Source organism: Mesorhizobium sp. IMUNJ 23033 (assembly GCF_044778005.1).
Lineage (GTDB): Bacteria > Pseudomonadota > Alphaproteobacteria > Rhizobiales > Rhizobiaceae > Mesorhizobium > Mesorhizobium amorphae_A.
On record NZ_JBJACT010000008.1, the window covers coordinates 111,699 to 166,796 of the forward strand.

At 63.8% G+C, this 55,098-nt stretch carries 56 protein-coding genes and 1 pseudogene (2 of these 57 running past the window's edge); 37 read left to right on the forward strand and 20 right to left on the reverse strand.

Annotated features, from left to right (window positions below; genetic code table 11):
- The 6 genes from ACFX5Q_RS12525 to ACFX5Q_RS12550 form a co-directional block, all read left to right on the forward strand.
- Positions 1–776: the 3' portion of an aldo/keto reductase gene (locus ACFX5Q_RS12525; protein ID WP_404278175.1), read on the forward strand. It extends 223 nt beyond the left edge of the window; only the last 776 of its 999 coding nucleotides appear in the window; the start codon falls outside the window, past its left edge; the stop codon is at positions 774–776.
- Positions 777–1,112: 336 nt separating this feature from the next.
- Positions 1,113–2,108, forward strand: coding sequence for an ABC transporter substrate-binding protein (locus ACFX5Q_RS12530; RefSeq protein ID WP_404278177.1), 996 nt, complete (start codon positions 1,113–1,115; stop codon positions 2,106–2,108).
- Positions 2,109–2,233: 125 nt separating this feature from the next.
- Complete coding sequence (locus ACFX5Q_RS12535) at positions 2,234–3,787, forward strand: sugar ABC transporter ATP-binding protein (protein ID WP_404278179.1); 1,554 nt, start codon at positions 2,234–2,236, stop codon at positions 3,785–3,787.
- Positions 3,784–4,749, forward strand: coding sequence for an ABC transporter permease (locus tag ACFX5Q_RS12540; RefSeq protein WP_006200459.1), 966 nt, complete (start codon positions 3,784–3,786; stop codon positions 4,747–4,749). The genes ACFX5Q_RS12535 and ACFX5Q_RS12540 overlap by 4 nt, the downstream gene beginning before the upstream one ends.
- 65 nt (positions 4,750–4,814) lie before the next feature.
- Entirely contained in the window at positions 4,815–5,831 is a 1,017-nt protein-coding gene (locus tag ACFX5Q_RS12545; protein WP_404278181.1) for a zinc-binding alcohol dehydrogenase family protein, read from the forward strand.
- Positions 5,832–5,835: 4 nt separating this feature from the next.
- Positions 5,836–6,663 carry an amidohydrolase family protein gene (locus ACFX5Q_RS12550; protein ID WP_404278183.1) on the forward strand — a complete coding sequence of 276 codons (828 nt, stop codon included), beginning with the start codon at positions 5,836–5,838 and terminating at the stop codon, positions 6,661–6,663.
- On the opposite strand, the gene phnF is transcribed toward ACFX5Q_RS12550, so the two are convergent.
- Positions 6,648–7,409, reverse strand: a complete 762-nt coding sequence (gene phnF / locus ACFX5Q_RS12555; RefSeq protein ID WP_404278325.1) for a phosphonate metabolism transcriptional regulator PhnF — start codon at positions 7,407–7,409, stop codon at positions 6,648–6,650. The genes ACFX5Q_RS12550 and phnF overlap by 16 nt on opposite strands.
- Positions 7,410–7,547: 138 nt before the next feature.
- On the opposite strand from phnF, the gene phnG reads away from it, so the two are divergent.
- The 13 genes from phnG (at position 7,548) to phnE (ACFX5Q_RS12620) (ending at position 18,993) form a co-directional block, all read left to right on the forward strand.
- Entirely contained in the window at positions 7,548–8,009 is a 462-nt protein-coding gene (gene phnG, locus ACFX5Q_RS12560) for a phosphonate C-P lyase system protein PhnG (RefSeq protein WP_404278185.1), read from the forward strand.
- On the forward strand, positions 8,009–8,620 hold the full coding sequence (phnH, locus tag ACFX5Q_RS12565) for a phosphonate C-P lyase system protein PhnH (RefSeq protein ID WP_404278187.1): 612 nt from the start codon (positions 8,009–8,011) through the stop codon (positions 8,618–8,620). The genes phnG and phnH overlap by 1 nt, the downstream gene beginning before the upstream one ends.
- Before the next feature lies 1 nt (position 8,621).
- On the forward strand, positions 8,622–9,734 hold the full coding sequence (locus ACFX5Q_RS12570) for a carbon-phosphorus lyase complex subunit PhnI (RefSeq protein ID WP_404278189.1): 1,113 nt from the start codon (positions 8,622–8,624) through the stop codon (positions 9,732–9,734).
- Positions 9,731–10,150, forward strand: a complete 420-nt coding sequence (fosX, locus tag ACFX5Q_RS12575) for a FosX/FosE/FosI family fosfomycin resistance hydrolase (RefSeq protein ID WP_404278191.1) — start codon at positions 9,731–9,733, stop codon at positions 10,148–10,150. The genes ACFX5Q_RS12570 and fosX overlap by 4 nt, the downstream gene beginning before the upstream one ends.
- A 286-nt stretch (positions 10,151–10,436) precedes the next feature.
- On the forward strand, positions 10,437–11,336 hold the full coding sequence (locus ACFX5Q_RS12580) for an alpha-D-ribose 1-methylphosphonate 5-phosphate C-P-lyase PhnJ (RefSeq protein WP_404278193.1): 900 nt from the start codon (positions 10,437–10,439) through the stop codon (positions 11,334–11,336).
- Positions 11,333–12,109, forward strand: a complete 777-nt coding sequence (gene phnK, locus ACFX5Q_RS12585; protein ID WP_404278195.1) for a phosphonate C-P lyase system protein PhnK — start codon at positions 11,333–11,335, stop codon at positions 12,107–12,109. The genes ACFX5Q_RS12580 and phnK overlap by 4 nt, the downstream gene beginning before the upstream one ends.
- A gap of 2 nt (positions 12,110–12,111) precedes the next feature.
- On the forward strand, positions 12,112–12,819 hold the full coding sequence (phnL, locus tag ACFX5Q_RS12590) for a phosphonate C-P lyase system protein PhnL (RefSeq protein WP_404278197.1): 708 nt from the start codon (positions 12,112–12,114) through the stop codon (positions 12,817–12,819).
- On the forward strand, positions 12,816–13,433 hold the full coding sequence (locus ACFX5Q_RS12595; protein WP_404278199.1) for a DapH/DapD/GlmU-related protein: 618 nt from the start codon (positions 12,816–12,818) through the stop codon (positions 13,431–13,433). Before phnL ends, ACFX5Q_RS12595 begins: the two co-directional genes overlap by 4 nt.
- A 145-nt stretch (positions 13,434–13,578) precedes the next feature.
- The gene (locus ACFX5Q_RS12600; protein WP_404278201.1) at positions 13,579–14,289 is read left to right on the forward strand and encodes a DUF1868 domain-containing protein; all 711 of its coding nucleotides are present in this window, start codon (positions 13,579–13,581) and stop codon (positions 14,287–14,289) included.
- A 180-nt stretch (positions 14,290–14,469) separates the two neighbouring features.
- The gene (gene phnC / locus ACFX5Q_RS12605) at positions 14,470–15,327 is read left to right on the forward strand and encodes a phosphonate ABC transporter ATP-binding protein (protein ID WP_404278203.1); all 858 of its coding nucleotides are present in this window, start codon (positions 14,470–14,472) and stop codon (positions 15,325–15,327) included.
- Positions 15,328–15,473: 146 nt separating this feature from the next.
- Positions 15,474–16,382, forward strand: a complete 909-nt coding sequence (gene phnD, locus ACFX5Q_RS12610) for a phosphonate ABC transporter substrate-binding protein (RefSeq protein ID WP_404278205.1) — start codon at positions 15,474–15,476, stop codon at positions 16,380–16,382.
- Positions 16,383–16,454: 72 nt separating this feature from the next.
- Positions 16,455–17,429, forward strand: coding sequence for a phosphonate ABC transporter, permease protein PhnE (gene phnE, locus ACFX5Q_RS12615; RefSeq protein WP_404278207.1), 975 nt, complete (start codon positions 16,455–16,457; stop codon positions 17,427–17,429).
- 4 nt (positions 17,430–17,433) lie between these two features.
- Complete coding sequence (phnE, locus tag ACFX5Q_RS12620) at positions 17,434–18,993, forward strand: phosphonate ABC transporter, permease protein PhnE (RefSeq protein ID WP_404278209.1); 1,560 nt, start codon at positions 17,434–17,436, stop codon at positions 18,991–18,993.
- On the opposite strand, the gene ACFX5Q_RS12625 is transcribed toward phnE (ACFX5Q_RS12620), so the two are convergent.
- From ACFX5Q_RS12625 to ACFX5Q_RS12640, 4 genes are read right to left on the reverse strand one after another with little or no spacing between them, the layout of a single operon-like run.
- Positions 18,981–19,871 carry a sugar phosphate isomerase/epimerase family protein gene (locus ACFX5Q_RS12625; RefSeq protein WP_404278210.1) on the reverse strand — a complete coding sequence of 297 codons (891 nt, stop codon included), beginning with the start codon at positions 19,869–19,871 and terminating at the stop codon, positions 18,981–18,983. The genes phnE (ACFX5Q_RS12620) and ACFX5Q_RS12625 overlap by 13 nt on opposite strands.
- Positions 19,872–19,929: 58 nt before the next feature.
- Positions 19,930–20,403, reverse strand: a complete 474-nt coding sequence (locus ACFX5Q_RS12630; protein WP_404278211.1) for a DUF4279 domain-containing protein — start codon at positions 20,401–20,403, stop codon at positions 19,930–19,932.
- A 29-nt stretch (positions 20,404–20,432) separates the two neighbouring features.
- On the reverse strand, positions 20,433–21,620 hold the full coding sequence (locus ACFX5Q_RS12635; protein ID WP_404278213.1) for a Gfo/Idh/MocA family protein: 1,188 nt from the start codon (positions 21,618–21,620) through the stop codon (positions 20,433–20,435).
- 52 nt (positions 21,621–21,672) lie between these two features.
- Positions 21,673–22,728 carry a sugar phosphate isomerase/epimerase family protein gene (locus ACFX5Q_RS12640; protein WP_404278214.1) on the reverse strand — a complete coding sequence of 352 codons (1,056 nt, stop codon included), beginning with the start codon at positions 22,726–22,728 and terminating at the stop codon, positions 21,673–21,675.
- A 399-nt stretch (positions 22,729–23,127) separates the two neighbouring features.
- Between ACFX5Q_RS12640 and ACFX5Q_RS12645 the strand changes: the two genes are divergently transcribed.
- From ACFX5Q_RS12645 to ACFX5Q_RS12665, 5 genes are all read left to right on the forward strand, one after another.
- Positions 23,128–24,015, forward strand: coding sequence for a sugar phosphate isomerase/epimerase (locus ACFX5Q_RS12645; protein ID WP_006200479.1), 888 nt, complete (start codon positions 23,128–23,130; stop codon positions 24,013–24,015).
- 57 nt (positions 24,016–24,072) lie between these two features.
- Entirely contained in the window at positions 24,073–25,242 is a 1,170-nt protein-coding gene (locus ACFX5Q_RS12650) for a mandelate racemase/muconate lactonizing enzyme family protein (protein ID WP_404278217.1), read from the forward strand.
- Positions 25,243–25,244: 2 nt separating this feature from the next.
- Complete coding sequence (locus ACFX5Q_RS12655) at positions 25,245–25,961, forward strand: FadR/GntR family transcriptional regulator (protein ID WP_404278220.1); 717 nt, start codon at positions 25,245–25,247, stop codon at positions 25,959–25,961.
- A gap of 8 nt (positions 25,962–25,969) precedes the next feature.
- Complete coding sequence (locus ACFX5Q_RS12660; RefSeq protein WP_404278222.1) at positions 25,970–26,950, forward strand: hydroxyacid dehydrogenase; 981 nt, start codon at positions 25,970–25,972, stop codon at positions 26,948–26,950.
- Between the two features lie 80 nt (positions 26,951–27,030).
- Positions 27,031–27,420: a hypothetical protein gene (locus ACFX5Q_RS12665; protein WP_404278224.1), complete on the forward strand. Its 390-nt coding sequence runs from the start codon at positions 27,031–27,033 to the stop codon at positions 27,418–27,420.
- Between the two features lie 30 nt (positions 27,421–27,450).
- On the opposite strand, the gene ACFX5Q_RS12670 is transcribed toward ACFX5Q_RS12665, so the two are convergent.
- A complete protein-coding gene (locus tag ACFX5Q_RS12670) occupies positions 27,451–28,746 on the reverse strand; it encodes an amidase (RefSeq protein WP_404278226.1) in 1,296 nt (431 codons plus the stop codon).
- Between the two features lie 125 nt (positions 28,747–28,871).
- Here ACFX5Q_RS12670 and ACFX5Q_RS12675 point away from each other — a divergent pair, with 125 nt between their 5' ends.
- Complete coding sequence (locus ACFX5Q_RS12675; RefSeq protein WP_404278327.1) at positions 28,872–29,219, forward strand: GFA family protein; 348 nt, start codon at positions 28,872–28,874, stop codon at positions 29,217–29,219.
- Between the two features lie 59 nt (positions 29,220–29,278).
- Here ACFX5Q_RS12675 and ACFX5Q_RS12680 read toward each other — a convergent pair whose 3' ends face one another.
- A complete protein-coding gene (locus ACFX5Q_RS12680; protein ID WP_404278228.1) occupies positions 29,279–30,187 on the reverse strand; it encodes an SDR family oxidoreductase in 909 nt (302 codons plus the stop codon).
- Positions 30,188–30,285: 98 nt separating this feature from the next.
- On the opposite strand from ACFX5Q_RS12680, the gene ACFX5Q_RS12685 reads away from it, so the two are divergent.
- Positions 30,286–30,855, forward strand: a complete 570-nt coding sequence (locus ACFX5Q_RS12685; protein ID WP_404278230.1) for a TetR/AcrR family transcriptional regulator — start codon at positions 30,286–30,288, stop codon at positions 30,853–30,855.
- A gap of 44 nt (positions 30,856–30,899) precedes the next feature.
- Here the strand turns inward: ACFX5Q_RS12685 and ACFX5Q_RS12690 are convergent, their stop codons facing one another.
- The gene (locus tag ACFX5Q_RS12690; RefSeq protein WP_404278232.1) at positions 30,900–32,114 is read right to left on the reverse strand and encodes an MFS transporter; all 1,215 of its coding nucleotides are present in this window, start codon (positions 32,112–32,114) and stop codon (positions 30,900–30,902) included.
- A gap of 90 nt (positions 32,115–32,204) precedes the next feature.
- On the opposite strand from ACFX5Q_RS12690, the gene ACFX5Q_RS12695 reads away from it, so the two are divergent.
- Together ACFX5Q_RS12695 and ACFX5Q_RS12700 are read left to right on the forward strand one after the other, a co-directional pair.
- Positions 32,205–33,176 carry an AraC family transcriptional regulator gene (locus ACFX5Q_RS12695; RefSeq protein WP_404278234.1) on the forward strand — a complete coding sequence of 324 codons (972 nt, stop codon included), beginning with the start codon at positions 32,205–32,207 and terminating at the stop codon, positions 33,174–33,176.
- Between the two features lie 104 nt (positions 33,177–33,280).
- Positions 33,281–33,714: pseudogene (locus ACFX5Q_RS12700) on the forward strand (DUF4437 domain-containing protein).
- 42 nt (positions 33,715–33,756) lie between these two features.
- Here ACFX5Q_RS12700 and ACFX5Q_RS12705 read toward each other — a convergent pair.
- The 7 genes from ACFX5Q_RS12705 to ACFX5Q_RS12735 all read right to left on the reverse strand — a co-directional run bounded on the left by ACFX5Q_RS12705 (position 33,757) and on the right by ACFX5Q_RS12735 (position 40,499).
- Positions 33,757–34,860 carry an ABC transporter ATP-binding protein gene (locus ACFX5Q_RS12705; RefSeq protein WP_404278236.1) on the reverse strand — a complete coding sequence of 368 codons (1,104 nt, stop codon included), beginning with the start codon at positions 34,858–34,860 and terminating at the stop codon, positions 33,757–33,759.
- Positions 34,860–35,963 (reverse strand): ABC transporter ATP-binding protein, encoded by a 1,104-nt coding sequence (locus ACFX5Q_RS12710; RefSeq protein ID WP_404278238.1) that lies wholly within the window; start codon positions 35,961–35,963, stop codon positions 34,860–34,862. The genes ACFX5Q_RS12705 and ACFX5Q_RS12710 overlap by 1 nt, the downstream gene beginning before the upstream one ends.
- On the reverse strand, positions 35,960–36,196 hold the full coding sequence (locus ACFX5Q_RS12715; protein ID WP_404278240.1) for a hypothetical protein: 237 nt from the start codon (positions 36,194–36,196) through the stop codon (positions 35,960–35,962). The genes ACFX5Q_RS12710 and ACFX5Q_RS12715 overlap by 4 nt, the downstream gene beginning before the upstream one ends.
- Positions 36,193–37,152 (reverse strand): carbohydrate ABC transporter permease, encoded by a 960-nt coding sequence (locus tag ACFX5Q_RS12720; RefSeq protein ID WP_404278242.1) that lies wholly within the window; start codon positions 37,150–37,152, stop codon positions 36,193–36,195. The genes ACFX5Q_RS12715 and ACFX5Q_RS12720 overlap by 4 nt, the downstream gene beginning before the upstream one ends.
- 1 nt (position 37,153) lies before the next feature.
- Positions 37,154–38,059, reverse strand: a complete 906-nt coding sequence (locus tag ACFX5Q_RS12725; protein ID WP_006200308.1) for a carbohydrate ABC transporter permease — start codon at positions 38,057–38,059, stop codon at positions 37,154–37,156.
- A 67-nt stretch (positions 38,060–38,126) separates the two neighbouring features.
- Positions 38,127–39,443 (reverse strand): ABC transporter substrate-binding protein, encoded by a 1,317-nt coding sequence (locus ACFX5Q_RS12730; protein WP_404278245.1) that lies wholly within the window; start codon positions 39,441–39,443, stop codon positions 38,127–38,129.
- A 360-nt stretch (positions 39,444–39,803) separates the two neighbouring features.
- A complete protein-coding gene (locus tag ACFX5Q_RS12735; RefSeq protein ID WP_404278247.1) occupies positions 39,804–40,499 on the reverse strand; it encodes a TetR/AcrR family transcriptional regulator in 696 nt (231 codons plus the stop codon).
- 110 nt (positions 40,500–40,609) lie between these two features.
- Here ACFX5Q_RS12735 and ACFX5Q_RS12740 point away from each other — a divergent pair, with 110 nt between their 5' ends.
- Genes ACFX5Q_RS12740 through ACFX5Q_RS12750 form a run of 3 tightly spaced genes read left to right on the forward strand, consistent with a single transcriptional unit; the run spans position 40,610 to position 43,109 of the window.
- On the forward strand, positions 40,610–41,806 hold the full coding sequence (locus tag ACFX5Q_RS12740) for a Tm-1-like ATP-binding domain-containing protein (protein ID WP_404278249.1): 1,197 nt from the start codon (positions 40,610–40,612) through the stop codon (positions 41,804–41,806).
- Positions 41,807–41,818: 12 nt separating this feature from the next.
- Positions 41,819–42,685 (forward strand): phosphoenolpyruvate hydrolase family protein, encoded by an 867-nt coding sequence (locus ACFX5Q_RS12745; protein WP_404278250.1) that lies wholly within the window; start codon positions 41,819–41,821, stop codon positions 42,683–42,685.
- Between the two features lie 4 nt (positions 42,686–42,689).
- Positions 42,690–43,109, forward strand: coding sequence for a cupin domain-containing protein (locus ACFX5Q_RS12750; RefSeq protein ID WP_404278252.1), 420 nt, complete (start codon positions 42,690–42,692; stop codon positions 43,107–43,109).
- A 34-nt stretch (positions 43,110–43,143) separates the two neighbouring features.
- Here ACFX5Q_RS12750 and ACFX5Q_RS12755 read toward each other — a convergent pair whose 3' ends face one another.
- Positions 43,144–44,325, reverse strand: a complete 1,182-nt coding sequence (locus ACFX5Q_RS12755) for a M24 family metallopeptidase (protein ID WP_404278254.1) — start codon at positions 44,323–44,325, stop codon at positions 43,144–43,146.
- Between the two features lie 383 nt (positions 44,326–44,708).
- On the opposite strand from ACFX5Q_RS12755, the gene ACFX5Q_RS12760 reads away from it, so the two are divergent.
- The 6 genes from ACFX5Q_RS12760 (at position 44,709) to ACFX5Q_RS12785 (ending at position 50,515) form a co-directional block, all read left to right on the forward strand.
- Positions 44,709–46,319, forward strand: coding sequence for an ABC transporter substrate-binding protein (locus tag ACFX5Q_RS12760; RefSeq protein ID WP_404278256.1), 1,611 nt, complete (start codon positions 44,709–44,711; stop codon positions 46,317–46,319).
- A 270-nt stretch (positions 46,320–46,589) separates the two neighbouring features.
- Positions 46,590–47,576: an ABC transporter permease gene (locus ACFX5Q_RS12765; RefSeq protein WP_404278258.1), complete on the forward strand. Its 987-nt coding sequence runs from the start codon at positions 46,590–46,592 to the stop codon at positions 47,574–47,576.
- Positions 47,573–48,403, forward strand: a complete 831-nt coding sequence (locus ACFX5Q_RS12770; protein WP_404278260.1) for an ABC transporter permease — start codon at positions 47,573–47,575, stop codon at positions 48,401–48,403. The genes ACFX5Q_RS12765 and ACFX5Q_RS12770 overlap by 4 nt, the downstream gene beginning before the upstream one ends.
- Complete coding sequence (locus ACFX5Q_RS12775; protein ID WP_404278262.1) at positions 48,400–49,227, forward strand: ABC transporter ATP-binding protein; 828 nt, start codon at positions 48,400–48,402, stop codon at positions 49,225–49,227. The genes ACFX5Q_RS12770 and ACFX5Q_RS12775 overlap by 4 nt, the downstream gene beginning before the upstream one ends.
- A complete protein-coding gene (locus ACFX5Q_RS12780; protein WP_404278266.1) occupies positions 49,224–50,012 on the forward strand; it encodes an ATP-binding cassette domain-containing protein in 789 nt (262 codons plus the stop codon). Before ACFX5Q_RS12775 ends, ACFX5Q_RS12780 begins: the two co-directional genes overlap by 4 nt.
- The gene (locus tag ACFX5Q_RS12785; RefSeq protein WP_404278268.1) at positions 50,009–50,515 is read left to right on the forward strand and encodes an L-2-amino-thiazoline-4-carboxylic acid hydrolase; all 507 of its coding nucleotides are present in this window, start codon (positions 50,009–50,011) and stop codon (positions 50,513–50,515) included. Before ACFX5Q_RS12780 ends, ACFX5Q_RS12785 begins: the two co-directional genes overlap by 4 nt.
- 55 nt (positions 50,516–50,570) lie before the next feature.
- Here the strand turns inward: ACFX5Q_RS12785 and ACFX5Q_RS12790 are convergent, their stop codons facing one another.
- The 4 genes in view from ACFX5Q_RS12790 to ACFX5Q_RS12805 are tightly spaced (at most 11 nt apart) and all read right to left on the reverse strand, a layout consistent with a single transcriptional unit that may run on beyond the window.
- Positions 50,571–51,875, reverse strand: a complete 1,305-nt coding sequence (locus ACFX5Q_RS12790; RefSeq protein ID WP_404278270.1) for an NAD(P)/FAD-dependent oxidoreductase — start codon at positions 51,873–51,875, stop codon at positions 50,571–50,573.
- The gene (locus ACFX5Q_RS12795) at positions 51,875–53,260 is read right to left on the reverse strand and encodes a glutamine synthetase family protein (RefSeq protein ID WP_404278271.1); all 1,386 of its coding nucleotides are present in this window, start codon (positions 53,258–53,260) and stop codon (positions 51,875–51,877) included. Before ACFX5Q_RS12795 ends, ACFX5Q_RS12790 begins: the two co-directional genes overlap by 1 nt.
- Positions 53,261–53,265: 5 nt before the next feature.
- Entirely contained in the window at positions 53,266–54,549 is a 1,284-nt protein-coding gene (locus tag ACFX5Q_RS12800; RefSeq protein WP_404278273.1) for a nucleotide disphospho-sugar-binding domain-containing protein, read from the reverse strand.
- An 11-nt stretch (positions 54,550–54,560) separates the two neighbouring features.
- Positions 54,561–55,098, reverse strand: the 3' portion of a protein-coding gene (locus ACFX5Q_RS12805) for a GntR family transcriptional regulator (protein ID WP_404278275.1). It continues 401 nt past the right edge of the window; only the last 538 of its 939 coding nucleotides appear in the window; the start codon falls outside the window, past its right edge — the gene reads right to left on this strand; its stop codon occupies positions 54,561–54,563.

Below are 55,098 nucleotides of genomic sequence, written 5' to 3' on the forward strand. Positions count from 1 at the left end.
ACTCCTATGTGCTTTCGACCAAGGTCGGCCGGCTGTTCCGCCCCGTGCCGGAGGACCAGGTGCCCGATCACTCCTATGTCGATCCGCTGCCCTTCGCGCTCGACTACGATTATTCCTATGACGGCATTATGCGCTCGGTGGAATTCTCTTATGCCCGGCTCGGCCTAAACAGGATGGACATCCTGTTTGTCCACGACATCGGCGCCTACACGCACGGTGTCGAGAAGACGAAGCTGCATTTCCGCCAGCTGATGGATGGCGGGCTGAAGGCGCTCGACGAGCTTAAGACATCAGGCACGATTTCCGCCTATGGCCTCGGTGTCAATGAAGTGCAGATCTGCCTCGACGTGCTCAACCGTGCGCCGCTCGACTGCATCCTGCTCGCCAGCCGCTACTCGCTGCTCGACCGCAGCGCCGAAGCCGAATTGCTGCCGCTTTGCCGGCAGCGGCAGACCTCGCTGATCATCGGCGGCGTGTTCAACTCGGGCATTCTGGCAACCGGCCCGGTGCAGGGCGCGCATTTCGACTACCAGCCGGCCGGCAAGGACATTCTCGAACGCGTCGATGCGATGGAGAAGATCGCCGCCGAGGGCGGCTACCCGCTCGCGGCCGCGGCCTTCCAGTTCCCGCTGCACGAACCTGTCGTCGCTTCCGTGCTGACCGGAACGGCCAAGCCGGCCAATCTGACGCGCAATCTGGAACTGCTCGAAATTCCTGTGCCCCCAGCAGAGTTCGCCAGATACGATCCCTATACGGTGGTGCAGGCGCTAGGCTGAGGCAACGAACCTATTGTCCGGCCAGGTGGTCGGCATGAAAAAGGCTTCACAATCGCGAGAGAATGAATGTTCCATCTTGACGCATCAATGGAATTAATATTCCATCGCGGTCAGAGAGGATCGGAAGCATCCGAACGTGGCAAAGAGGATCGGCGGAGGGAGGCTTGCCTCCTGTCGAGGCCACGCGGAGACGATACGAAACACCGCTTGCGTCGGCCGGATCGATGCACTATCAAAAAGCGGCAAATGTTTTTTATTGATAAAGTTCTGTTTGGGCCGCGCCTATCCGAATGGAGCTTCCGTAACCTTCACCGGGCGATCTAGGGAGGAACCCTCATGAAATTCGTGACCAGCATTCTCAACCGCCGCGCCTTCGTGGCACTCGCGGCCGCCTCGATGCTTGCAGGTGCGTTGCACTCGGCACCAGCTTCGGCGGCGGACGTGACCATCCCGATCATCGTCAAGGACACCACCTCCTTCTACTGGCAGATCGTGCTGGCCGGTGCCCGCAAGGCCGGCAAGGACCTCGGCGTCAACGTACCGGAACTCGGCGCTCAGGCCGAAACCGACGTCAACGGCCAGATCTCAATCCTCGAGAACGCCGTCGCCGGCAACCCGGCCGCCGTCGTCATCGCGCCGACCGAAGCCAAGGCGCTCGGCAAGCCGATCGATGAGGCAGCAAGCAAGGTCAAGGTCATCGGCATCGACTCCGGCGCCGACTCCAAGGCCTTCACCTCGTTCCTGACCACCGACAACGTCCAGGGCGGCCGCGTCGCCGCTGACGGCCTCGCCGCGGCCATTGGCGAGGCCAATGGCGGCAAGGTCGAGGGCAAGGTTGCGCTCATCACCGCGCTTCCCGGCGCCGGCTCGCTCGAGCAGCGCGCTCAGGGCTTCAAGGAACAGCTCAAGGCGAAATATCCGGGCCTCGAACTGATCGCCGACAAATATGCCGACGGCCAGGCCACGACCGGCCTCAACATCGCGACCGACCTGATCACCGCCAACCCTGACCTGAAGGGCATCTTCGCCTCCAACCTGATCATGGCGCAGGGCGTCGGCCAGGCGATCGCCGAGAACAACCTTGCCGGCAAGGTCGGCCTGATCGGTTTCGACAGCGACGAGAAGCTGATCAAGTTCCTCAATGACGGCGTCATTTCCGGCCTCGTTGTCCAGGACCCGTACCGGATGGGCTATGACGGCATCAAGACCGCGCTCGCCGCCTCGAAGAACGAGAAGGTTGAAGCCAATGTCGACACCGGCGCCAACCTGGTCACCAAGGCCAATATGAAAGAGCCGAAGATCGACGCGCTGCTCAACCCGAAGCTCGACTAAGCATCGCCACAGGCGCATCGTCTCCGGGGCCCATGCCCCGGAGACACCCCGCATCCCGACACCACCGGGATTCGACAGCCTCTAGTCTACGTGCCCAATCGCAGGACCAATCTGGGAGGATTGTCATGACGTCCACGGCGCAGGAACTGCACCCGGCCCCGACTCTGGAGCCCGGCAGGACGATCCTCGAACTCAAGGGGCTGGAGAAGCGATATCCCGGCACTCACGCGCTGAAGCCGGTGGACCTCGCCTTCAAGTCCGGCGAGATCCACGCCATCGTCGGCGAGAACGGCGCCGGCAAGTCCACCTTGATCAAGCTTCTGACCGGCGTCATGCCGCGCACCTCCGGCGACGTCATCTGGGAGGGCAAGCCCGAAGCGCTGGCGACCCCGCACGAGGCGATGGCGCTCGGCATCAATGCGGTGCACCAGGAGGTCGTGCTCTGCCGCCACCTGACGGTTGCGGCCAACATGTTCCTCGGCGAGGAGAACTCGCGCTATGGCATCCTGCAGCAACGCGCCATGGTCAAGGATGCGCAGAAGATCATCGACGATCTCGGCTTCGACCTGCCGGCGCATGTCGTGCTCGGCGACCTCACCATCGGCCAGCAGCAGTTGATCGCCGCCGCCCGCGCCACCGTGCGCGGCACCAAATTCCTCATCTTCGACGAACCGACCGCCTATCTGACCCGCAAGGAGGCCGACCAGCTGTTCAAGCTGATCCGTCGGCTGAAGGGCGAAGGCGTCACCATCATCTACATCAGCCACCGCATGGAAGAGGTGTTCGAACTCGCCGACCGCGTCTCGGTGCTGCGCGACGGCACGCTTGTCGGCACCAGGAACATTGCCGAGACCAACGACGCCGAACTGGTCAAGATGATGATCAACCGCTCGATCGAGCAGGTTTACCACAAGGAGCATTTTACGCCGGGCGCGATGATAGTCGAAGCCAAGAACCTGTCCGGCAAGGGCTTCGAGAACGTTTCGCTCTCGGTGCGCGCCGGCGAGATCGTCGGCCTTTACGGCCTGATCGGCGCCGGGCGCAGCGAGTTCGTCACCACGCTTTACGGCCGCCACCGCAAATCGGCCGGCCAGATCCTTTGGGAAGGCAAGCCGGTCCAGGTCAATTCCGAGCACGACGCGATCAGGCTTGGCATGGCGCTGGCCCCGGAAAGCCGCCGCGACCAGGGCCTCTGCCTCAATTTGCCGGTCGGCCTCAATCTCAACCTGCCGATCTACAAGCGCATCTCCAGCAACATGCTGATCTCAGGCGCAAAGGAGAAAGCTGAAGCCGATCGCCAGATCGCCGGCCTCAGGATCAAGACGCCGACGCGGAGCGCGCTCGCCTCCAGCCTGTCCGGCGGCAACCAGCAGAAGATCGTCATCGGCAAATGGCTGGCGCACGGCGCCAAGCTGTTCATCTTCGACGAGCCGACGGTCGGCGTCGATGTCGGCACCAAGGCCGAGATCTACCGCCTCTTCAGCGCGCTTCTGTCCAAGGGCGCCGGTATCATCCTGATCTCGTCCTATCTGCCGGAGGTCTATGAGCTGGCCGACACGCTGCACGTGTTCCGGCGCGGCAAGCTGGTGGCCACGCACGGGTTCCGTACCGCCAATCACGAGGACATTCTCACGCAGGCGCTCGCCGAGAAACAAGAAAAACTGGGAGGACAGAAATGAGCACCGAGGCCATTGCCGCCGAAAAACCGAAGCGCAACTACAACGCCTTGTTCGGGCTGACGCTGCTGGCGCTGCTGGTTCTGTTGTGGGTCATCCTGTCGGTGGCGACGCAAAGCTTCGCCTCGGGCAACAACATTTCGAACCTGCTCCGCCAGGGCTCGATGATCGCCATCCTGGCGGTCGGCCAGACCTTCGTCATCATCACCGGCGGCATCGACCTTTCCGTCGGCGCGGTCGTCGGCTTCGCCACCGTCATCGCCGCCATGCTGATCAATGCCGGCGTGCCGGTCTTCCTCGCCATCCTGATCACTTTGCTCGTCGGCGTCGCCATTGGCCTGTTCCATGGCTTCGGCATCGTCAAGATGGGCCTGCCGCCCTTCATCATCACGCTGGCGACGCTGACCTCGCTGCGCGGCATCGGCCTGCTGATGACCAACGGCAACTCGATCTCGATCAACAACGATGCCTTCCAGGAGTTCTCGCGCAGCTCCTTTGTCGGCGTCCCAAATCTGTTCTGGATGGTGATCCTGGTCGGCATCCCCGCCTACATCTTTCTGCATCACAGCCGCTGGGGTCGCTATCTGTTCTCGGTCGGCTCCAATGCCGAAGCCTCGCGCCTGTCGGGCGTCAACGTCCAGCGCACCATCTACATGGCTTACACGCTGTCCGGCCTGTGCGCCGCCTTCGTCGGCGTGCTGCTGGCCTCGCGCATCGGCATCGGCAACCCGACCCAGGCCGAGGGCTGGGAACTGCAGGCGATCGCCTCCTCGGTGATCGGCGGCACCTCGCTGTTCGGCGCCGTCGGCTCCGTGCACGGACCGCTGCTCGGCGCCTTCATCCTCGCCACCATCAACAACGGCGCCAATCTCTTGAACGTCAACGCCTTCTGGCAGCGCATCATCACCGGTGTGCTGATCATCGTCATCGTCTATTTCGACGGCCTGCGCCGCCGCGGCAAGTAAATTCCTCCCAGGAGCCGCCGGCCCGCGAAAGCGAGGGCCGGCGGTATCGTGAATTGGATTGAAGCATGAAAGCAGTCGTCTGCCGCTCGCCTGGTGATCTTGTCCTGGAGGTCCGCCCGGTGCCCGGCGCGCCGCCGCCGGGATGGGCGCTGGTAGCGGTCAGCCATGTCGGCATCTGCGGCACCGACTACCACATCTTCGAAGGCAAGCACCCGTTCCTCGCCTACCCGCGCATCATGGGCCACGAGGTCTCCGGCACGGTCGTCGACAAGGGCGACGGCGTCACGCTCAACGTTGGCGAAGCCGTCATCATCAATCCCTATCTCGCCTGCGGCAAATGCATCGCCTGCCGGCACGACAAGCCGAATTGCTGCGTCAAGATCGAGGTGCTCGGTGTCCATCGCGACGGCGCCATGTGCGAGCAGATCCTGGTGCCGGTGCAAAATCTTTATCCGGCAAACGGCCTGTCGCTGGCCGATGCCGCCGCCGTCGAATTCCTGGCTATCGGCGCGCATGCCGTACGTCGCGCGCGCGCTGATCCAGGCGCCCGCACACTGGTCATAGGCGCCGGGCCGATCGGGCTCGGCACGGCGCTGTTTGCCCGCATCGCCGGGCTCGACGTCAGCCTGCTCGATATGAGCAGCGAGAGGCTCGGCTTCGCCGAGAGCGAGCTCGGCTTCGCGACGCTCGACGGCTCCCGCGCCACTGCGCCCGATCTGGTTCGCGGCGCGACCGGCGGCGAGGGGTTCGACGTTGTCTTCGACGCCACCGGCAACACGCAGTCGGTGCAGTCGGCCTTCGCCCATGTCGCGCATGGCGGAACCCTGGTCCTGGTCAGCGTCGTCAAGGACGACATCGTCTTTTCCGATCCGGAGTTCCACAAGCGCGAGATGACGCTGGTCGGCAGCCGCAACGCGCTTGGCGCCGACTTCGACCATGTCGCCGCCTCGATCCGCAACGGCGCGGTGCCACTGGCAAAGCTCGTCACCCACCGGACCACGCTTGGCCAGGCCCCCCTTGACCTCGCCCGCTGGGCGCATCAGAAATCCGGGCTGATCAAGGCCGTCATCGAGATCGGATGAGACGATGCGGATCGACGCACACCAGCACTACTGGCAGATCGCCCGCGGCGACTATTTTTGGATGGGGCCGCATGTCGCGCCGATCGTGCGCGATGTCTTTCCGGCCGATTTGAAGCCGCATCTCGGCGCCGCCGGCATCGAACGCACCGTCGTGGTGCAAGCAGCGGCAACGGTCGCCGAGACCGAATTCATGCTCGACCTTGCCGAGAACGAGCCGAGCATCGCGGCAGTAGTCGGCTGGGTCGACGTCGGCGCCGACGACGTCGAAGCGACGTTGCGCCGGCTGGCGACAAGGCCGAAATTCCGCGGCATCCGGCCGATGCTGCAGGACATCGAAGACACGTTCGACATTTTGAAGCCGAAGCACCTCGCGGCGCTCAGGCTGCTGCCCGAACTGAACCTGCGCTTCGACGCACTGGCGCAGCCGCGCCACCTGCCGGTGGTCGCGGCACTCGCCGACCATATCCCGGACCTGCCTATCGTCGTCGACCATGCCGCGAAGCCATTCATCGCCAAGGGCATTGTCGAGCCTTGGGCAAGCGACATGGCCGCGCTCGCCAAGAGACCGTCGGTGCTGTGCAAGTTTTCCGGTCTGGTCACCGAAGCCGGCCCTAACTGGTCGGTCGCCGGCCTAAAACCCTATGCCGACCACCTCATCGCCTGCTTCGGCCCGGAGCGGCTGATGTTCGGCAGCGACTGGCCGGTTTGCGAACTGGCCGCCACTTACGAGAACTGGCTGGCTGCCGCGAAGGAGCTTCTAGCTGGCCTGTCGCTGGCCGAGCAGAATGCCGTCTTCGGCGGCAATGCCGCGCGTTTCTACGACATTGCCTGATCGTTAGCCGACAATCTGAGCTCCACCCGCTCCGCCGGAAACCGCGACTCGGAAAACTGAATCGGCTGACCGTCGAGCGTCATATTGACCGCAATTGTCACCAGCACGATGGCGCCGGGCTGCAGGTCGAGATCGACCAGATCGGCGGCATCGGCGTGGCGCGCCGACAGCACCGTCGATTGCCTCAGATAATCGTTGATCCCAAAGCGCTTGAGCGAGGCGGTGACCGATCCGGTTTCCGCCATGGCAGCGTCGATACCGGCGAAGCGCTGGGCATCGAACCAGGCGGTAGCGCGCGACACCGGATGCCCGTCGGCTTCGCCGCGCGTTTCCAGGCGGATCACATCAGCGCCCCTGACAAGCCCCAGGGCTTCGGCGACGCGACGGCTGGCCGGCTCGACCGACGACGCGAGCAGGACGATATGCCGTTCGGACGTCTGCCCTTGCAGGCCGGTCGAAAAACGCGTGCGTGCGCCGATCGGGTAGGACAGCCGCTTGCGCGACAGCACGAAGGTGCCACGCCCTTGCTCGGCCCTCAGCACACCGTCCTGCACGAGGGCGGCGATGGCACTACGCACCGTATGGCGGTTGACGCCATAGCGCTCAGCCAGCGCCATTTCCGGCGGCAGCGCGGCATTCTCGGCGAAATCGCCGACGGCGATCGCATGCAGGATCTGGTCGGCGATCTGCCGCCATAGCGAGACGCCACTGCGCCGCTCGATGCTGGCCACTTGCTGCCCAATCATGTCCACCCCAATCTTCCATCGCCCCGATGCTTTCACGCGATGTCATGCACCCGTCATGGACTCGCGCTAGCTAACAGGTATAATTTGTATGGTTGTCTATATCAATAGACAAATTAGCCATTGCGCAAGGAGCAAACCATGCGAGGACAGGAAGCGCGCGATCAGGCCGAACGCAAGGCGATCATGGCGACGCTGGCGCAGTCGCCCGGCGAAGACATCGCCCGTCTTTGGAGCGAAGCCGGCCTGCCTTTGGAAGCCGAACTGCTGCGTGGTCCCGAAACCGGCCTGGTCACGGTGCGCGGCCGCATCGGCGGCGGCGGCGCGCCCTTCAATGTCGGCGAGGCGACGGTCACCCGCGCCACGGTCCGGCTGCCCTCCGGACAGGTCGGCCATTGCTACACGCTCGGCCGCGACAAGCGGAAAGCGAAGCTGGCGGCGATCGCCGACGCGCTGTGGCAGGAACCCGCCCATCGCGAAGCGGTCGAGACCAGACTGGTCGCACCGCTGCGGGCGGCCCTGGTCGAGGCGCGCGACCGGCGGCGTGCCGAGACCGCGGCAACGAAAGTGGATTTCTTCACCATGGTGCGCGGAGAGGACTGATGGAGATAGCGGCTCAATCGATCGAGGGCGGTTTCGCCGATCCGGTGTTCAACGCCCAGACGGTCTTTCGCGCCGTCATGGACGCGATGGCGCGGCCGGGCAGCGTGCAAGCCCTGCCGGCCTTTGCCCGCCCCCCAGTGCCGCTCTCGGCGACGGCCGGCGCCATTGCGCTTTCGCTCTGCGACAACGACACGCCGCTCTGGCTCGATCTCACCTTGCAGGCAGCGCCCGCCGTCAAATCCTGGCTGGGTTTTCACACCGGCGCGCCCTCGGCCAACACCCCGGCTGATGCGCATTTCGCGCTGATCGCCAACCCGGCGGAAATGATGGCGCTCGACGGCTTTTCGCAAGGCACCCAGGATTATCCCGATCGCTCTACGACGCTTATCCTGCAAGTCACCGATCTTGTCTCCGGCGCGCCGCTGTTGCTCGAAGGCCCCGGCATCGAAACCAGCGCGACCATCGCGCCGGCGCAGATGCCGCGTCATTTCATCGAACAGTGGAAGCAGAACAACCAGCGCTTTCCGCGTGGCGTCGACATCATCCTGGCCACCGCCGACAGCCTCGCCTGCCTGCCACGCACGACGCGCATCAAGACGATGGAGGCGTAAGATGTACGTTGCGGTAAAAGGCGGCGAAGCAGCCATTGCAAACGCCCACCGACTGCTCGCCGATCGCCGGCGCGGCGACCGTTCGGTGCCGGCACTTCGCCTCGACCAGATCGTCGAGCAGCTGGCGCTCGGCGTCGACCGGGTGATGAGCGAAGGCTCGCTCTACGACCGCGAACTGGCCGCGCTCGCCATCGTCCAGGCGCGCGGCGACATGATCGAGGCGATCTTCCTGGTCCGCGCCTACCGCACAACGCTGCCGCGCTTCGGTTACACCAAGGCGATCGACACCGGCGCGATGCTGGTCGAGCGCCGCGTGTCGGCGACCTACAAGGACCTGCCCGGCGGCCAGCTCCTCGGTCCGACCTTCGACTACACCCACCGGCTGCTCGATCCCGAGCTTGCCGCCGGCGGCGACGTCGCCGAGCCGCTGCAGCGCGAGAGCGAGGCGCAAGCCATGCCGCGCGTTTCGGCGATCCTCGCCCGCGAAGGCCTGATCGAGCCGGATGGCGACATGCCGCAGGACCATGTCCCCGGCGACATCACCCGCGAGCCGCTGGAATTCCCGATGGCGCGCGACATCCGCCTGCAGGCGCTGTCACGCGGCGACGAGGGCTTTTTGCTGGCGCTCGGCTATTCCACCCAGCGCGGCTATGCCCGCAACCACCCGTTCGTCGGCGAGGTCCGCATCGGCGAGGTCGAACTGGAACTGGACGTGCCGGAACTGCCCTTCGCCGTGCCGCTCGGCAGCGTCCGCGTCACCGAGTGCCAGATGGTCAACCAGTTCAAGGGTTCGGCCAAGGCGCCGCCGCAATTCACCCGCGGCTATGGCCTCGTCTTCGGCCAGAGCGAGCGCAAGGCGATGGCGATGGCGCTCTGCGACCGCGCTCTTCGTGCAAGCGAATTGGGCGAGGATGTCGTTGCCGCGGCGCAAGACGAGGAGTTCGTCATTTCGCATTCCGACAATGTCCAGGCGACCGGCTTCGTCGAGCATTTGAAGCTGCCGCACTATGTCGACTTCCAGGCCGAGCTCGATCTCGTGCGCCGCATGCGCGCCGAGTACGAGGCCCGCGAAAACCCTGCGAAGGTCGAGGAAAAGCGGGAGGCCGCGGAATGATCGAAGGCCTGTCCCATATGACCTTCATCGTCCGCGATCTTGACCGCATGAGCGCGATCCTGACCGGCATCTTCGACGCGCGCGAAGTCTATGCCAGCGATACCGAGCAGTTCTCGCTGTCACGCGAAAAATTCTTCCTGATCGGCGATCTCTGGATCGCCATCATGGGAGGCGAGCCGCTGCCCGAGCGAAGCTATAATCACATCGCCTTCAAGATCGACGACGCCGATCTCGACCGCTACGCCGAGCGCATCAAAACGCTTGGCCTCGACATGCGCCCGCCGCGCCCGCGCGTCGAGGGCGAAGGCCGCTCGATCTATTTCTACGACGACGACAACCACATGTTCGAGCTGCACACCGGCACGCTCACTGAGCGGCTGGCGCGCTACGCCAAGGGACTGGATAGGGCGTCATGAGATCAACCGTCTCCGCCGCCGTGTCCCCCGTGTCCGCCGCTATCGTGGGAGTGACCGCCATGCCCAGGATACCCGCTGCTGCCATCCTGCCCACCGGAGAAGAAGTCATTGCTCGAACCGTCTCTTGGTCCGGAAAGATTCTTGGGGCGAAGGAAAAAGGCAACCACGCCGACGAACGCCAGCAACAGAATTCCGATGTGCATCCATCCGGTAGGGGTCACCTGAGTCTGGCCCTCTTTCCGCGTTTTGGAAGTCAATTCGGTAGCACAAAGCGGAAGCGATCACCATGACCGACATCGCCACCTACAACTTCGCCTATCTCGACGAGCAGACCAAGCGGATGATCCGCCGTGCGATCCTCAAGGGCATCGCCATTCCCGGCTACCAGGTGCCGTTCGCCTCGCGCGAGATGCCGATGCCCTATGGCTGGGGCACCGGCGGCGTCCAGGTCACCGCCTCGATCATCGGCCCTGATGACGTGCTCAAGGTCATCGACCAGGGCGCAGACGACACCACCAATGCGGTCTCGATCCGCGCCTTCTTCAGGAAGGTCGCCAATGTCGCCGTCACCACTGAGACGGCCAAAGCCAGTATCATCCAGACCCGCCACCGCATCCCCGAGCACCCGCTGAAAGCGGGTCAGGTGCTGGTCTATCAGGTGCCGATACCCGAACCGCTTCGCTTCCTCGAGCCGCGCGAAACGGAAACGCGAAAAATGCACGCGCTGGAGGAATATGGCCTGATGCATGTGAAGCTTTACGAGGACATCGCCAGGCACGGCCGCATCGCCACCACCTACGCCTATCCGGTCAAGATCGAGGGCCGCTATGTGATGGACCCATCGCCGACGCCGAAATTCGACAATCCGAAGATGCACCGTTCGCCGGCTTTGCAATTGTTCGGCGCCGGCCGCGAGAAGCGCATCTACGCGGTGCCGCCCTTCACCGACGTGGTCAGTCTCGACTTCGAGGACCATCCCTTCGAGGTGCAGACCTTCGACCAGCCCTGCGCGCTGTGCGCGGCCGAGAACGTCTATCTCGACGAGGTCATCCTCGACGACCATGGCGGCCACATGTTCGTCTGCTCCGACACCGACCATTGCGAAAAGCGGCGGGCAGACGGCCATCGCGGCCATCTTGCCCCGGAAACCCATCTTGCCGCGGAAACCGTGGAGCCGGCGCAATGACCGACGAACCGCTGCTGCGCGTCTCGGCGCTGTCCAAATTCTATGGTTCGCGCGTCGGCTGCGAGAATGTCAGCTTCGACCTCTGGCCGGGCGAGGTTCTGGCCGTGGTCGGCGAGTCCGGCTCCGGCAAGACGACGTTGCTCAACTGCCTGTCGACTAGGCTGCTGCCAAGCTCCGGCACCGCCAGCTACCGCATGCGCGACGGCCAGTTCCGCGAGCTCTACCGCATGAGCGAGGCCGAGCGCCGCTTCCTGATGCGCACCGACTGGGGTTTTGTCCATCAGAACCCGGCGGATGGATTGCGCATGACGGTATCGGCCGGCGCCAATGTCGGTGAGCGGCTGATGGCGATCGGCGACCGCCACTACGGCAAGATCCGCGCCACGGCAGTCGACTGGCTCTCGCGCGTCGAGATCGACGAGGACCGCATCGACGACGAACCCCGCGCCTTCTCCGGCGGCATGCGCCAGCGCCTGCAGATCGCGCGCAACCTGGTGACAGGCCCACGGCTTGTGTTCATGGACGAGCCGACCGGCGGCCTCGACGTCTCGGTGCAGGCGCGCCTGCTCGACCTGTTGCGCGGCCTCGTCACCGACCTCGGCCTGGCGGCGATCGTCGTCACCCACGACCTCGCCGTGGCGCGTCTGCTGTCACAGCGCATGATCGTGATGAAGGACGGCCGCGTCGTCGAAAGCGGCCTCACCGACCGCGTGCTTGACGATCCGCGCGCGCCTTACACGCAATTGCTTGTTTCTTCCATTTTGCAGGTGTGACGATGCCCACCCCCCTCGTTGTCTCCGATGTTGCAAAAAGCTTCACCATGCATCTGCGCGACGGCATCAAATTGCCTGTCGTCGCTGGCGTCTCCTTCTCGATCCGGGCCGGCGAATGCGCCGTGCTCGGCGGTCCCTCCGGCGCCGGCAAGAGCTCCATTTTGAAGATGCTCTACGGCAACTACGCCGTCGACGAAGGCCAGATCATCGTCCAGCACGCGGACTGCCTGATCGATCTAGCCACCGCCAGCCCTCGTACCGTGCTTGCCGTGCGCCGGCAAACGATCGGCTATGTCAGTCAGTTCCTGCGCACCGTGCCGCGCGTCTCGGCGCTCGATGTCGTCGCCGAACCGCTGGTCGAGCGCGGCGAGGACCGGGAGGCCGCGCGCGGTAAGGCGCGCGCCCTGCTCGCGCGGCTCAACCTGCCGGAAAAACTCTGGGCACTGCCGCCAGCGACGTTTTCCGGCGGCGAGCAGCAGCGCGTCAACATCGCGCGCGGCTTCATCACCCATCACCCGGTCCTGTTGCTCGACGAGCCGACCGCTTCGCTCGACGCCAGGAACCGCGACGTGGTCATCGCGCTGATCGCGGAAAAGAAAGCGGCCGGCGTCGCTTTGCTCGGCATATTCCACGACCACGACGTGCGCAAGGCGGTCGCCGATCGCATCATCGACGTCACCACCTTCGCTGCCGGGAAGCGTGCCGCATGAGCAGGAAACTGTCGGAAGCGCCGCTCGTCCACGTGACGGCGCAGATCGAGAATTCGACGCTCGGCCGCTGGACAGAGATCGCCGACCGCAGCCGGGTTTCGGAGAGCATCCTCGGTGACTATTCCTACATGATGCAGGATTGCGCCGTCTGGTGTGCGACGATCGGCAAGTTCTCCAACATCGCGGCAAGCGTGCGCATCAATGCCACCAACCACCCGACATGGCGGCCGACGCTGCACCACTTCACCTATCGCGCTTCGGACTATTGGGACGACGCCGAGCACGAGAGCGAGTTTTTCGCCCAGCGCCGCGCCAAACGCGTCACAATCGGCCACGACACCTGGCTCGGCCATGGCTCGACCATCCTGCCCGGCGTCACCGTCGGTGATGGCGCTGCGGTCGGCGCCGGCGCGGTGGTGTCGAAGGACGTCGCGCCCTATACCATCGTCGCCGGCGTGCCGGCGAAGCCGATCCGCGAGCGTTTCGACCGCCGCACCGCCGAGCGCTACCAAGCGCTTGCCTGGTGGGATTGGGACCATGCCGACCTGCGCGCTGCGCTCGACGATTTCCGCGAGCTGGAGGCGGAAGCGTTTCTGGAGAAGTATGGCGGCTAGTGAATGGTGAATGGTGAATGGTGAATGGCGAATAGGGGCGACCAATTGGGCTCGAGCCCAGTGAAGCCTCTCCATTCACCATTCACCATTCACATCCCTGACACAGGACTCGGACAGGACACGGTCTTTCCCCGGAGACCCCCAAATGCTCGACAAGCCAAGATCCTCGCTCGCCGGTTTTTTCGAAGGCACCAACCCGACCCCTCCCGTGCATCTCGGCACGCGCTATGACAGATCAGGCAATTTTCTGTTCGAGCCCGGCAACACCGTCGTCAGCCATCTCGTCAGCGGCTCGCCTTCCGAAGCGGTGGTCATCGAGGTGCGTAACCGCATGCGCGCCCTGCTCGACGCCGACCGTCTGGCCTTCACGCCGATCTCCAGCCTGCACATGACGCTGTTCCAGGGCATCATCGAGTATCGCCGCCGGCTGCCCTACTGGCCGCAGGATGTGCCTTTAGACACCAGCATCGACGACATGACCCGTCTTTACCTGGAGCGGCTGCAGGGCTTCGAAAACCAGGGCGCATTCAAGGTCAAGGTCATCGATGTCGTGCCGACAGGGCTGACTGTTGCCGGCGCCTCGGACGACGACAGGGCCATCATGAGTGCATGGCGTGATGCCCTGTCGGTGCCGTTCGGCTACCGGCATCCCGACCACGAAACTTACGTCTTCCACATCACCTTCGCTTACCAGATCCGCCGGCTTGCCGACGACCGCGCAGCCGCATGGCAGGATCTGTTCGCAGACTGCCTGTCGCTGTTCGAACGCGAGGCGCCGGTGATCGTGCTCAGGCAGCCGGCCTTTTGCAGCTTCAAGGACATGAACCATTTCGAGGAGCTTCTGGTTCTGGGTTGATCCCGTGCATGTCGCCCAAAGGCCACCGCGGTTTTGGGGCAACGACATGCACAAGCAAAGGATCGCCAAAGGCCTGTGGGCGGTAACAAAACTGACATCAATCCGACACCGCAGGTTCATGCGGCTGCGCTAGCCAAGGTTAACAGACCTTCAATCGCGACTGGACTGGAGCCCTGCCCCATGTCAGCAACCCCTGCCACGCTCGAAATCCGCGGCGTTTCCCGACGATTCGGCAAGAACACCGCTGTCAGCGCCGTCGACCTGTCGATCCCACAGGGCCAGATGGTCGGTATCATCGGTCGCTCCGGTGCCGGAAAATCCACTCTTCTGCGCATGATCAACCGTCTCATCGATCCCAGCCAGGGGTCGATTTTTTTTGACGGCGCCGAAGTCTCGCGCCTGCAGGGCTCGCCGCTGCGCCGCTGGCAGCGCGACTGCGCCATGATCTTCCAGCAGTTCAACCTGGTGCCGCGCCTCGACGTGCTGACCAATGTGCTGCTCGGCCGGTTGAATCATCGTGCTACCATTGCCAATCTGCTCGGTATCTTCTCGCGTGAGGAACGAGCCGAGGCGATAGCAGCACTCGAGCGTCTCGACATCGCCCGCACCGCGCTGCAGCCGGCCGGCACCTTGTCCGGCGGACAGCAGCAGCGCGTCGCCATCGCCCGCGCCATGATGCAACAGCCGAAAATCATTCTTGCCGATGAGCCGATTGCCTCGCTCGACCCACTCAACGCCAAGGTGGTGATGGATTCGCTGCAGGATATCAATTTGCGCGAGGGCATCACCGTCATCACCAATTTGCACACGCTGGACACGGCCCGCACTTATTGCAACCGCATCATCGGTATGGCCGCCGGCAAGGTTGTGTTCGACGGCCCACCCGAGGATCTCAACCGCGAGGCCGTGCGCATGGTCTATGGCGCCGACAGCAACGGTAGCGAAATCTCCGAGGCCATCACCTCGACCAGCGTCACCATCAAGCAAAGAATCGCCGCATCCACTGGACCGCTCGAGCCCGCATTCCCGGGATACTGATCCATGATCCCGCAAAGTGGACGCCGGTTTGCGGGAAAGATCATGGACAAGCAAAAGAGCGATCTGGATCGCCAGCCCGCGTCACAGGCACCGTCAAAATTCGAACGCAGCCGGCGCGATGCCGGACTCAACAGGAGAGACTCGAGATGTTTAGGAAGATACTCTTCGGTGCCGTTTCCATCATTGCCATGGCGATGGGCGCTGTCCAGGCACAGGACCTGAAGGAATTCCGCGTCGGCATTCTCGGCGGCGAGAACGAAGCCGACCGTCTGCGCAACTACCAGTGCTTCGCCGATCACATCAAGGAAGTCCTCGGTGTCGAGAAGGTTTCGCTGTTCCCGGCCGCCGACTACGACGGCGTCATCCAGGGCCTCCTCGGCGGCACACTTGACTATGCCGAGCTCGGAGCTTCCGCCTACGCCAAGGTCTATCTCGAAAACAAGGACGCGGTTCAGCCGATCCTGACGACGGTCCAGACCGACGGTTCGACCGGCTACCATTCGGTTATGGTCGCCCGTGCGGATTCAGGCATCAAGACACTCGCTGACATGAAGGGCAAGAAGCTCGGTTTCGCCGATCCCGATTCGACTTCTGGCTATCTGATCCCGGTCACGTCGCTGCCCAAGGACATTGGTATGGATGTGAAGAGCTATTTCGCGTCGACCGGTTTCGGCGGCGGCCATGAACAGCTTGTCCTTGAAGTTCTGAAGGGCACCTTTGATGCCGGCACCACCTGGGCCTCCGGCGTCGGCGACTTCAAGGACGGCTACAGCTCGGGCAATCTGCGCAAGATGGTCGACAAGGGCGTCCTCAAGATGGACGACCTCGTTGAATTGTGGCAGTCGCCGCTGATCCCGAACGGCCCGCTGGTCATACGCACCTCGCTCGACGACGCTACCAAGCAGAAGATCACCGATTTCCTGACCAAGCTTCCGCAAACCGATCCGGCCTGTTTCTCGGCGGTTCAAGGCGGCGACTTCAAGGGCTATTCGCCGGTCACTCCGGAATTTTATCAGGCGATCATCGACGCTCGTAAGGCGAAGATCGGCTCGTAAGCCCAAGGCACGACGCCGCCGGGGCTAAAATGCCGCCGGCGGCGTTGCCGCGTCACGGGCTGGGACCTATCGATGAGTGCTATCGACGTTTACCGCGCGCCTGCGCTCTCCACGGAAGGAGCCTTGGTCGAGCAGCACTGGCGCGACCTCGCCGCTCGCCGGCGCCTCTACACGATCGGAGGCCTGGTTTTCCTGCTGCTTGCGCTCTCGGGCTCGCTCTGGTTCGCCAACGAAACCAACGCCGGAAAGTTCTTCGACCGCCTTCCCCACATCGCCGATTTTTTCGTTGAACTGAAGCCGCGCGACTGGTTTGACCCGGTGCGCGCACTGTTCGACCTGCCGTCGCCCTATGACGATGGCAGCCTCAAATTCGACTATCCCGAAGGCCGGGTCTACCTGACCCAGGGCATCTACATTCCGGAGTATTTCTACCGGATGATCGAGACACTGAACATTGCCCTGTTTTCGACGCTGGTCGGCTCCACCTTCGGTTTCCTGCTCTGCTTCTTGGCTGCCAGCAATATCACGGCCAGCCGCTGGCTCCGTTTCACCACGCGCCGCTTCCTCGAAATTGTCCGCGCCTTTCCGGAAATCGTCATTGCCGGTTTTTTTCTGGCGATCTTCTCGCTTGGGCCCATTCCGGCGATCCTCGCGGTCAGCATCCACACCGTCGGCGCGCTCGGAAAAATGTTCTTCGAAGTGGTCGAGAATGCCGACATGAAGCCTGACGAAGGCCTGCGGGCCGTTGGCGCCAATTGGGTCGAACGGGTGTGGTTCGGCATCGTGCCTCAGGTTCTGCCCAACTTCATGAGCTATTTCCTGCTCCGCTTCGAGATCAATGTGCGCGCTTCGACCATTCTCGGCGCCGTCGGCGCCGGCGGCATCGGCGAATCCCTGCGTCTTTCGATCAGCCGGGGCCATGAGGCCAAGACCATTGCCATCGTCTTTCTGCTGTTCTGCACGATTGTCGCCGTCGACCAGTTTTCGGCATGGCTGAGACAACGTCTTGTCGGCAGGCAGGCGTTCGCATACGGGCGCGGAGAGTAACGCAATGAACGCCGACGCCATCAACGACATCGCCGCTCGCCATCCGGAAGCGTTCCGACGCCCCTTATGGAAGCGCTATGCCGCCCCGTTCGGCGTCCTTTTGTGCATTCTCTATACTTTTTACTGCTGGTGGTTCTTTTCGATAGGCATCGTTCTCGAAAAGGCGAACTGGAACCTGGCCGGCGCCTATCTCGCCGACTGGGTGTCTTACGAAATCCGCCCGGACATCGAGTTCAAGGACGATTATCTGACCATCGACTACTCCCGTTTCTCCAAACTGGGATCCAATCCAAATCCCGACTGGGTGATCAAACAGATTGCTGCGATCGAGCGCCGGGGTGACGCTGCACCAGCACCGGCGATGGCCACTGACAAGTCATCGCAGGGCTCTTTCATGGCGCCTGGCGCGCCAACCGCCGAGAACCCTGCCCCCTCGCCAGACAAATCGGTTCCGGCTGCGCCCAAAACGGTTCGCGAAAAGGCCGTCGTGGCGGCGACCGTCGTCCTTGGAAGCGGCCAGATTGCCATTACGCCAAATCTTGTCACTGTGACGCGCGGTGCCGAAAGCGTCATCTTTGACATTGCCAAGGACAGATCAGTCACGCCGCGCACACCGCTGCCCTACTGGATAGAGCAACGCAAACCAGGGTCGACAGCCTATGTTTCGTTCGGGTTTTTGGGCCGCGCCGAAGTGCAGAACGACGAGGTGATCGCCTGGAGGCGGTTTTTCGGTTGGGCCAATTTTGTGTTTGACACGAATTCCCCATTCTGGGGAAAATCATTCGGCGAGGTCGCTTCACTGATCGTTTCCGGGGAACGCATCGACGCGTCGCGATCAAACGCGGCGCTTGCCTGGGATAACATCCTCTACAATGCCGAGTGGCAGCACGGCGACGTGTGGCTGAAGCTTCTGCAAACCATCGTCATGGCTTTTGTCGGCACGGTGTTGGCCTCGATCGTCGCCTTTCCGCTCGCTTTCCTGGCTGCGCGCAACATCACCCCGAGTTGGATGGCCAACCAGGCGACAAAACGCTTCTTCGATTTCCTGCGGTCTGTCGACATGCTGATCTGGGCGCTGTTCTTCACCCGCGGCTTCGGCCCGGGACCACTGGCCGGCATGTCGGCGATCTTCTTCACCGACACCGGAACCCTGGGCAAACTCTATTCCGAGGCGCTGGAAAACATCGACGACAAGCAGCGCGAGGGCATCCGCTCGGTGGGCGCAACGCCGGCGATGGTGCAACGCTATGGCGTGCTGCATCAGGTTCTGCCGGTGTTCCTTAGCCAATCCCTCTATTTCTGGGAATCGAACACGCGCTCGGCGACAATCATCGGCGCTGTCGGCGCCGGCGGCATTGGTCTGAAACTGTGGGAGGCCATGCGCACCAACACCAACTGGGCCAATGTTTTCTACATGGTTCTGTTGATCCTGCTTGTCGTTTTTATCTTCGACAACATCTCCAACTATCTCCGCCGCAAACTTATGGGGACCGTCGGAAACGGCAACGACGAGCGGCCCCAGCGCACGCCCACCCGCCCGCTGCCCGCGGCTCAGATCGCCTGAGAGGGAAAAGGCTTCGCTGCGTCCCCGGCACCAGCCTTCTTCCACCCATTCTTGATATGCCTGTAGCCATCGCGGTAGACGGCCTCCGGGCTCTCGGAAAAATCGCGCCACACCTTGGTCGCCGCCGCCAAATCCTTGAGCGAACGCCCAAACGCCTCGATGGTCAGCCAGTCGTCATAGCCACTGTTGCGGATGGCGGAAAACGTCTCGGCCCACGGAATGTTGCCGCGCCCCGGCACGCCGCGGTCGTTCTCTGAGACATGGATGTGGACGATATTTTTCCGGTTGCGCGTATAGGCGCCGATCGGGTCGGCCTCCTCGATATTGGCGTGGAATGTGTCGTACATCGCCTTGATGTGTGGCCGGTCAATCGAGTCGATATGCTCGCACAAATCGTCCATCGTGTTCAGCAGATAGCATTCGAAACGGTTGAGCGCCTCGAGCCCGATGGTGACGCCCCTCTTGCCGGCATGGTCGCCGATGGCGCGCTGCGAGGCGACCGAACGCTTCTTCTCGGCCGCCGTCGGCCCGCTGCCTGAGAACGCGCCCAGCGTCGAATGCAGCGGACCGCTCAGCCTGTCGGCGCCAAGCGCCTCACTGCAGTCGATCGCCCATTTCATGTAGTCGATCCCGGCCTTGCGCGTCGCGGCATCAGGCGAGATCAGGTTCGTCGAGGGATCGCCCATCGCCGAGACGGCGGTGCGCTCCAGCCCGATGCGGTCGAGCAGGTCGCCGAGCCTTTTGTGGTCGTCAGGCGTGCCGGAAAACACCGGGATCTCGACGCCATCAAAGCCGGTCGCCTTGATGTCGCGCAGCAGCTTCTCGTGTTTCTTCGAGACGCTGGTCGTCCACAAAAACATGCACATGCCGATTTTCATCGACACCCCTCCCCATTCGTCTCCCATGGCAGGACGGGCCGCGAGGAAGTGACTCGCGTTACCTAGCCGGACCCTTTGCACGCGCCTTCAACTGCTCTCTCAACGCAACCATTTCTTCGTGGTGATCGCCGAAACTATAAGCATCAATCCAAAAACCAATCCCGAGCGCTGTGGCACTCCGTTGAACATCGAAGTCGAGCTCCCAACTGAAGCTTTGATAGGAATAGCTCACGCAAACAATTTGCGTTTTGAACTTCACCCGCACCCTTAGAAGTTCGTCTTTGCGCGGGGTCAGCTTTGTCAGCAGAGCTTCGACGTGACGATCAAGAGCTTCAGTGTCTTCCAATCCGCTGTCGAGTCTCCACGAGGATGATTTGCGGCGAAACGTGTGTCCGCGCCGTTCGAAAACGTCACCAGTCCGCCAGCATTCGTTAGGCTCTACCCCAAGCAGGCTTGTGACTTCCGCAGGATTATCCTCGCCGATTGCGCGAAAGTATGCGTACTGTCGGTCGGTTTCAGGTGGCGAAGACATTTAGCAGTCCGTTCTCACAGCTCCGCCTTTCACAGTTTGGTCCATGCTCCGTTCTTCTTCGACGACTTCACGCAGGCCTCGATGAAGGCCATGCCTTCGACGCCGTCCTCGATGGTCGGGAAGACGACATCCTTAGCCGGCTTGCCGCCTTTCTTGCGCGCCGCACGGATGGCGCGGGCGGCCTCCTGGTAGATGTTGGCGAAGCCTTCGAGATAGCCCTCGGGGTGGCCCGACGGCACGCGGCTGACGCGACCCGCGACCGGCAGCGCGCCGGCGCCATTGCGGGTGAGCAGCTGCTTCGGCTGGCCGAACGGAGTGTACCAAAGATAGTTCGGGTCGACCTGCACCCATTCCAGCCCGCCCTTCGAGCCGTAGATGCGCAGCTTCAGCCCGTTCTCGTGGCCGGGCGCCACCTGGCTCGCCCAGATCATCCCCTTGGCCGGATGCGCCTTGCCGACCGGCCTGAAGCGCAGCATGACGTTGACATTGTCGTCGAGCTGGCGGCCCGGCACGAAGGCGTCGAGATCGGCCGACAGCGCATCCAGTTCCAGCCCGGAGACGAAGCGTGCCAGATTGTAGGCATGGGTGCCGATGTCGCCGAGTGCGCCACCCGCGCCCGCCTGCTTGGGGTCGGAGCGCCACGCCGCCTGTTTCTGTCCGATGGCGGCAAGGTCTTCGGTCAGCCAGTCCTGCGGATATTCCGACTGCACGATGCGGATGTCGCCGAGCTGCCCCTTGGCCACCATCTCGCGCGCCTGACGGATCATCGGATAGGCGGTGTAATTGTGCGTCAGCACAAAGACCTTGCCGGTCTTTTCGACCACGGCAGCCAGCTTCTTTGCCTCTGCCAATGTCGTTGCCAGCGGCTTGTCGCAGATGACGTGGATACCGGCCTCAAGAAAGGCCTTGGCCGCCGGCACGTGCACGTTGTTGGGCGTGACGATGGCCACCGCTTCGATGCCATCCGGCCGCTTGGCCTCGGCCTTGGCCATCTCGGCGTAGGAGCCATAGCTGCGCGCCGGATCGAGCCCGAGCTCGGCGGCGGAAGCCTTGGCGCGCTCGGGATTCGCCGACAGCGCGCCGGCGACCAGCACGAAGTCATTGTCCAAGCGCGCCGCGATCCGGTGCACCGCGCCGATGAAAGCGCCTTGCCCGCCGCCGACCATGCCGTAGCGGATCGGACCGCCTCCTGTTTCCGACTTCGATGCGCCGACCATTTTTGTCTCCCTCGTTGTTGCTTACCTCCCCTCGAGGGGAAGGGAAACCGCGCTAGATTCCCATCATGGCGCGCAGCGCCTTCTTGTCGGTGGCGCCGCCGGCGAAATCGTCGAACGCCTTTTCCGTCACCCTTATGATGTGATGCTGGATGAACGGCGCACCTTCGGCAGCGCCATCCTCCGGATGCTTGAGGCAGCATTCCCATTCCAGCACCGCCCAGGAATCGTAGCCGTACTGGGTGAGCTTGGAGAAGATGCCGCCGAAATCCACCTGACCGTCGCCGAGCGAACGGAACCGCCCGGCCCGGTTGGTCCAGCTTTGGTAACCGGAATAGACGCCCTGCCGTCCCGTCGGATTGAACTCGGCATCCTTGGCGTGGAACGCCTTGATCCGCTCGTGATAGATGTCGATGAATTCGAGATAGTCGAGCTGCTGCAGCAGGAAATGCGACGGGTCGTAATTGATGTTGCAGCGCTTGTGGCCGCCCACCGCATCGAGGAACATTTCGAAAGTGGCGCCGTCGAACACGTCCTCGCCCGGATGGATCTCGTAGCCGATGTCGACGCCGTTCTCGTCATAGACGTCGAGGATCGGCTTCCAGCGCCTGCCAAGTTCGGCGAACGCTTCCTCGATCAGGCCTGCAGGCCGCTGCGGCCATGGATAGAGGTAAGGGAAAGCCAACGCCCCGGAGAAGGAGACCGAGGCCTTCAGGCCCAGATTCTTTGACGCCTTGGCGCCGAACTTCATCTGCTCGACGGCCCATTTCTGCCTGGCTTTCGGATTGTTGTGCACCGCGGCTGGCGCGAAGCCGTCGAACTGCGCGTCATAGGCCGGATGCACCGCCACCAGTTGCCCCTGCAGATGCGTCGACAGTTCGGTGATCTCGACGCCGGCATCCGCGCAGATGCCTTTCACCTCGTCGCAATAGGTCTTGGAGGAGGCTGCTTTCTCGAGGTCGAACAGCCTCGAATCCCAAGTCGGAATCTGCACACCCTTGTAGCCGAGGCCGGCAGCCCATTTGGTGATCGAGGGAAGTGAATTGAACGGCGCGACATCGCCCGCGAACTGCGCCAGAAACAGACCGGGACCCTTCATCGTCGATGGCATCGGCATCCTCCCTCTCTCATGTCACGACCAAGCATAGCGCCGATTGGAAGCAGGGCTAGCCCGTTTGATGTTTTCCCGCAGACACTTGTTTGTGTCGCCATTCTGGTATTACCAAATACGGCCGATCGGTCAAGCGGTGGAACGCGCTCCAGCAGGATCAATTGCAATCACAAACTGTGAAAATACATTAATTTAATCAATAGAGTAGCCAGCGCGATGAGTTGCCCCTCGCGACTTCTTGCCGTTCATGGGAATTTGCTGTAGACCTGCCTTCAGGCCCAATTGGTCGAACCAGTTCGTCGAAAAACACTGGAACGCCCCTGGGGAGGAATCATGCGGCGGGCCTCGCTGGAGGGCGCCGCGGGAAACGTGGCAGGCGAATTCTGGGAAGGATAGACCATGCATCTTTCGACGCACAACTGGATGCGGGCGGAGCCGTTGGAAACGACGCTGAAGCGCATCAAGAAATTCGGCTACGAGTCGATCGAGATTTCCGGCGAACCGGAGCAATACAAGACCAAGGAAACGCGCGCGCTCTTGAAGGAACACGGCATTCGCTGCTGGGGCGCGGTGACGCTGATGCTGGGGGAGCGCAACCTTGCCGCCAAGGACCAGGGCCAGCGCGAGCGCTCGGTTCAGTATGTCAAGGACGTGCTGACCATGATCAGCGAACTCGATGGCGAGATCATCACGCTGGTTCCCGCCACCGTCGGCAAGGTGGTGCCTGACGGCACCGAGGAGGAGGAGTGGGGATGGGTGGTCGACGCCACCAGGGAATGCTTCACCCATGCCAAGAAGGTCGGCGTCAAGATCGCGGTCGAGCCGCTCAACCGCTTCGAAACCTATCTGTTCAACCGCGGCGCCCAGGCCCTCGCCTTGGCCGACGCGGTCAGCCCTGAATGCGGCGTCTGCCTCGACGCCTACCACATCCACATGGAAGAATTTAACGTCTATGACGCCATCCGCCAGGTCGGCAAACGCCTGTTCGACTTCCACGTCGCCGACAACAACCGCTTCGCTGCTGGCCTCGGCCAGATCGACTGGCCGAAGATCGTGCGCACGCTGAAGGAAGTCGGCTATGACGGCGCGCTGACCAACGAGTTCGTCGCGCCCGTCGACCGCACGCCGGCGGCGCCCTATCCCGAAATGGTCGAGCGCCACCCGGTCGACATTTCCCCCGAACAGCTGAAGTTCATCCAAGACCACGGCTCCAGCGTGCTGACGGAGAAATTCTACACCGACCAGATGCGCATCACCGCCGAAACCCTGCTGCCGCTGATCAAGTAGCCGCTCCGACTGGGAATGAGCCCTTCCGCCCGGCCGGCGGCGGGGCCGGGGAAGAACATGCGCATCAAGACGATCCAGGCATGGTGGGTTCGCATACCGATCGAAGTCGCGCGGCAGCATCGCAGCGACTTCGGTCAGGTGACGACGTTCGATGCCGCCATCCTGCGCATCGAGACCGATGACGGCCTGGTCGGCTGGGGCGAAGGCAAGAACGCCGCCGGCAGCGCCGGCAGCTACGGCGCCCTCGTCCACATGCTGAACCACGAGGTCGCCCCGCAGCTGATCGGCCGCGACCCGGCCGACATCGGCGTCATCTGGGAGATGCTCTATAACGGCGTGCGCCACGAGACCGCGGCCCACGGCGGCCATGCCATGCCGCAACTGGCGCGGCGCGGCTTGAGTGTCGCCGCGATCAGCGCCGTCGACATCGCGCTCTGGGACATTCTCGGCAAGTCGCTGGGCCAGCCGGTCTGGCGGCTGCTCGGCGGCCGCAAGGTCGAGCGCATGCAGGCCTATGCGTCCGGCGGCTGGGCTGCCGCCGACGCCATCGGCGACCAGCTCAAATCCTACATCGCCAAGGGCGGCTTCAAGGCGCTGAAGATGCGCATCGGCGCCATGGACGGCGCCCCGCATATTTCCGCCGCCCGCGTCCGCGCCGCCAGGCAGGCGCTCGGCCCCGATGTCGAGCTAATGGTCGACGCGCATGGCACCTATACGGTCGCCGAGGCCAAGCGCTTCATGCATCTCGCCGCCGATCTCGACCTCGCCTGGTTCGAAGAGCCGGTCATTGCCGACGACAAGCCCGGCATGGCGGAGGTGCGCGCCAGCGGCTCCATCCCGATCGCCACCGGCGAAAGCGAGGCGACGCGCTATGCCTTTCGCGATCTCGCGGTGTTGAAATCCGCCGACATCTTCCAGCCGGATCCGGCCTTTTGCGGCGGCATCAGCGAGGCGATGAAGATCGGCACCATCGCCAGCGCCTTCAACCTGCGTTTTGCGCCGCATCTGTGGGCGGGCGCGCCCTGCTTCTTTGCCGGGCTGCATGTCTGCGCTGCTTCGCCGGCGAGCTTCACCGTCGAATATTCGCTCGGCGCCAACCCGATGATCCATGATCTTATCGAAGAGACTGTCGAAGCAAAGGACGGTATGATAGCGATCCCTGAAAAGCCTGGTTTGGGATTCACCCTTTCGGAACGATTCCTGGAGGCGCACGCGCAACGCTGCTGACGATGAAAGAAAAGAACCTTCTCGCCGAACTCGCCGCCTATCTATTCTCCAACTCGGACAAGGAGACAGGCCGCACCCCGTCGGAGCGTGAACTGGCGGAGCATTTCGGCGTCAGCCGCGGCCAAATCCGCGAGGCGCTGGCTATCCTCGAAGCCATGCGCATCGTCGAGCGCCGCGCCAAATCCGGTATCTACATCGACACCAAGCAAGCGAGCGTCGAGGCCATGGCGCTGTTTGCGCGCGCCGGCCTGCCGCTCGATCCGGTGCAGATCTACGAAACGGTCGAATTGCGCAAGATCCACGAGATCAAGGCGGCCGAGCTCGCCTGTTCGCGCGCCACGGAGGAGAATTTCGAACGGCTGCGCGAGATCCTGAAGGCTTCGGAGGAACGCATCGCGGCCGGCGAGGGCCTCGCCAAGGAAGACCGCGAATTCCACCTCGAGATCGTGCGCGCCACCAAGAACAGCGTCTTCCACAACATCTGCAGCGTCTACTATCTGATGGGGGAGCTGCGCCTGCCGATCTATTTCAACGATCCCGAACGCAGCGTGCGCTCGCATGCCGAGCACATCCAGATCTACGAGGCGCTGCTGCGCCGCGACGGCAATCTCGCTCAGGCGCTGATGAGCGCCCACCTGCAGGGCGCGGAGAGCTATTGGAAAGGCCTGATCGGCGGCAAGGCGGCCGAGCCTCCGAGCCCGGTGCTCGAAAAGGCCTGACGCAGAATATGCCCAAGATCCTGTCGACGCATCCGCTGCACCCGCGCGCCACGGCCATGCTGGTCGGGGCCGGCAGGCTCGTCGTCGCCTCCGCCCTCGATGCCAGGACGCTCGCCGCAGAAGCCAAGGACGCCGACATCGTCATTGTCCGCGCGCCTCTGCCGCCGGCTCTTTTCGAAGATGCTGCGAAGCTGCGGGCCGCGATCCGCCATGGCGCCGGCCTCGACATGATCCCGATGGAGGCGGCCACCGCCGCCGGCGTGCTGGTGGCGAACGTGCCTGCGGTCAATGCGCGCTCGGTCGCCGAACATGTGATGTTCGTGACGCTGGCCCTGCTTCGACGCTTTCGCATGGTTGACTGCGATCTGCGCGCAAAGGGCTGGCTCGCCGGCCGCGAGCACGCCAACGCCAACAGCGAACTCGCCGGCAAGACGATCGGCATTGTCGGCCTCGGCGCGGTCGGGCAGGCGGTCGGCCACATCGCCGCGCACGGCTTCGACCTCAACGTCGTGGCGACGACGCGCAGCATGCGGCCGGCGCCCGACAGGGTCGGTTTCCTGTCGATCGACGCGCTGGTCGAGCAGAGTGACATCATCGTTCTGTGCTGCCCGCTGACGGAGGAGACGCGCGGCCTGATCAGCCGCGAGCGCATCGCCCGCATGAAGCCACACGCACTGCTGATCAACGTCTCGCGCGGGCCGGTGGTCGACGATGACGCGCTGATCGAGGCCTTGCAGAAGGGACGCATCGGCGGCGCGGCCCTCGACGTCTTCTCGACCCAGCCGCTGCCGCCGAACCATCCCTATTTCGGCTTCGACAATGTCATCATCACCCCGCACATGGCCGGCATCACCGAGGAATCGATGATGCGTATGGGGGTGGGCGCCGCCGGCGAGGCGCTGCTGGTGCTGGCCAACAAATTGCCGGTCAATTTGCGCAACCCGGAAGTGGTTCAGCAATACCGGCGGCGGTTTCCGGTCGACGCGTAAGCGATGAGCCATTGGGGCGCGGAAATGGTCGCACCAAGGGTGCCTCAATTTTCTCGAATTCGGCGGCGACGGTGCCCGTCATGTCCAGGGCAGCCATCCGACTCCTTGCCGTGATCACCAGCGTCGGCGCGTTGACGACGCAAGCCCTGGCCGACGGGCAGCACAGCTACGTGTTCTGCGACAACGGCCTGCGCTGCGTGGTGGCGCCCTGCCCCTCGAACAGCGCGCTCGACCTTGCCACCGGCAAAGTCATCAAGGGCGTGTCGATCGACATCAACGGGTTGCCGCAGGAAGACAAGGCGCTCGATGTCTCGGACAGGCTTTATGCCGGCAAACTCGTCGTTACCGGCTCCATCGAGAACCGGACCGAGACCCATCGCGGCCAGCAATACACTTTGCCCTGGCTGGTCGCGACCGGCATCGAGCGTGCCTCCAAAGCAAGCGAACGCGGCCACTGTTCGACCCGCTGACCCTCGCTACTTCCGTCACCGGCCAACCCGTCAATGGCCAAGCAGCGCATCTATGGCCGCTGCGATCCGGAAAAGATGATGGTCATAGCCGTTGCGCGCCACCAGCATCAGCCCGGCCGGTCGCATCGCGCCCGGCATCGGCAGTGAGATCGCACAGAGGTCGAATTGATTGGCGACCTGCGTGTTGCGCAGCAGCAGCCCTTCCGTCCTGTCGCGCAGCGCTTCGTCGCCGGCCATGGCGGCGATCGACGGTGCAACGATAGGCGTCGTCGGCAAGGCGAGCACATCGATAGTCACCAGCCGCTCCTCCATGGCCGCAGCGAGCGCGGTGCGGCGGCGGACAGTCCTGATATAGGCGGACGCGGGAACGGCGAGTGCGCGCGACAAGGGCCCGCTGACATGTGGGTCGACTGGGACCGATGCGCCCGTCGCCAGCCAGTCGGCATGGACTTCCGCCCCTTCCATGGCAGCGATCGTGCCACGTCTGGTCGCCGCGCGCATGTCTGCCAGCAAATCGTCGATCGACAGGTCCGCTACCCGTGCGCCGGCCAGCTCGACCTTGCGAAGGCACTCATCGAACGCTGTCGCCACCTCACCTTCCGTCTCGTCGAACAGCACGCCGCGCGGAATGCCGACGCGCAGGCCGGCAAGCGAGGCCGGAACCAGCAAGGCAGGTTCCTCACCGGCCATCACCGCGTCGGCAGCGGCGCATTGGGCGACGCTGCGGGCGAGCGGTCCGATCGAATCCAGCGTCGCCGACAACGGAAACGCGCCGTCGCGCGGCACGCGCCGCGCCGTCGGTTTGAACCCGACGACGCCATTGAGCGAGGCCGGAATGCGCACCGAGCCGCCGGTATCGGAGCCGATCGAGACCTCGCTCGTGCCTTCCCCCACCGCAACGCCGGCGCCGGACGACGAGCCGCCCGGGATCAGGCTGGGGTCGGCGGCGTTGCCCGGCATGCCGTAGTGCAGATTGTCGCCGATCACGGTAAAGGCGAATTCGGTCATGTTGGTCTTGCCGAGGATGACGGCGCCTGCTTGCCGCAGCCGCCGCACGATCACCGCGTCCCGCCCCGCAGGCGCTGCATTGGCCAGCATGAGCGAGCCTGCCGTGGTCGGCTCGCCGGCAACGTCGAACAGATCCTTGATCGAAACGATCGTGCCGTCGAGCGGCCCGAGGCTCACGCCCGCCTTCCCGCGGGCATCCGCCGCATCCGCAGCCGCGCGCGCCGCTTCCTGGTAGAGTCTTGTGAATACGCGCTCGTCGCCGGCGCGGGCGGCGAGACGCGACAGGATAACTTCAAGGCGATCGCGCGCTGATGGCATTGTCGGTGTCGGACTCCGGAAGGCTGCAACGTCTTTAAGGCAGCGGCCAGCTTGTGGCCTACGCGAAGGGATAACCCGGCAAGCCTGCGTTTGCACCTGCCGAAGCGACGAGAGAGGAAGACATGATGCTCCACAAAGGCAGCTGCCATTGCGGCAAGGTGGCGTTCGAGGTGGAGGGCGAGCTTGGCGGTGCCGTGCGCTGCAACTGCTCGATCTGCTCGCGCAAGGGCGCGCTGTTGTGGGCCGTGCCACACCAGAAATTGCGGATGCTCGCCTGGGGCGACGATCTCGGCCGCTACACATTCGGCAGCAAGGCAATCGCCCATCGCTTTTGCCGGACCTGCGGCATCCACCCTTTTGCCGAGGACGTCAGCGAAGGGAGCGAACGCAGCGCCTACATCAACATCAACTGCCTCGACGATCAGGATCAGGCCGCGGTGGAGATCTTCGATTTCGACGGCCGGTCGGCGTAGCTGGACGTCGTGAAAAGTACAGAGCGGTCCCGTCCGGAATGGCATAAAACTGAACCGCTCTACCGGTATCCCGTCGCGTCGGCCGGCTTGCCGGCGTCCTGAACTTCCGGAACATAGCGCCAGGCATCCGGGCGTGAGCCGTCGAGATCGGTGAAGCCATAGACCTGCGCCAACCCGCCGCTGGACAGCGACAGTCCGTTCCAGCGTGAGCGCTCCGGGTCCGCCGCCAGTGCCGCTATCGCGCGGCCAATGAAGCGCGGCGTCTCCGAGATGATGAAGTGCGGCACCTTCGCGGTCGCGTCGCGCCAGTTCTCTTCGGTGACGCCGAACGCCTCCAGCATCATTTCGGACCGCAGCCAGCCCGGCGTCAGGCAAACCGAAGTAGCACCATGCGGCGCGAGATCCTTGGCGTGCGCCCATGCCATGCGCGTCGCCGCGACCTTGGCGAGATCATAGAACGGCGAGAGCCGGTAGTGGTCGGCATTGTATTCGGCGGTGCCGTCGGTGACTTCGACATGCAGTCCGCCCGGCCGCTCGATCAGCAGCGGCAGCGCATGGTGCGCCGTGATCAGATGCGTGTCGATCGCCAGGCGCAGCAGGCGCAAGCCGTTGTCGAGATTGTGCTCCCAGACCGGCTTGTTCCATTCGAACAGTTTTTCGCCGCCCCACAGGTCATTGACCAGGATGTCGAGGCGGCCCTGTTCGGCGCGGATGCGCTCGACCAGCTTGCGCACATCGTCGGCGATCAGGTGATCGATCTGGCCGGCAATGCCCTTACCGCCTTGCGCCGTTACCAGTTCCGCAGTCTCCTCGATGGTTTCAGGACGGGCATATTCGGATGGATTGCCGCACGTCGACCTGCCGGTCACATAGACGGTGGCGCCAGCCGCACCCAGTTCGACCGCTATGCCACGGCCCGCGCCGCGCGTTGCGCCGGCGACAAGCGCGACTTTTCCTTCAAGCGTCATGAAACCCTCCCAAAAAACGACTCATCGAAACAAACCGGACTGGCTTTCGCTTGGCCAATCATTTATAAATGATCATTCGTTTATGTATGGATGTCAAGATGACCCGGCCAAAAACCCAACCCGACGAGCAGGTGCTGGAGGCCGCGTACCGGCTGATCCATGCCGATGGCCCGGAAGCGCTGACCTTCGAGCGGCTGGCACGGGCATGCGGTCTTTCGGGGGCGACGCTGGTGCAGCGCTTCAAGAGCAAGGCACAGCTGAAGCAACGCACTTTGCTTTACGCCTGGGATGGGCTCGACCGGAAAACCAACGACCTCGCCAGCTCGGCTCCCAAAACTCCGGCCGGGGCCATTCAGTTGCTGGTCGCCTTGTCCAAGGGCTACGGCGATATCGAATCCTATGCCGAAGGTCTGCTCGTCCTGCGCGAGGATCTGCGCGATCCCGTGCTGCGGGCGCGCGGCGCCGCCTGGAAGGCGGTGCTCAGCAAGGCGCTCGCCGGCTGCTTCGCCGATGTGCCCGACACACCCGGGGATATCGGCCTGCTGATGGCGTCGCACTGGCAGGGCTCGCTGCTGTGGTGGAGTTTTGATCCCGACATGGAGCTGACCGCCTATGTCGAACACAGCCTGAAGCGTTTCGTAGCGGCGATTTCAGCCCGAAACCCGTAGCCGGGTATCGGGCCGATCGATGGTGGAAGGCGTCGACAGTTGACCTAGCTTGCGCTCTTCGGGCCGAGCAGGAAGGCCACCAGGGCCGCCAGCAGCGTCGCCGTTCCGCAATAGGCAAAGGCGCTGGCGACGCCGGCGTGATCGACCAGCAATCCGCCAAACACCGCGCCCAGCGCGATCGCCACCTGGAACGTCGCCACCATCAGCCCGCCGGCGCTCTCGGCCTGGTCGGGCGCTGCGCGCACCAGCCAGGTCTGCAAGCCGACCGGTACCGCGCCGAAGGCAAAGCCCCAGGCGGCGACCGCGATCGCCGCCGTCACCGGCGAGGCGCCGAGCGTGAGCAACACCAGGGCCGACAAGGCGATGAGCAGGGGTGCCAGACCGACCGCTGTCTTGAGGCTGCGCTCGGCCATGAAGCCGCCGGCGAAATTGCCGAAGAAGCCGCCGATGCCGTAGGCCAGAAGCACGAGCGAGATCGTTTCGATCGGCAGGACGGGAACTTGCTCCAGATACGGGCGCACATAGGTGAAGCCGGCAAAGTGTCCCGAAGCGACCAGCAGCACGACCAGAAGCGCCACCCTGATCATCGGCCGCTTCAGCACCTCCAGCAAAGTGCCGAAACTTGCCACGCCGGCCGGCGGCAGTTTTGGAAGCGTTGCGATCTGCACCAAGAGCGCCAGCGCGCCGACGATCGCCGCGATCATGAAGGCGGTCCGCCAGCCCCAGACATCGCCGACATAGGCGCCGACCGGGGCCGCGGTGACGGTGGCGACCGAAACGCCGGTGAGGATGATCGACATGGCGCGCGGCATCAGCCGCATCGGCACAAGCCGCATCGCCATCGCCGCCGACATCGACCAGAAACCGCCGAGGGCGACGCCGAGAACGACACGGGCCGCAAGCAGCACGGGAAGCGACGACGCGAAGGCGGCGAGCAGGTTCGAGACGATCAGCAGCACCGTCAGCCCCCACATGACCAGCCTGCGGTCGAGCCGCTTGGTGACGATGGCCATAGTCGGCGCCGCGATCGCCCCGACGACGGCCGTCGCCGTCACCGCCTGCCCGGCCGCGCCCTCGGTGATGCCGAGATCCTGCGCCAGCCGCGTCAGCAGGCTGGCGGGCAGGAATTCGGCGGTCACCAGGCCGAACACGCCGAGCGCCAGCGACACCACCGCGCCCCACGCCGGTTCGGATCGTTCCTCGGTTTCGGAAGAGTCGAGAACAGTAGCGTCGATGACGCCTGCGGCGGGCTCGGTCATGATGGATCTCCGGTCTGGTTGCAGCGCACCATTTGGCTGCACTGCAAAATGGGAGTGACTGTCTGGAGTTTCCATGCTAGAAACACCGGAATGAATTACAATTCGTCCAAATCGACGTTACCAAGTTCCGGCGATCCGCTGAGCGACATGCTGCGCGGCTTGCGGCTCGATGGCGTCGACTATGGCCGCTGCGTCCTCGGTGAGCCGTGGGCGGTGTCCTTTCCGGCGCAGAAGGCTGCGCGCTTCCACTTCATCGGCCAGCAGGGCTGCTGGCTGTTCTCTTCGGCGAAGGAATGGATCGAGCTGTCGGTGGGCGATGCGCTGCTGATCCCGCGCGGCGACGAGCACATTCTGGCCAGCGCGCCGGGCGTGCCTGCCGTGCCGATCGGCCGCTACAGCATCGAACCGGTTTGCGAGAACATCTACGACGTCTCCAACGAGTGTCGCGGCCCCAAGACCTTGCTGTTCTGCGGCAGCATGCATTTCAACCTCGATGGATCGCATCCGCTTCTGGACATGATGCCCGACCTGATGCGCGCGCATGAGCTGATGGCGAATGCGCCGGGCATCCAGCATCTGCTCGACGCCATGGCGGGCGAGGTGACGATGGACCGGGTTGGCTCCGGCGGCATCCTGGCGCGCCTTGCCGATGTGCTTGCCGCTACGATCATCCGCTCCTGGGTCGAGAACGGCTGCGGCGACGCCACCGGATGGATCGCCGCGGTCAGGAATCCGGATGTCGGCAAGGTGCTGGCCGCTATTCACCTGCAGCCGAACCAAGATTGGACGGTCGAGGCGCTCGCACGGATGATGGGAGCATCGCGCTCCGCCTTCGCCCAACGCTTCGCCACCGTGGTCGGCGAGACGCCGGCCAAATATGTCCTGCGGGTGCGCATGCACCAGGCGCGGCAATGGCTGGCCCGGGATGGGATGAGGGTATCCGTCGCTGCGGCGAAACTGGGCTACGATTCGGAAGCCTCCTTCAGCCGCGCCTTCAAGCGCGTCATGGGCGTGGCGCCGAGCCATCTGCGCAACACCGGCGGCAGCGGCGACGAGTCCTGAGCGTCCGCGGCCTCCCGTGCCTGGAGGAATTGCCAAGCTTTTTGGACGGAGCGTCATTGCCCAGGGACGTCCCGCAAATAATCTGACCGGTGGAGGAAATCGCTATGGCCAGACGTTCTGCATTGCTTGCCCTCGCCGCTCTATCCGTCATTCCGGGACGGGCATTTGGCCTTGAAGACAGCTACCTGCCGGCCGGCAAGATCCCCTATGTCGCCGAAGTACCCGACCAGCCGCATCGTCTTGGACCCCTATGGGGCGAGCGGGCCAAGGGCCCGGCGGGCACGTTGCTCAAGGTTCCCGGCAACTGGCGGGCACCGGTTCATGCGCACACCGCGGACTATCGCACGCGGTGGTCATAAAGGGGCTCTGGGCGCATTGGCAGATGGACGGCGGCGAAGCGACCAAGGTCGAGCTGCCTCCGGGATCCTATTGGACGCAGAAGGCCAATGAGATGCACGACGATGCGTGCCTGTCGGACACCGAGTGCGTGATCCTTTTGATCAACGACACGCCTTACGAGACCTACTTCCCGAAATAGCGCCAGCGGTTCTTTGCGAAGCCGTCGCGCAAAAGCTCGCTGCTAACTGGCGTGGCGCAGGCTCACGCCACTCCCCTTGTCGAACAGCACCACCTTGTCCGGGTTCCAGGCAAAGCGCACCGGCTGCTCGATCTCGACATCGGTCCTCGCCGGTACCGTGGCGCGCAGCATGGTGTCGCCGACCCTGAGCGTCAGGATTTTTTCGACGCCATGGTTCTCGACATCATGGACACGCGCCTCGACCGGCGCACCGCTCTCCAGATAGACGTCCTCGGGACGGATGCCGAAGACGAGCGGGCGACCGTCGGTCGCACCGCCCGTGTCTAACCCCCAAGAAGTCCTGGCTCCCCTTGAGAACGGCAGTTCGAAATTCATTGGCGCCATCACCGCGCGGTTGTCGACCAGCCTGCCGTCGATGAGGTTCATGGGCGGCGAACCGACAAAGCTCGCCACATAGGTGTCGCGCGGGTTGTTGTAGATCTCCTGCGGCGTACCGGTCTGGACGATGCGCCCATGGTTGAGCACGCCGACCTTGTCGCCCATCGACATCGCCTCGATCTGGTCGTGGGTGACGAACAGGAAGGTGGCGCCGAGTTGCATCTGCAAATTCTTCAACTCGGTGCGCAGCGCCTCGCGCAATTTGGCGTCGAGCGCCGACAGCGGCTCGTCCATCAGGAATACGCGCGGCTTGCGCACGATGGCGCGGCCGATGGAGACGCGCTGCATCTCGCCACCCGAGAGCCGGTCGGTCTTGCGGTCGAGCAAATGCTCGATGCGCAGCGTCCTGGCCGCGCGGTCGACGCGATCCTTGATCTCGGCGTCGGGCAGCCGACGGATCTTCGGCTTCAGCGGGAATTCGAGGTTCTCGCGCACCGTGTAGCGCGGATAGAGCGAATATTGCTGCAGCACCAGCGCCACGTCGCGCTCGGCGGCGCCCCAGTCGGCGACGTCGACACCGTCGATGAAGACCTGGCCCTCGCTCGGCTTTTCCAGGCCGGCGATCATCCTCAGCGTCGTCGTCTTGCCCGCACCCGTCTCGCCGAGCAGCACGAAGAACTCGCCGTCGGCGATCTCGAGATTGAGCCCTGTGAGCGCGGTGTGATTGCCGAAGCTCTTCGAGATGTTCTTGAGCTGGATATGGGCCATCAGAGTCTCACCCCGAGCGACTTGCCGCTCGCCACGTCGAAGAAATGCGCCTGCGCCGGATCGATCCTGGCAAAGACCTTTTCGCCTGGCCCGCTGACGAAGCCGCTCTTGGTGCGCGCGCGCAGCATCCTGGAGCCGACCTTGATGTCGACGATATCGAAGGATCCGAGCGGCTCGACGATTTGCGTCTCGACCGGCAGGAAGCCGTCCGCCGCCTCATGGCGCACGATCACCCCTTCAGGCCGGATGCCGAGCGCCAGCTTGCCGCCGGCATGACCGTTGAGTTTCGATAAAAGCGCGCGCGGGAACTCGAAGCCGGTGGTCGCGTCACCGACCGTGACCGAGGCGGCCGAGGCCTTCTCGGTGACCGACGCCTCGGCGACATTCATCACCGGGCTGCCGACGAACTGCGCCACGAACAGATTGGCCGGATGCGAATAGACGTCGTCCGGCGATCCGACTTGCTGCAGCACGCCCTCATGCATGATGACGATGCGGTCGGCGAGACTCATCGCCTCGATCTGGTCGTGCGTGACATAGATGCTGGTCGAGCCCTGCTTGATGTGCAGCCGCTTGATCTCGGCCCGCATCTCTTCACGCAGCTTGGCGTCGAGCGCGCCGATCGGCTCGTCCATCAGCATCGCCTTGGGACGCCGCACCAGCGCCCGGCCAATGGCGACACGCTGCATGTCACCGCCCGACAGCGCCGACGGCTTCTTCGCCAGCAAGTCCGTGATCTGCAGCGTCTTGGCGACCGAGCGCACTTCCTGGTCGATCTCGGCCTTGCTCTTGCGCGTCGCGCGCAGTGGAAAGGCGATGTTCTCGTAGACGCTCATATGCGGATAGAGCGAGAACGACTGGAACACCATGGCGATGTCGCGGTCGGCAGCCTTGAGATGCTGCACCGGCTTGCCGTCGATCAGGATATCGCCGCCGTCGATCGTCTCCAGCCCGGCAATGGCGCGCAGCGTCGTCGTCTTGCCGCAGCCGGACTGGCCGAGCAACACGATGAACTCGTTGTCGTCGATCTTGAGGTTGAGGTCCTTGATGACCTGGACGGCGCCGAAATATTTCTGCACGCCGCGAAGCTCGATCTGGGTCAATGCTGTGCTCCCGGATTTCGCGCCTGCGCATCTGCGCTATGACCGGTGCCGGCCTCTTCCTCCGGCGCGATCTTCGAAGTGATGTTGAAGCCGATCAGCCCGAGCAGGATGATGGTCACGCCATAGCTGTGCAGCAGCATGTTCCAGGGCTGGCAGAGGGCGATGATGCCGAGCACCATCAATATCTGCGAGCCGGGTTCCAGGTATTTCTGGTTGATGGCGCGAAAGCTCATTTGCGGATCGCTCCGAAGGACATGCCGCGCAACAGATGATTGCGAAGCAGGAAGGTGAAGATCGCGACCGGCAGCAGGAACAGGAAGGTTCCAGCAGCGATCACCGTCCAGTCCGGCAGGCCGGAACCGACCTGGCTGGGAATGAACGGCGGTGCTGTCTGGGCACGGCGGCTGGTCATGATCAGCGCAAAGGCATATTCGTTCCACGCCGTGATAAAGCAGAAGACGGCGGTCGCGGCGATGCCGGTTGCTGCCTCGGGTAGCACGATCTTGAAGAAGGCTTCCATGCGCGTGTAGCCGTCGACCAGCGCCGCCTCCTCATATTCCTTCGGGATCTCGTCCATGAACCCTTTCATCAGCCAGACCGAGAAGGACAGGTTGAAGGCGGTGTAGAGGATAATCAGGCCTAGATGGGAATCGTTGAGGCCGACTGCCCGGTACATCAGGAACATCGGGATGGCGACCACCACCGGCGGCAGCATGCGCGTCGACAGGATGAAGAACAGCAGGTCCGCCTCCCCCTTCACCCTGAAGCGCGAAAACCCGTAGGCGGTGAAGGTGCCCATGCCGACGGCCAGCACCGTCGAGGTGATGGCGACGATCAGCGAGTTCATGAACCGGCTCGGATAGCCCGACCACTGCACCTCGCCCTTGCCGTCGCGAACGATTTTTTCGCCGCCATTGAAGACGACGCGTTCCCACCACGGAGCCGCCGCATACTCTTCCGGCGTCGGCGGATTGCGCAGTTGCGAACGCTTGGCGAACAGCTTGACGAAGGGCGAGATTTCCGGCTGGAACACCACCGTCGGCGGGATGGTCGTCGCGAGATTGCGCGGCTTGAACGCCGTCGAGGCGATCCAGTAGATCGGCGCCAGGAAGATGATCGTCACCACCAGCACCGCGACGATTGCCGCACGGTTGAAGCCGATTTCGGAAGAAGTGCGGACGGCGGCCATCTCAGCGCTCCTTCACCTTGTTGAGGTACTTCACATAGATGTTGGTGATCGCCAGCACCATGATCAGCACGATGTAGGCCATCGCGCAGGAGCGCCCGGTCTGCCATTCCTGGAACGCCATCTTGTAGAGCCGGATCGAGATCAGTTCGGCCGTCGGCTGGCTGGTCAGGATGTAGGCAAGGTCGAAGGTCTTGAACGCTTCCATGGTGCGGAAGATGACCGCGATCATCAGGATCGGCGCGACCAGCGGCAGCGTGATGCGGAAGAAGGTGTAGAACGGCCCGGCACGATCGATGGCGGCGGCTTCGTAGAGATGCTTCGGCACCGCCGAGAGACCGGCCAGCGACAAGAGCATGACGAAGGGCGACCACATCCAGATGTCGGTCAGCGCCACCGCATAAAGCGCCATGTTCGGATCCGACAGCCATTCGAAGGTGCCGAGGCCGAGCGCGTAGTTGATGATGCCGAAGGAGGGGTCGTAGAGTAGCTTCCAGAACAGGCCGACCACCGCCATCGACAGCATCATCGGCAGCAGGAGCAGCGTCGTCAGCAATCCCTTCAGCGGAATGTCGCGGTTGAGTAGCATGGCGACGCCGAAACCGACGAGCAACTGCCCGGCGACCGAGATGATGACGTATTTCGCGGTGATGGCGAAGTTCGACCAGACATAGGGATCGTTGAGCAGGTCGCGATAATTTTGCAGCCCGATGAAATTCGCCGGCGCATTGGTCGAGGCGCGGAAATCGGTGAAGGAATAGCCCAGCGAATAGATCAGCGGGAAGATGTTGAAGACGATCAAGAACAGGATCGTCGGGATGATGAAGAGATTGCGGATCGAAATGTCGCTGAGGCCGCGGGCAGCGGCCCGCGAGGACCTGTCCAGCGTCGTGATCATCGTGGTCGCCAAAACCCTGCTCCAGATTCTTAAAAACAAACGGAGGAGGCGCGAAGGCCTCCTCCGTCAGGCATGACTTTTATTGGCCGCGGCCGTATTTCTTGAAGGTCGCGTTCCAGTCGGCGGCCAGCGCGTCCAGCGTTTCCTTGGCGGTTCCAGGCCCACCGATCACGTAGGGATAGATGCGCTGGTTGAGCTGCTGCAGCAGTTCTGCGTATTCAGGCACCGCCCAGAAGTCCTTCACCTTGAACATGGTCTCGTAGAAGGCCTTGTTGTAAGGTGTGGCGTTCTGGAATTCCTCCGACTTGAGCACGGCTGCGCTGCAGGTGTAGCCGCCAAGCGCTGCCCACTTCTTCTGGGTCTCGTCCTTGATGAACCATTCGAGGAACTTCACCGCCTCTTCCTGCTTCTGCGAGTAGGAAACGATGGAGATGCCCTGACCGCCAAGGGCGGCGAACTGGTCGCCGTCAGGTCCGGCAGGATTGGCGAAGAAGCCGGTGTTCTTGGCGTTCGGGTTCGACGCCTCGTTGATCAGCGAGGGAAAGAACGCGAAGTAGTTCATGCTCATCGCCGCCAGGTTTTCAGTGATCGCCTGGTTGTCCTCGACGAAGAACGACTTGGCCCAGCCCGGAGGCGTGAACGTGTAGAGTTCCTTGTAGGCGTCGAGCGCCGCGATCGCCTTGTCGGAGTTGATGAAGCCATCGACCTTGTAGGTCTTATAGTCACCCAGCTCGCCGCCAAAGGAGAACAGCGCGTTTTCGAAGCCCATTGCCATCGCGTCATACGAATTGTCAGTGTAGATGGCGATGCCGTAACGTTTCTGATCCGGCCGGTGGAAGAATTCGGCGATGTCTCGCAGCGCCTTGAAATCCTTCGGCACGTCGAGATCGTAGCCATATTTGGCCTTGAAGGCTTCCTTTTCCTTGGGGTCTTCGAACCAGTCCTTGCGATAGGACCAGCCGACGGCGTCGCCTTCGAGCGGAATGGCCCAGTACTTGCTGCTGCCGCCCGGATATTCGGCATAGTACTTCACCGTGGCCGGCGCCATCACCTCGCCCAGCTTGTGCTTGTTGAAGAAGTCGGTCAGGTCGACATAGTGGCCACCGGTCGAACCGGCACCGAGCCATTGCGAGTCGCCGACGACCATATCATAGGCGTCACCATGGGCGTTGAACTCGGTGAAGGCCTTGGTCTGGAAGTCGGGCCAGGGCGTGGTTTCCACCGTGATCTTGACGCCCGTTTCCTTCTCGTACTCGTTGCCGAGTTCCTGCAGATAGTTGGCCGGATCCCATTCCGCCCAGAAGATGGTGAGTTCCTTGTCCTGCGCGTAGACGGACGTTCCGCAGGCGAGCACTAAGCCGATACCAGCAAGCAGGCTGGTCATTGTCTTGCGCATAATGATTTCCTCCCTTGTGCGCATTCTACCGCGTCATGCGAGCCGGCAGCGAGGCCGGCCCTGGTAGTTCCTCCCGTGATGGCACATTCCGGTTTTGGGCCTCCTCGCCCGGCCGGAAAATGGATCGCAGCCCTCACATTCGATCCGCTTTATCGGTCCTGATCTGGTATTACCAATTGCGAATGCACGTCAAGCCCTTTCTTCTGCGATCAGGAGCGGCTCGACAAGCCATTTGTAGCGGTATCTGCCTGTTTTACTTTAATTTTCCTACTCCTTGATACATAAGGGTCTTGTTTTGGTTGTGTCAGCACAATTACTATGTGTACCTGGCTTCCCTATCTGGTCGAACCAGATTCGCGTTTATTTGGCGACCGCCGGTCGCGCGGCCCCGTCTCCGTCGCCCATTGATTCCGTCACCGCCGCCCGCACCAGCGCACCGGCCGCCCACTGCGCCACCGACATCATCTTGCGGCTGTCCAAGCCCCAAATGTCCTTCAGCACGATCAGCACCTCGACGCCGAAGATCAGCGACAGCGCCTGCGCCAGACGCTTGAATTCGCGCGGCGGCAGTTGGCCCTTGAGCGGAGCGATCGCGTCCTTCAAGAGCTCGACGCGATGGCCGCGGGTGAATTGCGGCTCGCCGCCCAGCGTGCCCGCCTGCCGTTGCGCCCACTGTTCGAGCGACAGTTTTAGCGCCGCCTTGAATGTCGCCTCGAAGGCCTCGATGCGCGGCATCGCTGCACCGAACAATTCGGCGACCCGGCGCTCCGGATCGGCGGAAGTCGACTGCCAGGTGAGGATCGGACCGAGCCCTTCGTCGACCACCGCCTGCACCAGGGCCGCCTGGCTCGGAAAATAGCGATAGGCGGTCGCGCGGGACACTTCGGCTGCTTCCGCCACCTCGCTGACCGAGGGCGTGGCGCCGGCCTGCATCAGCCGCGTCGCCGTCTCCAGCATCAGCCGTCTGGTGCGGGCACGCGCTCCGCGTTCGGCCGCCTGGCTTACCCCTCGCTCGGCGTCATCGTTCATTGCGGCTTGTTGACGTGAGACATTCATGTCAATACGATACGCGCGTCTCAAAAAAATGCAATGGCCTTGGCGCTGCCGAGCGGCCTGCAGAGAGTGGCAGGCGACGACGCCGGGCACGCCAGGACCGGGGAAACGCGATGAAGCGCATCTATGTGGTGGGCACCGCCGACACCAAGGGCGAAGAACTTGCCTTCCTGGCCGACACGATCGCCGCCACCGGAGCGGCCGTCACCCGCGTCGATGTCGGAACCCGCGCCGCCACCGTGCCCGTCGATGTTCCCGCCGAGGAGGTCGCCGGCCATCATCCCGAGGGCCGCAATGCCGTGCTGGGCATCGACGACCGCGGCAGGTCGATGGCGGCGATGGCCGCGGCCTTCGCCCTATTCGCGCAGTCGCGCACCGACATATCAGGCATGATCGGCATTGGCGGTGGCGGCGGCACCTCGATCATCACCTCTGGCATGCGCACCCTGCCGCTCGGCCTGCCCAAGATCATGGTCTCGACGCTCGCGTCCGGTGACACCGCGCCCTATGTCGACGTCTCCGACATCGTCATGATGCCGTCCGTCACCGACATGGCCGGTCTCAACCGGCTGTCACGGGTCGTGCTGCACAATGCCGCCCAGGCCATTGCCGGCATGGCAGCGAGGTCCGCGCCGTCGGCCGACGGCAAGCCATCGCTGGGCCTGACCATGTTTGGCGTCACCACGCCTTGCGTGACAGCCATCGCCGATCAGTTGCGCGCCACCTACGACTGCATGGTCTTCCACGCCACCGGCACCGGCGGCCGTACCATGGAGAAGCTCGCCGACTCTGACCTGCTCGCCGGCGTCATCGACATCACCACCACCGAGGTTTGCGACCTGCTGTTCGGCGGCGTGCTGCCGGCGACCGAAGACCGCTTCGGTGCCATTGCCCGCACGAAGCTGCCCTATGTCGGCTCGGCCGGCGCGCTCGATATGGTCAACTTCTGGGCGCCGCCGACCATTCCCGAAAAATATCGCGGGCGGCTGCTCTACGAGCACAATTCCAATGTGACACTGATGCGCACCACAGCGGACGAATGCCGCCAGATCGGCGAATGGATCGGCGACAGATTGAGCCGCTGCCAGGGTCCTGTGCATTTCCTGATCCCCGAAAAGGGCGTTTCGGCGCTCGACATCGAAGGCGGCGCCTTCTTCAACCCGGAAGCCGACGCCGCGCTGTTCGAAGCTATCGAGCGTACGATCAAGCCGACTCAGACACGGTGCGTGACGCGCCTGCCGCTGCACATCAACGATCCGGAATTCGCCAAGGCCGCCACGGCCGCCTTCCTCGACATCGCCAGCAAGTGAGACCTGACAAGCATGGCCGCCATTCCGCGCAAGAAAATCCTGGAAAAATTCCGTAAGATGATCGCCGACGGCGTGCCGATCGTCGGCGGCGGCGCCGGCACCGGCCTTTCGGCCAAGGCCGAGGAGGCCGGCGGCATCGACCTCATCATCATCTACAATTCCGGCCGCTACCGCATGGCAGGGCGCGGCTCGGCCGCCGGCCTGCTCGCCTATGGCAACGCCAACGAGATCGTCAAGGAGATGGCCTACGAGGTGCTGCCGGTGGTCAAGAAGACGCCGGTGCTGGCCGGCGTCAACGGCACCGATCCCTTCGTCATCATGCCGCTGTTCCTGGCCGAGCTGAAGACGATGGGCTTTTCGGGCGTGCAGAACTTTCCCACCATCGGCCTGTTCGACGGCCAGATGCGGCAAAGCTTCGAGGAGACCGGCATGGGCTTCGGCCTTGAGGTCGACATGATCGCCGAGGCGCACAAGCTCGACCTTCTGACGACCCCTTATGTCTTCAACCCGGACGAGGCGCGCTCCATGACAAAAGCCGGCGCCGACATCGTCGTCGCCCATATGGGCGTCACCACCGGCGGCTCGATCGGCGCCACCTCGGCCAAATCACTTGACGACTGTGTGAAAGAGATCGACGCCATCGCAGCCGCAGCTCGTTCGGTGCGCAAGGATGTCATCCTGCTTTGCCATGGCGGGCCGATCTCGATGCCGGACGATGCCCGTTATATTCTCGAGAGGTGCGAAGGGCTGCACGGTTTTTACGGTGCCAGCTCGATGGAGCGTTTGCCGGCGGAAGCGGCGATCGCCCGGCAGACCGCGGATTTCAAGGCCGTCGCGATCGGCGACCAGAAAGCGACCGCGAAGAAAAGGAAGGGATGAGACGATGGCCGACAAGAGCAAGGTGTTTGTCTACCCGAAGGACGTCAGCGCCTTCGGCTTCGACTGGGGGCGGCTGGCATTGACGGTTGCGCCGGAAGTGAACGGCGCGGAGCGTTTTTCGGGCGGCGTCGTCGACCTGCCGTCCGGCAAGGGCCACACCCGCCACAACCATCCCGGGGCCGAGGAAATCATCTTCGTCATCTCCGGCCATGGCGAGCAGATGGTCGAGGACGAGCAAGGCAATCCGGTGGTCGCCAAGGTCGGCCCCGGCTGCACCATCTACGTCCCGGAGAGCCGCTTCCATTCGACGCTCAACACCGGCGACGGACCGATGCAGCTCTTCGTCGTCTATTCGCCGGCTGGGCCTGAACTGGCGCTGCGCGACTTGCCGGATTTCAGGCTGCTGCCGGCGGGCAAAGGGTGATTGGCTTTGTGGGGCAGCGCCGGTCGTCCGTGATTCAAGCGCCACCCCTGTTCCAACCCCTACCTCGGTCGCCAAACATGACATAGCCGCTGTCAGTCACGGCAACCGTATCCTCCAGCTTGATGAACCCGCGTGTCGGATGAAGCATGGTAGTCTCGACCGACAGCACCATGTTCTTCTCCAGCGGCTTTGCGGCATAGGTGCCTTCATAGGTGACTGGATGATTGGTCATCAGGAACGGCGCCTCATGCGTGATCAGCCCCATGCCGTGCGCGAAGAAATCGGTATAGGGCGCGACCTTGGATTTCTTCAGCACCCCCTCGGCATGAGAAATCATGTCGCCGCCGAGCGTGCCGGCTCTGACCTTGGAGAACGCCGCCTGCTGCACCGTCTCGACCTCGGCCAGCAGATCCTCCAGCTCGGCGTCCGGCTCGCCCAGAATGCCCATGCGGCAGAGGTCGCCAATATAGCCGTGATAATTGCCGCCGGAATCGATCGACAGCACCTCGCCCCTCTTCCACGCCTGCGGTGAGGCAGCCCGGTTGTGGCTGGAGCCCAGCGTCAGCAGGCAATATTCGAAATGCGCACCGCGATTGGTCTCCTCGCGCCGCAGCTGTTCGATGATCTCGGTCTTGGTCGTGCCCTCGCGCGCCCAGCCAATCGTTGCCAGCATGGAATCCGTGATCAGCTCGGAGGCGATGCGCAGCTTCTCCAGCTCCGCCTCCGTCTTGATGGCGCGCATGCGCTCCAGCATGTCGGTCGCGTCGACCAGCTTTGCATCCGGCAATGTTTTACGGATCAGCGTATAGGCATCCGACGGCAGGAAAGCCGGCTCGATGCCGATGCGCGCTCCTCCCTGGCCGATCTTGTGCACATGCTCGACAGCCAGATTGGCGGCATCGAGCGTGCCCCAGCAGGCGGCATGCAGCGTCGGCGTCCAGAACGGGTTGTTCTGGTGCTCGGCGCCTTCCATGCGGTTGCCGATATAGGCGGCATGGTCCGGCCCGCCCTTCTCATAGACGACGACAGGCAGATAGCGGCTGTGGCCGATCGCATCCATGGCGGCGAAGAAGATGAACTTGTAGCCGCCGAGCAGATATTGCGTGTTGTGCTTGGAGGTGGCGAGCAGCACGTCGATGCCGGCCTCTTCCATCAACCCATCGAGCCTCGCCTGGTCGAACGGAATGGTGCCGATCTTGCCCGGGGCGATGTTCATTGTTCTCTCCCTGAATGTGCCGGCCGGTCGGACCGGCTTGCCGGCTGCGCAGGTCGCTGATCGTCTGGCTGTCGGTCAAATCTGCACTATTATCGCCGCACTGGTCCAGCCAGAAATCGGGCTCCTTGCAGAAATGGTCATAGATTGCCATTCCAAAACGCCGTATGGCCAGTTCTGGTCTTACCAGATTGGCGAAACGGGACCGCCATCGGATAAGTGGTCCAGCGGACGGAAATTTCAAAGCCACGCCAGATTGCGCCAATTCCCTCTCTGGCGAAACCCTCGGCAAGGGCCATAATCACCGCCGCAAAGATGCTCGCGGGCCCGTTGGCGTCGAAGGGATTGTCGCATCCGGACGGGTGCGGAGAGGACGGAGGTCGATCATGTCAGGTTTCACCATTTCCAGGCGCACTGTGCTTGCCGGTTCGGCGGCGCTGCTCGCCTCCACCGCCATGCCGGTGATCGGCTGGGCGCAGACGCCGAAGAAGGGTGGACGGCTGGTCGTCGCCGCCGATTCCGAGCCGCGCAACCTCAACCCGGCCATCGTTGCCTCCAATGGCGTCTTCTTCATTTCCAGCAAGGTTGTGGAGACGCTGGCCGAGGCCTCCTTCGACGGCAAGGATGGGCTGCAGCCGCGTCTGGCACTCAGCTGGGAAGGCGCTGCCGACGGCCTGTCGGTGACTTTCAAGCTGCGCGACGGTGTCAAATGGCATGACGGCAAGCCCTTCACCTCCGCCGACGTCGCCTTCTCGGCGCTGCAGATCTGGAAGCCACTGCAGAATCTCGGCCGCACCGTGTTCAAGGACCTTGCCGCCGTCGACACACCGGACGGATTGACCGCCGTGTTCAAATTCGCCAAGCCGACACCGTTCCAGCTGATCCGCAACGCCCTGCCGGCGCTGAGCAGCGTGGTGCCGAAGCACGTCTACGAGACCGGCAAGATCGAGGAGAACCCGGCCAACAACGCGCCGGTCGGCACCGGCCCGTTCAAGTTCGCTGAGTACAAGGCCGGCCAGTACTACCGGCTGGCGAAGAACACCGATTATTGGGGCAAGGACGAGCCTTATCTCGACGAGATCGTCTACCAGGTGCTGCCGGATCGCACCTCGGCGGCCGCCGCACTCGAGGCCGAAGGAATCCAGCTCGCCGCTTTCTCGGCCGTGCCGCTGGCCGACCTCGACCGCATCTCCAAGGTGCCGGGCCTGAAGGTCATCACCAAGGGCTATGAAGGGCTCACATACCAGCTCGTCGTCGAAATCAACCACCGCCGCAAGGAGCTCGCCGACCTCAAGGTGCGCCAGGCGATCGCGCATGCCATCGACAAGGATTTCGTCGTCAAGACGGTGTTCCTCGGTTATGCGGCCACCGCCACCGGTCCGGTGCCGAAGAACGATCCGCAATTCTACACCGCCGACGTGCCGACCTATGCCTTCGACGTTGCCAAGGCCAACGCTCTGCTCGACGAAGCCGGTTACAAGAAAGGCTCCGACGGCAAGCGCTTTTCGCTGAAACTTTTGCCGGCGCCCTATTTCAACGAGACCAAGCAGTTCGGCGACTATCTGCGCCAGGCGCTCGCCGCCATCGGCATCGATGCCGAGCTGGTCAACAACGACTCGCCCGCGCACATCAAGGCCGTCTACACCGACCATGCCTTCGACCTCGCCGTCGGCCCGCCGGTATTCCGCGGCGACCCGGCGATCTCGACCACCATCCTGGTGCAGAGCGGCATTCCGGACGGCGTACCGTTCTCCAACCAGGGCGGCTACAAGAACGAGGAACTGGACGCCCTCATCGCCAAGGCCTCCGAGACGCTCGATACAGCCGCGCGTACCGAACTCTACAAGGAGTTCCAGAAGAAGGTCGCTGCCGACCTGCCGCTGATCAACGTCGCCGAATGGAGTTTCATCAGCGTCGCGCGCGATACGGTTGGGAATATGGCCAACAACCCGCGCTGGGCGGTATCGAACTGGGCGGACACGTATTTGGAATCGTGACAGTATTTCGCGGATGAGAGTTCGCGACGACATCGTCGTAGACGTAGAGTTCTACGAGGCCCCCCTCTGTCCTACCGGACATCTCCCCCTCAAGGGGGGAGATTGGCTGGCCGCAACGTCGGCATATTTTCCTGCGACATTGAAGATTGGCGAAATCGCCGATGACTTCCAATCTCCCCCCTTGAGGGGGAGATGTCCGGCAGGACAGAGGGGGGTGCTCAAGCGCGACTTTCACCTTGGTTGGCTCAGCACCAAACATTCGAGGCCGCCATGACCCGCGCCCTCACCCTCCTGCGCCGCCGTCTCGTCGGCAGCATCTTCGTACTGCTGATCGTCGTCATCGGCACCTTCCTGTTGCTCGAAGCGGCGCCCGGCGATGCGGTCGACGCCTATATCGTCTCGACCGGCGGCGATGCCGGCATGATCGAACTGCTGCGCCACCGCTGGGGCCTTGACCAGTCTGAACTGACGCGGCTCGCCAATTATCTCTGGGCGCTGCTCCATCTCGACCTCGGCCACTCCGTCACCTTCTCCAGGCCGATCCGCGAAATCATCCTCGAGCGCCTGCCGACAACGCTTATCCTGATGGGCAGCGCCATCGCGCTCTCCTTTGGCCTCGGATCGGCGCTTGGCATCTATGCCGGCGCCAGACCCGGCAGCTTTCGCGATCGTTTCCTGTCGATCGGCTCGCTGGCGCTCTATGCCGTGCCCGGCTTCTGGCTCGGCCTAGTGCTGATCGTGATCTTCGCCGTCGACCTGCGCTGGCTGCCGATCGGCGGCATCGAGAGCCTGGCGTCGGACAAGACCGGCCTTGCCCGCACCGCCGACATCGCCACCCATCTCGTCCTGCCGGTGTCCGCCCTTGGCTTCATCTATCTCGCGCTTTACCTGCGCATGATGCGGGCCGGCATGGCCGAGGCATGGCGGCAGGATTTTGTCCTTGCCGCCCGCTCCAGGGGCCTGTCGCGCCGCCGCATCGTGCTCGCTCACGTCGCTCGCAACGCGCTGCTGCCTCTGGTCACCATGCTCGGCCTGCAATCGGCACAGATGCTCGGCGGCAGCGTCGTCATCGAAAGCGTCTTTGCCGTGCCCGGCCTCGGCCGACTGGCGCAGGAAGCCGTCGCTGGGCGCGACACGCCGCTGCTGCTCGGGATTATTCTCACCAGCGCAGTTCTCGTCATCGTCATCAACCTTCTCGTCGACGTCGCCTACGCCTTCCTCGATCCACGCGTCGGCGCCAGTGAGGCTGGCGCGTGAGCGTGGTCCGGCGTTTCCTGCGCACGCCCGAGGCGATCGCCGGCGCGATCATCCTGGCGGCGCTGTTTGCCATGGCGCTCTCGGCTTCGCTGTTTTTTCCCGGTGACCCGCAAGCCATTGCCGGGCCGGCGCTGCTGCCGCCTTTCCAGGACTGGTCGCTGCCGCTCGGCACCGACCGGCTCGGCCGCGACGTGCTGGCCGAACTGTTCCACGGCTCGCGTACCTCGCTGGCGGTCGGATTGGCTGCGGCCACTGCGGCGCTTGTCATAGGTGCGATCGTCGGCACGCTGGCCGGCTTCGCCGGCGGCCTCGTCGACGAAGTGCTGATGCGCATCACCGACGCTTTCCAGACCGTGCCGGGCTTCCTGCTGGCGCTGGCTTTCGTCAGCGTCGTCGGGCCGTCGCTCGGCGTGGTTGTCGCGGCCATCGCGCTCGGCGCCTGGACCGGACCGGCGCGGGTGGCGCGCGCCGAGGTGCTGTCCATTCGCGAGCGCGACTATGTCGCCGGCGCCCGCGTCATCGGCATGCATCCCCTTGAGATCGCCTTTCGCGAGGTGCTGCCCAATGCTCTGCCGCCGGTGCTGGCGCTGTCGTCGGTGATCGTCGCCGCCGCCATCCTGACAGAGGCCGCGCTCTCGTTCCTCGGCCTCGGCGACCCCAACCGCGTCACCTGGGGCGGCATGATCGCCGAAGGCCGCACAGTGCTGCGCACCGCGCCCTTCCTTTCGATCATTCCGGGCATGGCGCTGGTGCTGACCGTGCTCGGCGTCTATCTCGCCGGTGAAGGTGTCGTCGAGACGACAGCGGTGAGACGGAGCCTGTCATGACGGCGCTGCTCTCGATCCGCGATCTGACGGTGAGCTATCGCGGCAATGGCCGCGAGGCGCTGAAGAACATCAATCTCGATATCGCCGCCGGCGAGCGTCTGGCCATCATCGGAGAGAGCGGTTCGGGCAAGAGCACACTGGCGCTGGCGATTGCGGGGCTGTTGCCGGCATCCGCCAGGATTGGTGGCCGTATCGACTGGCAGATGTCGGAATTTCGATCGCCTCACCAACCTTCCCGTCTTCGCAACAACACACCCCTCGGCGGCCGCGACATCGGCTTCGTCTTCCAGGATCCATCGGCCAGCCTCGATCCCGTCATGACAATCGGCAAGCAGATCGCCGAAGTCGCCCGAACCCATCTCGGCCTCGGCTGGCCGCAGGCCTATGCCAAGGCCAGAACCCTGCTCGACCGCGTCCGCCTGCCAGACCCCGACACCGCCCTCCGCGCCTTTCCGCACCAGCTCTCCGGCGGCCAGAAGCAGCGTGTGGCGATCGCCGCCGCCATCGCCGCCGGACCTAAATTGCTGATCGCCGACGAGGCGACCAGCGCGCTGGACACCATCGTGCAGGCCGAGATCGTGTCCCTCATCCGGAAATTGGTGGCTGAGGACGGCATGACGCTGCTGTTCATCAGTCACGATATCGCGCTGGCCGCCGAACTTGCCGACCGCATCGCAGTGTTCCGCCACGGCGAATTGGTCGAGATTGGTGCGACAGAGCAAATCATCGATGCCCCGCGCCACCCCTACACACGCGCGCTGCTCGACGCCCATCTCGGCCTCGACGCCGAACCGCTGCTGCCGCAAGCCGGAGTGCCGCGATGAGCAGTCCGCTGTTGACCGTCTCCGACCTCACCAAACGCTATCGGCGTGGCGGCAGGACCATCGCCGCCGTCGATGCCGTCTCCTTCGCGATCGATCCCGGCGAGACGCTGGCGCTCGCCGGACCGTCCGGCAGCGGCAAGTCGACGATCGCGCGGCTGGTGTTGCGGCTGATCGAACCCGACGCCGGCAACATCCGGTTCGAAGGTGATGACTTCCTCACCCTGAACGGTGCCGCGCTGCGTGCCCGGCGCGCGCGCCTGCAGATGGTGTTCCAGGATCCGCTCGCCGCCTTCAACCCGCGCGCCACCGTGGCGCGCCTGCTGGACGATCCCTTGCGCATCCATGGCATCGCATCGCGCGCCGAGCGCCCGCGCCGGATCGCCGCTTTGCTGGAGCGCGTCGGCCTCGACGCCGAACTCGCGCCGCGCGCCATCCACGAAATCTCCGGCGGCCAGCGCCAGCGCGTTGCCATCGCCCGCGCCATCGCCACAAACCCATCGCTGATCGTGCTCGACGAAGCGGTGTCGGCGCTCGACGTTTCGATTCGCGGAGACATTCTCAAATTGCTGCTCGACCTGCAGCGTGTGGAACGGATCGCCTATCTGTTCATTTCGCACGATCTCGGCGTCGTCAGAGCCATCGCCCATCGCGTCGTCATCCTCGACGCCGGGCGGATCGCCGAAAGCGGCGATGCCCGCGCTGTCATCGGCGCGCCGCAATCCGCAATCGGCAAGGCGCTGGTGACGGCGACGCCGAAATTGAGAGCAAGTCAGGAAGCGCCATGACCGACCCCGCAGCGAGAGCCGAAAACCTGTCACGTGAACTCGATTTCGCCTTTCGCAATCGGGCCGATCTCTATCGCCTGTTCCTCGACGAACTGACGGCTGAACTGGGAGCAGAGCGCGCCGAGGCGGTCATGATCCGCACCATCGAGCAGCGCGGCAGGGAGGTTGCCGCGGCAGCCTTTGCCGATTTCGGCCCTAACGACGCGCCAGCGATCGGCGAGGCGTTTCTGGCCGTCAGCCCCGATGGCGGCCGCATGTATCCGACTGATGTCGAACGCAGTGAACATCGCATTGCCTTCAAGGTGAAGCGCTGCCCGCTGAAGGACGCCTGGGTCGAGGCCGGCGTCGGCGAGGAAAAACTCGCCACGCTCTGCCGCATCGCCGGCGCCTTCGACCGCGGCCTGTTCGAGGCGACCGGCGTGCGCTTCGACAACGTCACCTGGACGCCCGGCCACGGCTCCGGCTGCTGCCACATCGCCCTGACGAACCGGGATGCTGCCTAGCGCGATATCATCTGTGGCCAGCGCAGCGTCTGTCGCGCTGGCCCTGCACGAAGGCTCAGTGCTTGATCCGATCCCGCATCGCATACCACAGCATGCCCAGCACATAGAGCGGACCGCGCAGTGCCGTACCGCCGGGGAACGGCAGCGGGGTGAGCGTCGAGAACAGGTCGAGCCGCGAAGCATCGCCGGTGATCGCCTCGGCCAAGAGCTTGCCCGAAAGCGTCGACAGGATCACGCCCTTGCCCGAATAGCCATGCGCGAAATAGACCTCGCCATAATGCCCAACATGCGGCAACCGCGACGTCGTCACCGATACCAGCCCGCCCCAGGCATGGTCGATACGGCAGCCCTTCAGTTGCGGGAAAGTGGCTTCCATATGCGGACGCACGAAGCCGGCAATGTCGGCCGGCGGCGATGGCGTGTAGCGCTCGCCGCCGCCGAACAGCAGCCGTCCATCCGCCGACATCCGGTAGTAGTTGACGACGAAGCGGGTGTCTGACACCGCGACATTGGCCGGGATGACATTGCGCTTGTCCTCCAGCGGCTCGGTGGCGACGATGTAGTTGCCGACCGGCATGATGCGGCTGTTGACGCGTGGCTCGAGCCCATGCAGCAGCGCATCGCCGGCCAGCACGACATGCTTTGCCCGGACCGAACCCTTGGCCGTCGAGACTCGTATCGAAGGCTCGCGGCCCAGCCGAATGGCCACCGAATTCTCATGGATGGTGACGCCGGCCGCGACTGCAGCGCGGGCAAGGCCGAGCGTGTAGTTCAGCGGATGCATGTGGCCGCCAAGCGGCTCGTACATCGCACCATGGTAGGGCGTGTCGACCTTGCCGCGTGCCTCCGCCGCCGACAGAATCTCCACGTCGCGAAACTTCATCATGCTGGCCAGACACTCGGCCTCTTCCTCGAGGTCCTTGAGATCAGAGCCGTTCACTGCGCCGACCAGATGGCCGGTCAGCCGGAGATCGCAGTCGATGGCATGGCGCTCGATGATGTCGAGCACCAGCCCCCGCGCTTCAAAGGCGAGATCGAACAGCGCTTTCGCCCGCTCCGGTCCGAAAGCCTTGACCAGCCCCTTGGCGCCTTTGCGCAGGCCGGGGATCATCTGGCCGCCATTGCGCCCCGATGCGCCCCAGCCGATCTTGCCGCCTTCGAGCAATACGACTTTCAGGCCGCGCTCGGCGGCGTGAAGCGCCGCCGACAGGCCGGTGCAGCCGCCGCCGACGACAACGAGGTCGGCGTCGACCTCGCCTTTCAGGGCGGGATGATCCGGCGACGGATTGGCGGTGGCGACATAATAGGATTTGCCGATATCCAGGCCGGAATTGAAACCCTCGGAATTGAATCCCATCATTACACCTTGAGCAGCAGGTGGTCGCGTTCCCAGCTCGTCACGACGCTCTGGAACAGATCGAGTTCGACGCTCTTGACGCGCAGATAGGACTGGAAGAAGTCCTCGCCGAGCAGCGCCCGCACCGGCTCGCATGCGGTGAACCGGTCGAGCGCTTCCTCCATGGTTTTCGGTAGTGTGCTCTTGATCTTGTAGGCATTGCCCGACGCCTCGGCCGAACGCGCGATTTTCTCCTCTACGCCGAGATAGCCTGCCAGCAGCGAGCCGGCGATTGCCAGGTAGGGGTTGGCATCGGCGCCGGGCAGCCGGTTTTCTATGCGCCGCGCAGCGCGGCCACCGGCCGGCACGCGCAGACCGCAGGAGCGGTTGTCATGCGACCACTCGATGTTGGCCGGCGCGCTGTGGTTCGGCCGGATGCGTCGGTACGAATTCACGTTCGGCGCAAACAGAGGCATGATTTCGGGGACATATTTCTGCAGCCCGCCGATGAAATGCCCGAACATAGCCGTGTCGGCATCCTCGCCGCCGGCAAACAGCGTGTTGCCCGCCTCGTCGATGACTGACATGTGCAGATGCATCGAGCTGCCGGCCTGTGCCGCGATCGGTTTTGCCATGAAGGTCGCGTGCATGCCGGACTGCTGCGCCGACTGACGCGTCAACCGCTTGAACAACAGCACCTTGTCGGCCAGCGCCAGCGCATCGCCATGCAGGAAGTTGATCTCGAGCTGCGCGGTGCCGGATTCATGGATCAGCGTGTCGAGTGGCAGCCCGGCGGCCGCCGCGTAATCGTAGATGCGCCGGATCACCGGCTCGAATTCTTCGAGTGCCGCCATGTCATAGGGATGCTGCACGCTCTCGGCGCGGCCATTGCCGCCGACAGGTGCGGTCAGGGGACGGTCGGGGTCCGGATTGGGCGCGGTGAGATAAAATTCGAGCTCCGGCGCCACCACTGCCCGCCAGCCGCGCTGGCGATAGAGATCGAGCACGGCCCGCAAGACATGACGCGGCGAGGCCATCCACGGCCGGTCGTCTATTTGGAACGCGTCGGCAAAGACATAGGCCTTGCCCGCGCCGGCACCGGGCGCCAGGCAGAGCGTGGAAACATCCGGCACCATCCGCATGTCCGGGTCCTGATAAGCAAAACCCTCGTCGATCGAGCCGGAATAGCGGCCGTCTATGCTGACCAGGAAGGCGCTGCTCGGCAGATAGAGCGCACGATCTTCCAGCGCCTTGAGGAATTTCGCCACCGGCAAGGCCTTGCCGCGCAGCACGCCGTTCAAGTCGGGCACCAGGCACTCGACTTCGCTGATCGCGTGCTGGGCCAGCCAGCTTTTCGGGTCGTTACTGCCGCTCAAAGGCGACGTGATGGTTGAGTGATTGTCAGGCATTTCGTTCATGTCCGTACGAGAGAGAGAATGGCCTCGGCGGCCGCATCCGTTCCGGGTTTCAGCGCCATTTGCGCTGCATTTTCCTTCAGGCGGGCGCGCATTGCATCATCGGCCAGCAGGCCGAGAATGGCTCTCTCCAATACTCCTTCGGTCCAGCCGTCACGGCCGATATGATCGCCGACACCGGTCTCGCCGGCGCGTTGCGCATTGTCGTGCCCATCCCAGCAATAGGGCATGATCAGCGACGGCACGCCGAAGCGCAGCGCCTCGCAAAAGCTGTTGTTGCCGCCATGGTGGATGAACAGGTCCGACTTCGCCACCACCGATGGCTGCGGGAACCAGGCGTCGAGATAGACATTGTCAGGCACCGCTCGATAGGCATCGCGCAGACCGCCGACATTGACGATGAAGCGCGCCGGCAACCTGTCGAACACGGCAAGCATGCGCTGGATCAGCCCGACATCCATGGCGCCGAGGCTGCCGAAGCTGACATAGACCAGCGGCCCGCCATCGCGCGGGAAGACGGGCACTTCGAATGGCCCTTCCGAACGCACGCAGCCTTCGAGATAGATGAAGCGCTCGGGGTCGAGCGGCGTAGCGCGCTCGCGACGCACGATGGTCGGCGTCAACAGCAAATTGAGGTCGGGCGAGGCCTCCAGGAACAGGCCCTTCGGCAGTGCTGCCAGGCCCGCATCGGCGCGCAGCCGGTTGAATCGCTCATGCGCCGGCGTCACTGCCGCGAGGTAACGCGCCTCGAAGGCCTCGCGGCCTGGATCGTCGGCCGCAAGGCCGGAGAGATAGGGCGGCACCTCCGCGTCGGGCAGTTCGGTCTCGGCGCAGGAGACGACGCGCACCCATGGGCAGCCGGCGCCGGCAAGTGCTGGAAACATGATGACATTGTCGAGCACGACGGCGTCCGGCTTAAGCCGCGCCAGCAATTGCCGCAGCGGCGCTTCGGCATTGACCGCGGTGTCGACGATCGCCTGCCATGTCGGGGCGACATAGGTTTCGAGCTGGTCGATCGGGCTCAGCCGGAAATGCGGCAGATGCCGGCGCACGAAAGCCTGCCAGTAGCTCTGCCGCTCGCTGTCGCTCAGCGGATCGTCGGTCGGCAGCTGGTATTCCTGAAAACCGTAGTCGGCGAACACACCGGAAAATCCGGCATGGCAGATGAACACCGGCCGGGCGCCACGGGCGCGCAGCGCCTGCGCGATGCCGACGCAATTCAGCGCCGCGCCGAAGCTTGCTTCGGGAAACAGCGCGATGGTCGGGCTGGCTTTGCGCGTCAAAATGGCCCTCTTCAATCCGGCCGGCTGATCATGCCGAACAAAGCGGGCGCACCGCGACTCGCCGCCTGCGGCCGCTGGCTGCGCGACAGCCTCAGATGCACGCGCAGCAGGTCGGCGGCAACCTCATACTGACGGCTTTCCAGATGGTCGAGTATGGTGAGGTGCTCGCGCAGCGACTGCTTCAGCCGGAAGACGTTGACGCCGGTATAGGTTCCCGGCAGCCGGCGCAGCCTGAGGTGGTCGGACAGCGCATCGGCAACGAAGCGGTTGGCGGAACCATCGGCGATCATGTCGTGGAATTCGATGTCCAGCCGCTGGAACTCCCTGGTGTCAAACGCCGCATCTGGTAGCGTTGCCAGTGCTTCCATGCCCTGGCGCAGTGCTGCCGCGCGAGCTCCATCCAGCCGGAAGCCCGGCGCCAGGATGGCCGCGGGCTCGAGCAGCAGGCGGAACTCGTAACTCTCGCCTTGTGCCTCCGGATCGTCGGGCGCGCGGCGAAACAGCCAGGATTGGCCCGGCGCGCGGTCGACAAGATTCTCCTCGGTCAGT

Bases quoted from the DNA above. Each gene is read 5' to 3' on its own strand.
- ACFX5Q_RS12600 (WP_404278201.1), top strand. From the start codon at position 13,579: ATGCTCGACAAGCCAAGATCCTCGCTCGCCGGTTTTTTCGAAGGCACC.
- ACFX5Q_RS12785 (WP_404278268.1), top strand. From the start codon at position 50,009: ATGACCGACCCCGCAGCGAGAGCCGAAAACCTGTCACGTGAACTCGAT.
- ACFX5Q_RS12750 (WP_404278252.1), top strand. From the start codon at position 42,690: ATGGCCGACAAGAGCAAGGTGTTTGTCTACCCGAAGGACGTCAGCGCC.
- ACFX5Q_RS12745 (WP_404278250.1), top strand. From the start codon at position 41,819: ATGGCCGCCATTCCGCGCAAGAAAATCCTGGAAAAATTCCGTAAGATG.
- phnL (WP_404278197.1), top strand. From the start codon at position 12,112: ATGCCCACCCCCCTCGTTGTCTCCGATGTTGCAAAAAGCTTCACCATG.
- ACFX5Q_RS12680 (WP_404278228.1), bottom strand. From the start codon at position 30,187: ATGACGCTTGAAGGAAAAGTCGCGCTTGTCGCCGGCGCAACGCGCGGC.
- ACFX5Q_RS12595 (WP_404278199.1), top strand. From the start codon at position 12,816: ATGAGCAGGAAACTGTCGGAAGCGCCGCTCGTCCACGTGACGGCGCAG.
- ACFX5Q_RS12730 (WP_404278245.1), bottom strand. From the start codon at position 39,443: ATGCGCAAGACAATGACCAGCCTGCTTGCTGGTATCGGCTTAGTGCTC.
- ACFX5Q_RS12755 (WP_404278254.1), bottom strand. From the start codon at position 44,325: ATGAACATCGCCCCGGGCAAGATCGGCACCATTCCGTTCGACCAGGCG.
- ACFX5Q_RS12715 (WP_404278240.1), bottom strand. From the start codon at position 36,196: ATGAGCTTTCGCGCCATCAACCAGAAATACCTGGAACCCGGCTCGCAG.
- ACFX5Q_RS12690 (WP_404278232.1), bottom strand. From the start codon at position 32,114: ATGACCGAGCCCGCCGCAGGCGTCATCGACGCTACTGTTCTCGACTCT.
- ACFX5Q_RS12660 (WP_404278222.1), top strand. From the start codon at position 25,970: ATGCCCAAGATCCTGTCGACGCATCCGCTGCACCCGCGCGCCACGGCC.
- ACFX5Q_RS12760 (WP_404278256.1), top strand. From the start codon at position 44,709: ATGTCAGGTTTCACCATTTCCAGGCGCACTGTGCTTGCCGGTTCGGCG.
- ACFX5Q_RS12545 (WP_404278181.1), top strand. From the start codon at position 4,815: ATGAAAGCAGTCGTCTGCCGCTCGCCTGGTGATCTTGTCCTGGAGGTC.
- phnD (WP_404278205.1), top strand. From the start codon at position 15,474: ATGTTTAGGAAGATACTCTTCGGTGCCGTTTCCATCATTGCCATGGCG.
- ACFX5Q_RS12670 (WP_404278226.1), bottom strand. From the start codon at position 28,746: ATGCCATCAGCGCGCGATCGCCTTGAAGTTATCCTGTCGCGTCTCGCC.
- ACFX5Q_RS12695 (WP_404278234.1), top strand. From the start codon at position 32,205: ATGAATTACAATTCGTCCAAATCGACGTTACCAAGTTCCGGCGATCCG.
- ACFX5Q_RS12795 (WP_404278271.1), bottom strand. From the start codon at position 53,260: ATGCCTGACAATCACTCAACCATCACGTCGCCTTTGAGCGGCAGTAAC.
- ACFX5Q_RS12640 (WP_404278214.1), bottom strand. From the start codon at position 22,728: ATGCCATCGACGATGAAGGGTCCCGGTCTGTTTCTGGCGCAGTTCGCG.
- ACFX5Q_RS12580 (WP_404278193.1), top strand. From the start codon at position 10,437: ATGACCGACATCGCCACCTACAACTTCGCCTATCTCGACGAGCAGACC.
- ACFX5Q_RS12720 (WP_404278242.1), bottom strand. From the start codon at position 37,152: ATGGCCGCCGTCCGCACTTCTTCCGAAATCGGCTTCAACCGTGCGGCA.
- ACFX5Q_RS12780 (WP_404278266.1), top strand. From the start codon at position 49,224: ATGAGCAGTCCGCTGTTGACCGTCTCCGACCTCACCAAACGCTATCGG.
- ACFX5Q_RS12735 (WP_404278247.1), bottom strand. From the start codon at position 40,499: ATGAATGTCTCACGTCAACAAGCCGCAATGAACGATGACGCCGAGCGA.
- ACFX5Q_RS12740 (WP_404278249.1), top strand. From the start codon at position 40,610: ATGAAGCGCATCTATGTGGTGGGCACCGCCGACACCAAGGGCGAAGAA.
- fosX (WP_404278191.1), top strand. From the start codon at position 9,731: ATGATCGAAGGCCTGTCCCATATGACCTTCATCGTCCGCGATCTTGAC.
- ACFX5Q_RS12540 (WP_006200459.1), top strand. From the start codon at position 3,784: ATGAGCACCGAGGCCATTGCCGCCGAAAAACCGAAGCGCAACTACAAC.
- ACFX5Q_RS12535 (WP_404278179.1), top strand. From the start codon at position 2,234: ATGACGTCCACGGCGCAGGAACTGCACCCGGCCCCGACTCTGGAGCCC.
- ACFX5Q_RS12550 (WP_404278183.1), top strand. From the start codon at position 5,836: ATGCGGATCGACGCACACCAGCACTACTGGCAGATCGCCCGCGGCGAC.
- ACFX5Q_RS12530 (WP_404278177.1), top strand. From the start codon at position 1,113: ATGAAATTCGTGACCAGCATTCTCAACCGCCGCGCCTTCGTGGCACTC.
- phnH (WP_404278187.1), top strand. From the start codon at position 8,009: ATGGAGATAGCGGCTCAATCGATCGAGGGCGGTTTCGCCGATCCGGTG.
- ACFX5Q_RS12775 (WP_404278262.1), top strand. From the start codon at position 48,400: ATGACGGCGCTGCTCTCGATCCGCGATCTGACGGTGAGCTATCGCGGC.
- phnC (WP_404278203.1), top strand. From the start codon at position 14,470: ATGTCAGCAACCCCTGCCACGCTCGAAATCCGCGGCGTTTCCCGACGA.
- ACFX5Q_RS12665 (WP_404278224.1), top strand. From the start codon at position 27,031: ATGTCCAGGGCAGCCATCCGACTCCTTGCCGTGATCACCAGCGTCGGC.
- ACFX5Q_RS12675 (WP_404278327.1), top strand. From the start codon at position 28,872: ATGCTCCACAAAGGCAGCTGCCATTGCGGCAAGGTGGCGTTCGAGGTG.
- ACFX5Q_RS12685 (WP_404278230.1), top strand. From the start codon at position 30,286: ATGACCCGGCCAAAAACCCAACCCGACGAGCAGGTGCTGGAGGCCGCG.
- phnE (WP_404278207.1), top strand. From the start codon at position 16,455: ATGAGTGCTATCGACGTTTACCGCGCGCCTGCGCTCTCCACGGAAGGA.
- phnG (WP_404278185.1), top strand. From the start codon at position 7,548: ATGCGAGGACAGGAAGCGCGCGATCAGGCCGAACGCAAGGCGATCATG.
- phnF (WP_404278325.1), bottom strand. From the start codon at position 7,409: ATGATTGGGCAGCAAGTGGCCAGCATCGAGCGGCGCAGTGGCGTCTCG.
- phnK (WP_404278195.1), top strand. From the start codon at position 11,333: ATGACCGACGAACCGCTGCTGCGCGTCTCGGCGCTGTCCAAATTCTAT.
- ACFX5Q_RS12570 (WP_404278189.1), top strand. From the start codon at position 8,622: ATGTACGTTGCGGTAAAAGGCGGCGAAGCAGCCATTGCAAACGCCCAC.
- ACFX5Q_RS12650 (WP_404278217.1), top strand. From the start codon at position 24,073: ATGCGCATCAAGACGATCCAGGCATGGTGGGTTCGCATACCGATCGAA.
- ACFX5Q_RS12655 (WP_404278220.1), top strand. From the start codon at position 25,245: ATGAAAGAAAAGAACCTTCTCGCCGAACTCGCCGCCTATCTATTCTCC.
- ACFX5Q_RS12765 (WP_404278258.1), top strand. From the start codon at position 46,590: ATGACCCGCGCCCTCACCCTCCTGCGCCGCCGTCTCGTCGGCAGCATC.
- ACFX5Q_RS12790 (WP_404278270.1), bottom strand. From the start codon at position 51,875: ATGATGGGATTCAATTCCGAGGGTTTCAATTCCGGCCTGGATATCGGC.
- phnE (WP_404278209.1), top strand. From the start codon at position 17,434: ATGAACGCCGACGCCATCAACGACATCGCCGCTCGCCATCCGGAAGCG.
- ACFX5Q_RS12645 (WP_006200479.1), top strand. From the start codon at position 23,128: ATGCATCTTTCGACGCACAACTGGATGCGGGCGGAGCCGTTGGAAACG.
- ACFX5Q_RS12705 (WP_404278236.1), bottom strand. From the start codon at position 34,860: ATGGCCCATATCCAGCTCAAGAACATCTCGAAGAGCTTCGGCAATCAC.
- ACFX5Q_RS12625 (WP_404278210.1), bottom strand. From the start codon at position 19,871: ATGAAAATCGGCATGTGCATGTTTTTGTGGACGACCAGCGTCTCGAAG.
- ACFX5Q_RS12630 (WP_404278211.1), bottom strand. From the start codon at position 20,403: ATGTCTTCGCCACCTGAAACCGACCGACAGTACGCATACTTTCGCGCA.
- ACFX5Q_RS12635 (WP_404278213.1), bottom strand. From the start codon at position 21,620: ATGGTCGGCGCATCGAAGTCGGAAACAGGAGGCGGTCCGATCCGCTAC.